The organism is Bacillus infantis (assembly GCF_008180445.1).
In the GTDB taxonomy this organism is placed as follows: Bacteria; Bacillota; Bacilli; order Bacillales; family Cytobacillaceae; genus Bacillus_AB; species Bacillus_AB infantis_B.
In genome coordinates this window covers 55,711-112,254 of sequence record NZ_VTER01000001.1, presented here as the reverse complement: position 1 = coordinate 112,254, position 56,544 = coordinate 55,711, and the positions used below count along the sequence as shown (strand labels likewise).

Below are 56,544 nucleotides of genomic sequence, written 5' to 3'. Positions count from 1 at the left end.
ATGGTGTCCGTCATCATGGGAGTGGCCCTCTTCAGAGTGGTCATGGCCTTCTCCTTCATGGGAGTGGCCTTCTTCAGAGTGCTCATGGTCTTCTCCTTCATGGGAGTGGCCCTCTTCAGAGTGGCCGTGGTCTTCTCCTTCATGGGAGTGGCCTTCTTCAGAGTGGTCGTGGTCTACTTCTTCATGGGAGTGGCCCTCTTCAGAGTACTCATGGTCTTCCTCTTCATGAGAGTGTCCTTCGCCTTCATGACTATGTTCATCTGCCGTTTTTAAGAGTTCGATTCCCTCAGCCGCTTTTACAATTTTTACTTTTTCGCCTTGAAGTGTTTTTTCCGCCTTTTCTGCAAATCCTTCAACACCGGCTCCTGTATAGATAAACAAGTCTGCATCTGCTATATTAGTCATCGTTTTAATATCCGGCTCATAAGAGTGGGCATCAATATTCGGGGGATAAATGCTCTCAACCACAACTTCATCTCCGCCAATTTTCTTTGCAAAATCCTGAAGAGGAAAAATTGTGGTGAAAACTTGAAGTTTTTCTCCCGTATTTTCCTTAGCGGACTTTCCTTCATTATCTGCACCTGAACAGGCTGCCAGGAAAGCAGAGGAGACAAGCATAGTGCCAAGCAGGACATTTTTCCATTTATTCATTTTCATTGTGAAATCTCCTATTCTCTAAATCTTTTATGTACTGTAATTAGAAATCATTACGATTTATTTGGTAAAAAAATTGCTGCAAAGCATATTAAAGCGTAATGATTACTATTTGTATTCTAATGCATCTATTTTAAAATAGCAAACAAACATTTTGAGTTTATCAATAATTTTGTTTGACCTTAAACTTACTTTAAGCTTTAGTATAAAGTATGGAAGAACTTTCCGTATTTTAAATGAAAAGAGGTTCGCAATATGACATTTCGTTGGGATGGCGGCTTTATCATGGTTTCATGGGATGGATTTGAGGAAGGGGTAGAATGGTACACAAAGCATTTTGGCTGGAGCTGCCTGGATAAGGTTATATCGCCGGTCGGCAAAAAGGCCTTTTTGAAGATGCCAAGACTGGGGGTTGTGACACTGAAATCTTTTGAAGGGAATTTTGAGCATTTTCAAAAGGACAGCAGGACTGAAGGCCATGTGAGGCTATGTTTTGAAATTTTGGATATCGACAGGTCCCTTTCTTATTTTAAAAATGAGGGGATTGAAGTTACTCCGATAGCAGAGCTTCCTGGCGGACAAAATAGCTTTGATATATTTGCATATGAAAATGCGAGAATCACAGCCGTATATAATCCTGGTGAGGCAGGTCAATTTCCGGATGCGAGAATCACGGGATTCGGTCCTGTTAATGCAAGAATAGGCGTGAGAAATCTGGATGAAGCAATCTCCTGGTATGAGGAGCACTTAGGACTTAAACTGTCTAAACGTTTTGGGAGCGAATTTGCTCATATGCAGGTGGAAGATGCTTACGATTGGATTCAGCATAAACAAGTATTCCATGACAGCGTATGGCTCGAAACGGCTGCTGGCACTGCTTTCGAAAAAGGGAGTCCTTCAGCGAGGAATTATTTTGATCTTAGGCCTGATGAGTTTTATCAAACATATGAGCTGCTGTCTGAAAAAGGTTTAAGCCCATCCGAAATTGCAGGCAATCCAGCAGCAGGCTGGGGCGGTTTCCATTTCTATGACCCGGATGGGAACATGATCAATGTCTGGTCATATCCTTCATAATAGAGAGCAGGAACTGCATTGGAAATGAATATACAGAAGTTTGCTGAGCGGACCGGGCTTCCTCCGAGTACTCTCCGATTTTATGACCGGAAAAAATTGATCGAACCGGCAGGACGCAGTGAAAAAGGATATCGTATCTATAGAGAAGAACAGATACCCAAGGCAATGATCATCCATTCTCTCCGGCAGGCTGATATAAAAATAGAAGAAATACAATCCTATTTGGAGGCAGAAGAAGAAGAGAAGAAGACATGGATATCCGGATGGAAGCGGGAGATAGAGGAAAAGCTTGCGTCCATGAATATCGCGAAGCAGTATTTGAGCTCCATGCATGCTGAAGAACGGCATCTGCATCTTGTTAAATGGGAGGGGGACAATTCCTTCATCTGGTTCCGGCGGACTGTTCCAAGGACATTTCATCCTTTTCAAGAGGAAATGTCTGAAATAAGCGAAAGACTGAAGACGCTGAGGATTGAGACAAAGCCAGGGGTATTTGTAAGAACGTTAGAATCAAAGGGAGATACAATAACCGGGGAAGTGGGCTTCCTATTACATCATATGCCCGGCAAAGAAATTGATTTTTGCGATGACTTATATACAGAGCGTCTCGGGCCAAGAATGTTTGCTGCAGCAGAGTGCAATGTATATGATCCTTTCACCTGCTTCCACTATATGAGGCAGATTCACCGGTTTGGATTTAAAGCAGAAGGAATGAAACTGGAAAAATACGAATTTCCTGAGAGCCGGACGTTTAGTTACCTCATTCCGCTTGCTGGAAGCTGAAGGCATTTTTCTCAAATTCTAAAAAACCAACTGAAATTATGCTATAAAAATTACGAAATTAATTTAATGCTGCCCGTATGTTTTCACAAGTCTTTTCCGTCTTACAAGTTGGATATAAAAAAGGGGGAGTTTTTGTGGAAAAACATAATGATTTGTTTTCTATCAGTAAAGAAATTAAGGAGCTTGCACCTTCTTTTGATTGCATTGTTCAGCCATACCGGGATCAGCTTTGGCAATACTGCAGGAAGCTGACTGGTTCACCCTGGGACGCGGAAGATTTGCTGCAGGACACAATGTTAAAGGCGTTTTCTTCTTTATCCAGAATCGGGCAGACAATGAATGCAAAAAGCTACCTGTTCAGGATTGCGACGAATATTTGGATAGACCATTTCAGGAAAAAATCGCCTCAGCTGCTGGATATGGAGTCCGAAAAAATTCCGGATAGAGACCTCGTACCTTATTCAGAAGTGCTTGAAAGTGTAGAGATTCTAGTTCATCAATTGCCTGCGAAGCAGGCAGCAGCCATTCTTTTAGCAGAGGTATACCGTTTCACCATCCGGGAAACTGCTGAAATTATCGGTTCAACAGAAGGCGGTGTCCAGTCCTTGTTAAGCCGGGCGAGAGCTAATCTCAAAAAGCAGAAAGCAGCGGAGAATCCTTTCCAAGAGGCAGTGCTGACGGATGATAAAAAACAAGTTATCCAGCAGTATATGGACTATTTTGTGAAAGGCGATTTTAAGTCTATCGGCGAGCTTTTAGGTAATTATGCAACAAATGAAGTGGTCGGGCAGGGCATGGATATCGGAAAAACACAGATACGGAAGAACTCTATGGGCGACTGGGGCAGCAGTACAGCTGGACTCTCGGCAGAGCTTGCTTTCTTATGGGGACGGTATGCTGTCATCTATACAAGGGATGCAGGCTGCGGCCCTGTATTATGGGACATAGCAACAGCGGAGATAGAGGATGGAAAGCTCATCCGGCATAAAAGCTATTATTTTTGCAGGGGATTTCTGGAGGCTGCGGCGGCAGAACTTTCAATAAAGCTTGATACAGAGAAAGACCTGTTCGGACAGGAGTGGGAGAAGATCAAAGGTGAAACCTGTTAAGCAGAAAAGGTCACTTGTTCGTTTCATGTTCTTTTACTGTTACACACGAATTCAGCATAGAAAAATCAGATCCAAAAAAAGCAACCAGCCAGCTAGCTGATTGCTTTTTTTACTTTACTGCTGCCCTGCGCCATTCTTTACAGATTCAGCAATCCCGATAACGCGTTTCGCCTGATATTTGATTGCTCCCTTATAAGCATCCTTATCGCCAACTATTTCATTATTTTGGTCGACAGTGACGCTTGCTCCGTAAGGATTGCCGCCTGCAGGGAATAAAGATTGATCAGAATATCCTGGTGTCACGACGATGGCACCCCAATGATACATGGTTGTATAAAGTGAAAGGATGGTTGCCTCCTGACCGCCGTGCGGGTTCTGAGCGGAAGTCATGCCGCTGACAACCTTATTGACTGTTTTTCCTGCACCCCAGATGCCGCCGGTTGTATCGAGGAACTGCTTCATCTGGGCTGCCATATTCCCGAAACGTGTCGGTGTGCTGAAGATAATGGCATCCGCTTCAGCGATATCATCAGGTGTAACTACAGGCACATCCTTTGTTTCTTCCAAATGTGCTTTCCATGCAGGAACGCCTTCAATCACGCTTTCTGGCGCAAGTTCCTGCACTTTGTAGATTGTGGCTTCAGCGCCTGCTTCCTTTGCGCCCTCAGCAGCCCACTGGGCCATCTGATAATTTGTTCCGGTTGAGCTGTAATAGACGATTGCTAGTTTGACAGTCATTAAAATATCCTCCATTCAAAGCTGAATTTATATTTTCACTCTTCATTGTTTACCCGCTCTCTGAGAGAATATACATTTAATTTTCATTAGGGAAACTGAGGATTGTGGAAGCTTTTTTGTTTAGGAGGATAAATTTCGCCTAATAACTCACGGGAATTCTTAGTTTAATGGTATAATTTTAATAATCTAACTATTCTGACGTCTTTTGCTCCAGCCTTTTCATCTAAAGAGCCAGGGTCTGCCGGATGATTTGTAAAAATAGTGCTTGGGGTGGAAATGCGGGCGTCTATGAAAAAGGGGTGTAAAAGCATTGAAAAAACCAGCGGTATTCCGGGTGCCTGAGTCCATTTTTTATGGGAGGGGCTCCTTTGAAAATCTAGGATCGCAAGCAGCTCTTAAAGGGAAGAAGGCATTGATCATCAGTGATAAAATAATGGATCAGCTTGGATATGTGACAGAAGGCAGAGCTTTGCTTAGTGATGCAGGTGTTCAAAGCGCAGTCTATCTGGGTATTGCCTCTGAACCCACCGATGAATATGTGTCAGAAGCGCTGGATCTTTTTAAAAGCGAGCAGTGCGACCTGCTGATTTCCATTGGAGGCGGCAGCTGTATCGATACCGCAAAAGCAATAGCAGTCCTGGCAGCAAATGGCGGATATATCGGAGATTATATGGGAGGTAAGAAACTGGCACAGCAAACCCCTGTCCCGCATATTGCTATACCAACCACAGCCGGTACAGGTTCTGAGGCAACCGATGTAACCGTAATTACTAATACATCCAACAATGTTAAAATGATGATCAAGCAGCCCGCTTTCTTGCCGGATACTGCCATTGTGGATCCCCTGCTGACAGTATCTTCGCCAAAGAATATCACCGCGGCAACAGGAATTGATGCTCTAAGCCATGCTGTTGAAGCATACTTATCTAAAAAAGCACATCCCATGACAGACACGATGGCCATCTCAGCCATGAAGCTCATTGCAGAGAATATTTTAACCGCTTACAATGATGGCGGGAATCTTGATGCAAGAGAAAAAATGAGTCTAGGCTCACTGCAGGCGGGAATGGCTTTTTCGAATGCTTCAGTCTGCCTTGTACACGGAATGAGCCGTCCGATCGGTGCCTTGTTCCATGTGCCGCATGGCATCTCAAATGCTATGCTTTTGCCTGCTGTATTGGAATTCAGCCAGGAAGCCTGCGTGGAACAGCTTGCTGATATAGGCCGGATCTTTAGGCCTGAAATTGAAAGCGGAGACGATATTAAGATAGCTGAAATAGCTGTACAATCTGTAAAAGAGTTATGCAGGAAATTAAATATACCCAACTTAAAGGGGTGGGGTATCAACGGGGAAGCCTTCGAGAAGGCCGTCGGCAAAATGGCAGCAGACGCTATTGACAGCGGCAGCCCGGCCAATAATCCCAAAGTGCCCAGCCAGCTGGAACTGGAGAAACTCTATCATATTTGCTATGACTATCATTTTTCCTCTGCAACTGAAAAAGTGTAATTGCAAAATGTCACTAATGCTGAAAGGAGTTATTTTATGGCAACGAAAACGGCAAATATATTAAAAAACTTTATCAATGGCAAATGGGTGGATGCAAAAACGGAAGGTTTTGAATCAGTTCCCAATCCTGCAACCGGCGAGGAATTGGCGCGGACACCGATTTCTACCCGGGAAGATGTGGAAGATGCCGTACAGGCGGCCAGTGATGCCTATAAAACATGGAGCAAAACACCGGTACCCAAAAGAGCAAGAATTCTATTCAAATATCAGCAGCTGTTGATAGACAACTGGGATGCACTTGCAAAGCTGATCACACAGGAAAACGGTAAAAACTATAAAGAAGCTTATGGCGAGGTGCAGCGGGGAATCGAATGTGTGGAGTTTGCTGCAGGAGCTCCTTCTCTTATGATGGGCAAGCAGCTCCCGGATATTGCGACAAATATTGAATCCGGAATGTACCGCTACCCTGTTGGCGTCATCGGCGGCATCACGCCTTTCAATTTTCCGATGATGGTCCCTTGCTGGATGTTCCCGCTGGCAATCGCGTGCGGAAACACCTTTGTGCTAAAGCCATCTGAAAGGACTCCGATACTCGCAAACCGTTTGGCCGAGCTATTTACCGAAGCGGGCCTACCGGACGGCGTTTTCAATATTGTGCATGGCGCCCATGAGGTTGTAAACAGCCTTATTGACCATCAGGATGTACCGGCCATTTCATTTGTAGGCTCTCAGCCCGTTGCCGAGTATATATATAAATCAGCTTCTGCGAAGGGAAAGCGGGTCCAGGCGCTGGCTGGTGCAAAGAATCATTCGATTGTGATGCCGGATGCGGATCTTGACGGAGCTGTCAAAGAAATTATTGCTGCTGCATATGGTTCAGCAGGGGAACGGTGTATGGCCTGCTCAGTTGTGGTTGCTGTAGACTCCATCGCTGACGAACTCGTGACAAAGCTGCAGGAGCAGGCAGACAGCCTGACAATAGGTAATGGCTTGGATGAAGATATTTTCTTAGGACCTGTCATCCGCCAGGAAAATAAAGAACGGACAAGAAACTACATTGAAGTCGGCGAAAAAGAAGGAGCAGTCCTTATCCGTGATGGGCGGAAGGATGAAGCTCACCATGACAATGGGTATTTTATCGGACCGACCATCTTTGATCACGTAGATCCATCCATGAAGATATGGAAAGAAGAAATCTTCGCTCCCGTTCTCTCCATTGTCAGGGTAAAGAGCCTTGAGGAAGCGATTGAGCTGACAAATCTATCAGATTTTGGCAACGGAGCATGCCTGTTCACCGACAGCGGAAGCAATGTCCGCTATTTCAGGGAAAACATTGAAGTTGGAATGCTTGGTGTCAATATCGGCGTACCTGCACCAATGGCCTTTTTCCCATTCTCCGGGTGGAAGAACTCCTTTTATGGAGACCTCCATGCCAACGGCTCTGACGGTGTCGAGTTTTATACCAGAAGAAAGATGCTGACTGCCCGCTGGTAAACGAATGATAGTGCTGAGAAGACACCCAGAACAAAAGCGGGTGTCTTAATTTTGCTTTTTAGTAAAGGAAGCGATCTGCCGAAAATGGGAAAATTACTGAGGTTGATGTTCTGAGCTGGCGTGCCTTCTTACTGATTTTGATTCATGGAAATTATGTGTATATCTCCATTAATCCTACAAACAATAAGAAGGCAAGCTGTCAAAGTCGGGCTTGAAATACATGTCATGGAGTGCTGCAGATGAGCTATAGCGAATATTGGGATAAAATATTTCAGCTGAGCGAAGAGATGACTTCCTTGGTTGATTCATATTGGAATAGCTATTCCGATCCTGGTTCATGGCAGTTTTGGGCTGTTACAGTACTTCTGGTGCTGCCGCTTGGTTTATTATATTTTACAGTCGACCGCAAGAGGATTTTTGAGATATTCTTTTTCGGATTTATTGTACATGTTCTTTGGACATACACGGACATTGTGCTCGGCAATTATACCCTGCTTGTCCATACATATTATATGCTGCCTATTTTCCCGCATGCTTTTAACATTACGATGTCAGTACTGCCTGTAGGATTTATGCTGATCTATCAGTACTGCACCAGTCATAGAAAGAATTTTATTCTGTATACTGTCATTCTCAGTGCAGTGTATTCGCTTGTTTTTGCTTCGATAGAGAAAGCGCTCGGCATGGTGGAGCTGAATAAGGGAATGAACTTGTTTTATTTGTTTTTGATAGATCTTGTCATTGCCTTTATTGCTTATATTGGCACCAGGCTGGTGAGAAGAGCACATCTGAGGGCCGATGCTGAATAAAAAGAGGAAATGGGCATGTGCCATTTCCTTTTTGTTAATCTTAATTTTCACCGTAATATTCATCAATGGCCCTCAGCCAGTTGGTCCGTGCTACATCTGAAGCTTTATGCGTATTTTTTTCTTCAAAAGCTTTGATGATATCCTCATGCTCATCGATTGAGCGGGGCTTCAAGATGATCGTTTTATTATAATAAAGCCTCATTACATGGGCCTGCATGGAAGACACATAACTGGTGATGTATGGATTATCCGCTTTTTCAATGATGAGATTGTGCAATTGTTCGTCCTGTTTCAGTGCTGAAAAGGTATCGCCCCGTAGAAGGGAATCCGCAAAAGAACGATTGATGGACCGCAATTTCTCAATCGTAGAACTGTCCATGAATGGTGCTGCAAGCTCTGCAGCAAGTGCCTGCAAGGCTCCAAGCGGCGGCAGAATCTTGTTGATATCTTCCGGATTGACGGTAGTGACCTGGGTGCCGACGCCTGGGAACATTTCTACGAATCCCTGGACGCTCAGCAGCTGAAGCGCTTCCCTGATCGGTGTGCGGCTCACGCCGAGCGCCTTAGCAAGATCGGCATCGTTTAATTTTTCCTGAGGCTTTAAGGTGCCGTCAATAATCCATTCCTGGATTTGCAGAAAGGCCCGGTCTTTCGCTGATACACGTGCAGGAGAAGCAAAATTGGCAGGGATGGGCATCTATTTTCACCTCTAGTATTTTCATAAACTCTTTAATTTTTACTGGATTATACATTTAGTATAGAGAATTAGAAAGAAGAATTCAATATATTGCATAATTCGACAATTTTCTTTATGCGATATATTGCATACGCATTATTGGTGTGTTATCTTGAGTTATGCAATATATTACGTAACTATTAAACTGCTTTTATCATTTTCTGAAATTTTTAAGTTGGTAAAAAATATGCAGCTAGAATTCTTAGCATAAAGGAGAATAGGATGGGAACTAAAATACCGTTTTCTTATGTAGTCGCCGTAGGCTTTATGTTGTTTGCACTTTTCTTTGGGGCAGGAAACCTCATTTTCCCTGCGATGCTCGGGCAGTCTGCAGGAACCAGTATCTGGTCAGCCAATGCAGGCTTTATAGTAACTGGGGTAGGGCTTCCGCTATTAGGGATATTGGCGCTTGGCTTTTCCGGCAAAAGCGATCTTCAGTCACTGGCAGGAAGGGTGCACCCGGCATTCAGCGCAGTATTTACGATGCTTTTGTATCTGTCCATAGGGCCGCTGTTTGCGATTCCCAGGACAGCAACCGTTTCATTTGAAATGGGCGTAAAGCCCTTTTTAGCCGGGAACAGCACAATCGGGCTGATTGTCTTTTCTGTTTTGTTTTTTGCAGTAACAGGCTTCTTTTCTTTAAAATCTTCCAGGATTGTTGATATTGTCGGTAAATACCTGACGCCGATCCTGCTGATTGTAGTAGGCATTTTGATCATTGCCGCTTTTTTCAATCCTATGGGTTCTTTCCAATCACCAGGAGAAAATTATTTAGCTAACACCTTTTTCAAAGGTTTCCAGGAAGGCTATCTGACAATGGACGCACTTGCCGCATTTGTATTTGGGATCATTGTTGTGGATGCAGTAAAAGAAAGAGGGGCCGCTTCAAGAAAAGAAATCATGGTTTCAATTGCTAAAGCTGGCCTTATTGCCGCAGCACTTCTTGCTATTATCTATACCTCGCTGTCTTATATTGGCGCATCAAGCGTAGGTGAGCTTGGCAGGCTTGATAATGGCGGAGCCGTGTTATCCGGTGCATCTGAATATTATTTTGGTTCATTTGGTGCCCTGCTTTTAAGCGTAATTGTTCTTGGCGCATGCCTTACAACGAGCATCGGACTCGTGACAGCATGTTCATCTTATTTCCATAAAATGTTTCCTTCGGTTTCTTACTCAGTATTTGTTGTCATTCTGTCTGTATTCAGCGCTGTCTTCTCCAATATCGGACTCAGCCAGCTGATCAGCATTTCCGTACCTGTTCTGACAGGAATCTATCCTTTAGCCATCTGCCTGATGTTCCTTACCTTCCTGCATCCTCTTTTCAAAGGGAAAAAGGAAGTGTACCAGGTCAGCATGCTGCTCACTTTCATCGTCAGCTTATTCGACGGATTGAAGGCTGCAGGAGTGAGCTTTGGACCGGTTGAAGAGGTATTCATTGCAATCCTGCCATTATATGAAGTCGGACTTGGATGGGTTATGCCAGCCGCAGCGGGTGCAGTAATTGGATTCTTTGTGGCTGCCATTCGGAGCGGCGGTGTATCAACTGCGAAAGAAAGCCTTTGATAGAATGAAAGACCTCCTTTGCGGGAGGTTTTTTGTTTGGGGTGAAATTGATGCAGGTTGAGAATTGAGGTGGGGATTGTTTGATCTTTGGAGACTCCAGAGTGGGAATAGAGCAGATAGAGTGCTTCAAGAGAGGTTTATAGAGCACTCTAGAGGGAGGAAAGATTGTAAGAGAGGTCTATGGAGTGGAGCACTCTAGAGTAGGAAATCAGCGTACAGAGTGCCTCAAACGAAGCCTATGAAGCACTCTAAAGATGGGAAGGAGTGTACAGAGTGCCTCAAACGAAGTCTATGAAGCACTCTAGAGGATGGAAGGAGCGTATAAAGTGATTCAAACGAAGTCTATGTAGTACTCTAGAGTAGGAAAGGAGCGTTCAGAGTACTTCAAGAGAGGTCTATAGAGCACCCTAGAGGGTGAAAGAAGTGGATAGAGTGCATCATGAGAGTTCTCTGGAGCACTCCAGATATCGAGAATAGCAAATAGGCTGCCTTAAAAATAGGGAGTGAAAAACAAAAATTGCAGGAGGAGATCGGTTTTCTGAATACCAAGAGGGAAGAATCAAATCTCCCCAGCAGGGTAAAAAATCCAAATTATGGTAAGGTAATAGTATGACAGAAAAGGAGTGAGTAAAGATGATTAATGGGATACCTGAAGTAAAGCTTAATGATGGATTGTCCATTCCGGCGATCGGGCTGGGTACATATCAATTAAAGGGGAGTGCAGGCGCCGAGTCGATCCGCAAGGCGATTGATGAGGGAGGATACCGGCTTCTGGATTCTGCGTATAACTATGAAAACGAGGGGACAGTCGGCGAGGCTGTAAAAAGAAGCTCTGTTTCCAGGGAGGAATTGCTCATCACCTCGAAGCTCCCGGGGCGTTATCATGAATCAGCAAAAGGGATGATTGCGATTGAAGAATCGCTTTACAGAGCAGGCTTGGATTATTATGATATTTATTTGATCCACTGGCCAAACCCGAAGAGAGAATTGTATGTTGAAGCATGGCAAACATTGATAGAAGCAAAGAAAAAAGGGTATATCCGATCAATCGGTGTCTGCAATTTCCTGCCGGAGCATTTGGACAGGCTGGAAAAGGAGACAGGGGTTCTACCGAGCATGAACCAGGTCGAACTGCATCCCTATTTCAGCCAGGAAGAACAGCGCGCCTATCATGAGAAACATGGTATTCTGACAGAGTCATGGAGCCCGATTGGCCGCGGCAGCGACCTTCTCGGAAATGAAGATATCCAAAAGATTGCTGAGAAGCATGGGAAATCCATTGCCCAGGTGGTTCTTCGCTGGCATTATCAGCTGGGAGCGGTATCCATTCCTAAATCATCTTCTGCGGAAAGACAGAAAGAGAATATTTCTATCTTTGATTTTGAACTGGATGGGCAGGATATGGAGGCAATCTCAAAATTAAGCCATCCCGGCGGCAGGCTGCATGACCAGGACCCGGCTGAATATGAGGAATTCTGATCAAAAATGAGCTGGCTCCAGCTCATTTTTTTTGCGCAAATTTTAGTGAGTGGGGGGATTGCCTGCTCTCCTTGTCGAAATAAGGTGTGAGAAGAAAGGAGATGGCAGAATGCAGGCGAATTTGAAACATAAAAAAAGGATAGTCGAAATGGAAGAAGTATACCTGATAGGCTTTCGCGTACTTTGTGAGGGAAGCCAATATATAGATGAAATACCCTTGGCAGCTAAAAGGCTTAAGGAGAGGGTCTCCGAAATCCAAGGTGTAAAGGATAGCGGGCGGCAGATTGGCGCATTTGTTGTGAATCCTGCTTCAGAAGATGCAGATGGTTATTGGGTTGGGGTTGCAGCTGACCGAAACAATCCGGTACCAGAAGGAATGACGAGTCTGACAGTCCCGCTCCAGCGGTATGCTGCCATCCATCATCATGGGCCGAACACAGATATCCGTAAAAGCTACGAAATATTGCACCGCTGGATAGAAGCTGAAGGATATGAACGGGCAAATGACAGATGGAATCTGGAGATTTATGATTTTAACAGTGATCCAGATAATACTGATCATGTGAACGTGGAGCTATTGGATTCCATTAAGTAATGAAAGCCCGGAGTATTTCCAGGCAATCACATCTATTTTTTTATCGGGCGCAGAAGAGTGAGAATTTCTTCTTCCATTGAAGCGAATTGCTGTTCCACTAAGGTTTTGGCATCTGAAACGGCGCTGTTATAAAAATGAGGGGCGAGTGTCTGTTTTACAAAATCCAGCACCCTTTCAGCTGCAAATTCTGATATTTCTTCGTCACGCTCCTGCAGGAAAAACTCCTGGATATCAGAAATCATGGTTTGCTGCTGTTCTTTCGTCAGCTTGATGAACATATATATCACTCCTTCGGTTTGCACTTACTATAGTACATATAGCGGAGCAAATCCAAGACTGTTATTTTCCTGAAATTTATGTACAGCAGGTAGTTGGTAAAATTCTGGAATGGATTAAAAGAGATTATGAACAGAGGGGGAGTAAAAATGAATTTCAAGCTGAGTGAAGCCATGGAATTGCTGGAGCGGACACCACGGGTTTTGGAGTTTTTACTGGGAGGGCTGTCTTCTGGATGGCTTGGGGCCAGTGAAGGGGAAGGAACGTGGAATCCTGTCGAAGTGGTCGACCATTTGATTGAAGGAGAAAAGCATAACTGGGTGCCGCGCCTCAAGTTTATGCTGGAAAAAGGGGAAGAAGAATCATTCCCTCCGTTTGACCGCTTTTCCCACTTGAAAAAGGAGGAACAGACGGTCGCCCGGAAGCTTCATGAATTTAAAGAGATCAGGGCTCAAAACCTGGCTCTTCTGCGGGAACTGATGGTGACCGAAGACAGGCTGGAAGCTGCAGGAAAACATCCTGCATTTGGAACCGTGAAGGCAAGGGAGCTGGTTTCAACCTGGGCAGTGCATGACCTGACCCATCTTTCACAGATTACAAGAGTGATGGCAGAAAGATACCGGGAGGATGTCGGCCCTTGGGTGGAGTATCTGGGTATACTCAGCAGAAACCGAAATGCCGGGTTAGGAGAAGAAAAGTGAGAATCCGGAGAATGTTCTTTTCCTTTAGCCTTCTATTTCTTTTAATTGCAGCATGTCCGGCTATCGCTGGAGCGACCAAGTGGGTGAGCAGCTTTGTTGTCTGGGAAGGCTATCAGTATACAGTACAGGATGAATATATAGAAGAAAGTGAAATCGAGTCAGAAATCGGGCAAGTCACATCTTATTCAGATATGTATCCTATGGGCGGCAATTTTTCCAATGAGTTTGAGGAAGGAAGCAAATATTTCTCAATAAAAGGAGTCAGTACAGAAGAATCGATTGCAGTGGAAGCAGGGAACGGGACATACGCAAGAGCTGACAGGGATGGGGAATACACGTTTTCAGAATCTGAAGGAAATAAATTTCAGCCGCTGCTTATCCCAGGTCTTGTTATTATTTTTGTTCTTTTGATGGCGGGTACAGTTTTGGCAGAAACAAAGCTTAAGAAATAAGGAGGGACCATGTCTAAATATATCAGCATCTTTTTTCTTGGGATCGGATCCAGCATCATACTGTTTTTTATCTTTGCAAGCATTTTTGCTGACAGTTCGCCGGGGGAATTCGCCGCAGTGACTTTTGGCTGCATCATTATTATCTTAGTTTCTTTTTTGATTGCACTTTTGTATTATGTTATCGATCTGATCAAAAAATTGAAATAGGCACCCATGCAGGGCGCCTATTATTCTGGAAGCTTAAATTCTTCGGCAGTTGCGACTATTATTAGGATCCCTGCCGCAATCGAAATTTTCCACAATAGTCTCGTTCACTGTCCTTTCAGTGACAGGGAAATAATTCTCATTGCGGATGATCGTGCGGTTAACATTCACGATTTCTGTCGGGTGAATCCTTCTGATTGTTTGTGTACGTGTGTTCTTGCGGACAACTGTTTCCGTCGGGCTTACAATCGTTTTGTCAGCTGCAGCACGTTCACGGCATTTTCTGCAATTGCATCTCATGACTCCACCTCCCTCATCATGGCGCTAGATTATTTTATGATTGAGGGGCTGAGCTTGTACTAGATGAAAGCATCATCTTTTCGCTGAGGAGGGGGAAAACAGTGGTTTTAATTACGGGAGCTTTCTTAAGAAGCATGATCCAGGATAATGGATACAAGAAGCCCAAGGGAGGCGACAAGCCCTGTAACAGGACCGCTGTCTTCAAAAGCTTCAGGCATCATCGTCGAAGAGATCATGCTAATGATGCCTCCCCCGGCAAATGAAGCGATTCCCGCCATCACTTCAGCAGGAGCCCCGGCAAGAAGGCTGTAGCCTGTAAGTGATGCAATGGCAGAGATGGCGAGTACAGTGAACCAGAGCAGAAAAATCTTTGTATAGGAATATCCGCTTTTTTTCATGCCGGCAGTACTGGAAAGTCCTTCAGGAATATTGCTGATGAATATGGCCACGACTAATAGGAAGCTGACAGACTGGCCCTCGATCAAACTTGCTCCGATCATGATCGATTCAGGAATTGCGTCAATGACGGTGCCGATAAAAATGGCCATTCCTCCGCTTCCTGCAGCCATATGGCTGGACCGTTTCCGTTTATCTGCACCTCTCCGGGACACAATGCTGTCCAGGATGGTAAAAAGGAGGGCGCCAGAGAGAAATCCGATGCTTGTGGCTAGGATGCCGCCTTCAATAACGGCATTTCCAATCAGTTCATAAGATGCTGCACCGATCAGTACACCTGTACCGAATGCCATGATGAGCCCTATGATTTTTTGCGGGATAGGCAAAAGCATTGATGCCATTGCCCCCAATAAGACAGCTGATCCTGATATTCCTCCCCACAGCAGTGCATTCCACATGCCGGCTCCTCCTCATGATTGCGGCTCTTCTTAATTTCTATGTTTTAGAGTTCCCAATTGAAGGTAAATCATGCTTATTTTGGTTCAGTTGAAGGAATGTTAGGCACCTGCCAGTTTCTTGTTGTTATCCCAGTACCCTTGTATGGCTGATAATATTGAACATATATCTGTATAAACTGAAGCTGTTTCAGTACCTGGATCTATTAGGACAAATACTTTCTTTTCGTAATTTACGATGGCGTAGGGAATATTTTGCTGGTTTGAAAGGGTGAGGGTGATTACAGTCTGCGTGTATTTTTCCAGTACATTCAGCAGTTCTTTCAAATAGTCTTCTTCCAATTTCAGGACTCCTTCATTTCATTATGTCTTTAATAAAGAGAATAGCAGAGGCTGAGAAAGGCTTCCTGTTTGAATGTGTTTGGGGGATAATTTTTTGATGCACTTTTCAATATATTGCCAAAAGTTTATAACATGCATGATTATCTGGATAGCCACATTTTATTGGCCAAGACGCTCCAGACAGAAGCCGGAATAGAGGAAAAAAACCGCTGCTCAATAAACGGAGGGGAGCTTCCTGTTCTCTTGGTGTAAACAGGCATTGTTTTTAAGCGCATCACAGAGAGTATTATTAAATTTGCACTCTTACAGAAGGGTTGTCAAACCGGCAAAGAAAGGAGAGCCATTCAGGCTATCCTGATCTTTGCCTTTGTGCAGCCCTCACATATTCGTTTTTGAATTTGTATTGACTCTTCCATTTTTATTTTCTTTTTCATGCCCGTGCACCTGGTCTCCGCCGTCCCCTTTTTCCTTGGCGATCTTACCCCCAAGACTCACATTCGGAAATTCCTTTTCCGCCATTCCAATCACCTCCATATCAGTAAAATAACCAATAATAAAGGTTTTTATTTTGGAGAAGTCTGCTTGCCTTTAGCTGCTGTTTCACGTCGTTGACATTTTTGGCATTATGATATCTAATAGTATTAGATAAAATAAATAAAAAGGTGCTAATTATGGAATATAAAGATTTAGTGGATGAATTTTTCCAGAATATAAGCAAATCACCGAAGATGCCTTTCCAAAAGAAGGTCAACGATCTTTCTTATGGGGAAAGGAGTATATTGGGTTACCTGACTTTTATACAAAATGAGGTTACTTCAGGTGAACTGAGTGAAAAGCTCTGCCTTTCGACTCCGAGAGTAGCTGCCGCACTCAAAAATCTGGCAAAGAAGGAATATATCGAGCGGAACAGGGACAAAAATGACAAACGTCTCGTGATTGTTTCCATTACTCCATTTGGCAGAACTTTTGTAATGGAAGAGCATGAAGAAGCAAAGCGTATTGTCGAAAAGACCTTCAGAAAGCTCGGGGAGCATGATGCTAAAGAGTTTGTCCGTATTGTGAAGCGCATAGAAGAAATTCATAAAGAAATGGAATGATGTTCAACCGCTCAATATGGTTAAGCTGCACTTAATATCTAATACTGTTAGATAAAGAAATATTAAGGGGGAATATGGCGGATGCTTGCTATGTTTAAGCATTTTAAGGGGAAAGATTGGCTGCTTGTCCTGTGCAGCCTCGTATTTATCATTGTACAGGTCTGGCTTGACTTAAAGCTGCCTGAATATATGCATGAAATCACCATGCTGGTCCAGACAGAAGGCAGCAGTATGGGTGATGTCCTTATTCAGGGCGCTTACATGCTTTTATGTGCCATCGGCAGTATGGCTGCCGCCATGATAGTCGGCTTTTTTGCCGCACAGGTGGCTGCCGGATTTGCCGTACGATTGCGCGGAATGGTGTTTGAAAAAACAATGTCGTTTTCGATGGAGGAAATCAATGGGTTCTCAACCCCAAGTTTGATCACACGTTCCACCAATGATATAACACAGATCCAGCTGCTGATTGCTGTTGGATTGCAGGCGATTGTCAAGGCGCCGATACTGGCTGTTTGGGCAATCTTGAAAATTATGGGCAAAAGCTGGCAGTGGACTGCAGCGACCGGGATTGCCGTTGCCGTTCTTATGGTGATGCTCGCAGTCATCATTGTCATTGCGCTCCCTAAATTCAAGGTGATCCAGACTTTAACAGACAACCTGAATCGCGTGACCAGGGAAAATCTCACTGGAATCCGGGTAGTCAGGGCCTATAATGCTGAGGAATACCAGGAAGATAAGTTTGAAAAGGCAAACAGTGAACTGACGAGGACCAATCTTTTTACAGGCAGGACGATGGCGATCATGATGCCGGTTATGACATTGATCATGTCGGGAATCAATCTTGCCATCTATTGGATTGGTGCATTTATCATCAACAATGCTGCTTTGCCAGACAAACTGACCCTTTTTTCTGATATGGTCGTGTTCTCTTCTTACAGCATGCAGGTCATAATGGCCTTCATGATGCTGTCGATCATCTTCGTGATGCTGCCGCGGGCGACGGTATCCGCAAAGAGGATCAATGAGGTGCTGCAAACAGATTCCAAAATCCTTGACGGCACCTTAAAAGGGAACGATTCAAAAGCTGCAGGGGAGATTGAATTCCGGAATGTCAGCTTCAAATACCCGGATGCGGCGGATTATATCCTGCATAATATCAGCTTTACTGCCCATAAAGGGGAGACTGTCGCTTTTATCGGTTCAACAGGCAGCGGAAAAAGCACCTTGCTGAACCTGATTCCCCGCTTTTATGATGCCACAAAAGGCGAAGTGCTGGTCGATGGCATCAACGTTAAAGAATACAGGCAGGAAGATCTCCGCGATAAGCTTGGCTACGTTTCTCAAAAGGCTGTATTGTTCAGCGGCACAGTATCGGAAAATATCGCCTACGGCATCAGCCAGACAGAACCGGCCGGAAAGCTAGAAAGAGCGGCAGAAATAGCGCAGGCTTCTGAATTTGTTGAAAAAATGGAAGACCAGTATAAAGGAGCTGTTTCCCAGGGAGGAACCAATCTGTCAGGCGGCCAGAAGCAAAGGCTCTCCATTGCCAGGGCCATTTACAAGCAGCCGGAAATTTACCTGTTTGATGATTCCTTCTCGGCACTTGATTATAAAACTGACAGGCGGCTGCGATCATTGCTGAAAAAAGAAACCAGTGAAAGCACCACCCTGATTGTTGCCCAGCGGATCGGAACCATCAAAGACGCAGACCGCATCGTAGTCCTTGATCAAGGGAAGGTCGCCGGCATCGGAACACATGAAGAATTGCTGGACAGCTGCAGCGTGTATCAGGAGATTGCCTATTCTCAGCTGTCAAAGGAGGAACTGGAAATTGGCTGATAAAAAATCTAACCGCATAAGGCCAAAAAAAGGCGGACCAGGTGCCATTGGGCCGGGAGGCGGTCGAAAACCGAAGAACTTCAAGAAGACTATTAAGAAGCTGGTTTCCTATTGCAGGGCCTATCTGCCGTTTATTGTGATTGCCCTTGTTCTGGCAATGGCAGCATCCATATTCAGCATCATCGGCCCGGACCTTCTCAGCAGGATCACTGACCTGATTGCAGAAGGGCTGATGGCAGAAATCAATTTGGATGAGGTCGTAAGCATTGCTTCCATCCTCGCCTTTTTGTATGGCTTGGGTTTTCTGTTCAATTATATTCAGGGATTCATCATGGCAACAGTCACCCAGCGGGTATCCAAAAACTTAAGGAGCGATTTATCCTCTAAAATGAACCGGATGCCTTTGAAATACTTTGATTCAGGCAGCACCGGAGATGTTCTCAGCCGCGTGACAAATGACGTCGACCTGATCGGGCAAACGATGAATCAGAGCTTAAGCACATTGGTATCAGCCATAACGATGTTCCTAGGCTCGCTCGTCATGATGTTCTATACAAATTGGATCATGGCTGTCTCTGCCATTCTTTCAACATTGATCGGTTTTGTGTTTATGAGCTTCTTAATATCCAAGTCTCAGAAATACTTTGCGCAGCAGCAGGCAGAGCTTGGAAGGCTTAACGGACATATTGAAGAAATATACTCAGGGCACAGCGTGGTAAAAGTATATAACGGAGAGCCGGAAGCTAAGGCAACTTTCCACAAGATCAACACAAGGCTGTATGAAAGCGCATGGAAGTCGCAGTTCCTTTCAGGGCTCATGATGCCGATCATGATGTTCGTCGGAAATTTCGGCTATGTCGTTGTTTGTGTGGTCGGTGCAGTATTGGCTGTAAATGGTTCAATTACATTTGGTGTCATCGTTGCATTTATGATTTATATCCGGCTGTTTACCCAGCCGCTTTCACAGCTTGCCCAGGCAGCGGCAAACCTGCAGGCCACCGCGGCTGCAAGTGAGCGGGTCTTTGAGTTCCTGGCAGAAGAAGAACTGGAAAATGAAGATAATAAGAAAACGGTTCTCACAGATGTCAAAGGGGAAGTTGAATTTAAAAATGTCCGCTTTGGCTACAGCGAAGATAAAATGATAATCCATGATTTTTCTGCTCTCGCAAAAGCAGGGCAGAAAGTGGCGATTGTCGGACCGACAGGGGCGGGAAAAACGACCATTATTAACCTCCTCATGCGTTTCTATGAGGTCAATGGCGGAGAAATCCTGATCGATGGTATGCCCACAAAAGAATTGAGCCGTGAAAAATTGCGCAGCCTGTTCTGCATGGTGCTCCAGGATACCTGGCTGTTTGAAGGAAGCATTCGTGAAAACATCGTCTATTCCAGAAAAGGGGTAAGTGATCAGGATGCAGTGGAAGCAGCCAAAGCCGTTGGACTGCATCATTTTATCCAGACGCTTCCTATGGGCTATGATACCATCCTCGATGATAAAGCAAATCTTTCAGCGGGACAGAAGCAGTTAATCACCATAGCACGGGCCATGGTAAAAGATGCACCGCTCCTCATTCTGGATGAAGCAACAAGCTCTGTCGACACACGCACAGAAGTGTTGATCCAGAAGGCAATGGATAAGCTGACAGCAGGCAAAACTTCCTTTGTCATCGCCCACAGGCTATCCACCATCAAAAACGCCGACCTGATTCTCGTCATGAAAGATGGCGACATCATCGAAAGCGGAAACCATGAGGAGCTGCTTGGTCAGAATGGCTTTTATGCTGATTTGTATAATAGCCAGTTTGAGGATGCTTCTTAAAGAAAGGCTGATAGTGGGGATAGAAACTGATAGATTTTATGTGGAAATTGCACACATATCTATGCTGGCAGAACGGATTCTTCTATATATCAAATTAAAATAAACTTTGAGGCTGGCGGCAGGCTTAGTTGAGACCTTCTGAACAGAGAAAAGAGAAACAGAGGGTACTAGTCAGACGGACTAAGACCCCCTGAACAGTGAAAAAAGAAACAGAAGGTACTGGTCATGCGGACTAAGACCTTCTGAACAATGAAAAAAGAAACAGAAGGTACTAGTCATGCGGACTAAGACCTTCTGAACAGTGAAAAAAGAAACAGAGGGTACTAGTCAGACGGACTAAGACCTTCTGAACAGTGAAAAAAGAAACAGAGGGTACTAGTCATGCGGACTAAGACCTTCTGAACAATGAAAAAAGAAACAGAGGGTACTAGTCAGACGGACTAAGACCCTCTGAACAGTGAAAAAGGAAACAGAGGGTACCAGTCAGACGGACTAAGACCCTCTGAACCAGTGAAAAAAGAAACAGAGGGAACCATCCAACCGAATCCCCGTAAACAATTATCAAAATCAAAACACTATGATTGAAGCTGTTGACTAAAAAGACAGCTTTTTTTTATGCTTTTTTTAAAACTTTTTTCCATATAAAGATACCATCCTAGCTCCAACAAAAATGTCCTAAGGTTTACAAACAAATATGAAGGTTAAACAATTAGTAAAGGAAATATTTTGAAAAAAGCGAAACCTTTCCATACCGCCATTCGTAAATATAGGAAAACGACTGGAAAGGAGCTGTAAAAATGGACCGTATGATTTTTTTATGGATTGCGGGCATTTACCTGCTGATTTCATGTATTCTTGCTCCCGTTCAATATGGGTATATTAAAGAGCTGAAGAAAATGGATCAGGAGCGGAAAGCACAAGGAAAAGCCCAGGATGAGTTTTATGAGAGCATGACATTTGAAAATCAGCTGCTGCATTATAATGCTCAAGGGTTCCTATTCTGGGGAGCGAATCTGATTGCTTCATTATTTTACAGACTCAAAAACAGATAAGAATGGGAAGGGCAGCCATTGCGGCTGCCCTTTTTTCCTGGAACAGAGCATTCCATAGACCCGGCAGCCCGCTTTGGGATATAATTCTATTATTCTGAAAAGACAGGAGAATACATATGCATACTAAATCGCTTCAAGAATCATACAGCCTGGTTAAATATCCGCTCGCAGGCCATGGCAAACGGAATGCAGAAGTATTGAAAAAGGCATTTGAACAGATCAGCGGCAGCATAGAGAGTGAAATGTACGGGAAGGGGAAGGTAATCGAGGATTTCCAGGATAAAATGGCAAACCTGCTCGGAAAGGAGGCCGCTGTTTTTTTCCCAAGCGGTACAATGGCCCAGCAGATCGCTCTGCGTATCTGGTGCGACGAAAAGGGCGCTGCGAAGGTTGCTTACCATCCTTTAAGCCATCTTGAAATTCATGAAGAAGATGGGCTGAAAAAGCTGCATCATATTGAGACCGTTCTGCTCGCAGATAAAACAAGGTTGATTGAACTTGATGATGTCACTGGCATGGAAGAGGATGTTGCCTGTCTGCTGCTTGAATTGCCTCAGCGTGAAATCGGCGGACAGCTTCCTGATTACGGGACTTTGGAAAAAATATCAGCCTTTTGCCGTGAAAAAGGGACTAAGCTGCAGCTTGACGGTGCCCGCTTATTGGAAGTGCTCCCTTACTATAAAAAAACAGCCGCAGAAGTGAGTGCACTATTTGATAGTGTCTATATCTCACTTTACAAGGGAATTGGCGGGATAGCCGGTGCCATTCTTGCGGGGAGCAAAGATTTCACGGAGAAATCAAAGGTCTGGAAACGGCGCCACGGAGGCGATTTGATAAGCCTTTATCCATATATTCTTTCAGCTGATTATTATTATGACCAGCGTTCCGGTAAGATGGAAGCTTATTATGAAGAAGCAAAAGAGCTTGCACAATTATACAACAGCTGTGAAGGCATATATACTTTACCATCTATTCCGGTATCCAATATGTTTCATGTCCATTTTGAGCACCCGAAAGAAGAAATCGAACCAATTCTAATTCAAATACAGGAAGAGACAGGGATAGGTTTTACAGGAAATCTTAGAGAAAAAGACAGCCATTCCTCCTATTATGAGGTCAGCATTGGCGACTTGTATGAGGAGGTTCCAAAAGACCTGCTCAATCAATCATTCCAGCTGCTAAATGAAAAGATAGCAAAGACGTTCGAATGACTTTTTTATAGCCGCTTTTTTCGAAAATGGGGAGGATAAACCCATACTTAAAAATACGGAATTCCAAGAAGATTCTTTAGCTCAAGGAGAGATTATTTTGCTGCAAGATGCAAAGCATGCTTTCTCGATAAGGGAAGCGAAAATAGAAGATGCCAAAAGCCTTGCTGAACTTAGGGTGACAATCGACGGGGAAACGGAAAACATGGACAGGGAGAGCGGCGAGGATTTTATCAGTGAAGAAGGATTTAAAGAAGTCATTTCAAATGACAGCAAGCAGAAGACCCATCTTTTTCTGGTAGCTGAAGCGGATGGCAAACTTGTCGGCTTTTCCCGCTGCGAAGGCTCCAATTTAAGAAGAACAGCCCATAAAGTGGAATTCGGTGTATGCGTTCTGAAAGATTATTGGGGAAATGGAATTGGTAAACAGCTTCTGATTGATTCTATCAGGTGGGCGGAAGAGGCAGATATTAAAAAAATCACCCTTCAAGTACTGGAAACAAATGAAAATGCTATCCAGCTTTATAAAAGGGTTGGTTTTGAAATCGAGGGTGTATTGAGGAGGGATAAGCTGCTGTCCGACGGTAAATATTATGACACAATACTAATGGGCAGAATCTTGCAGAATCAGTTTTAAAAGAAATTCTTTCGGTTATGGAGACAGCTGGTACGATTATTCTGGCTGGGTATCTTACATATCAATTTTGGCTGGTTCTTTTTCTGCCTCATAGTGGGTCAATAAGCAGGATGTCTTGTACAGCCAGTTGCATAGCATACCCGCAGCGCTTCAGGCAGCGTCCGATCCTGCCGGAATCTCTCTATATTCTTTTCTTCATTATTTTTTTCCTGGTGTCTTGAACAGCATATAGATTGAAAAATTAACAGCCATCAGCAACTTCAGCAGAGGAGCATATAAAATGACACTTACCATCCGAAAAATGGAGGAAAATGACATAGAACAAGTACAGAATGCAGCAAAGGCAAGCTGGCACAGCACCTATGAAGGCATCATACCCAGGGAGGTGCAGGATCAATTCCTGGCTGCAGCCTACAGCAGTGAACGTATGCTGCAAAGAATTGAAAGGTCCCATCTTTTTGTTGCAGAGGCAGAAGGGCAGATTGTCGGTTTTGCCAACTTTTCACCTGTAAACAAGGAAGGAAAAGCAGAGTTGGGTGCCATCTATCTTTATTCTGAAGCACAGGGCAAAGGGATTGGAACCTCCCTCCTCAACAAGGGTATAGAAGAACTGGCCGGTGTGAAAGAGATTTATATAAATGTAGAAAAAGACAATGAAATCGGCAGGAATTTTTATCTGTCAAAAGGTTTTGAGCATATCAAAGAGTTTGAGGAGGAATTTGAAGGACATGTATTAATGACAATCCGCATGGTTTTGCGTTTGGGTAGTTAATGCCTCAAGTCTCATCCTTGTAATAAAAAACGTATAGAGGGAGGAAGGCTATATGGATCGCTTTGATTTTAGCCTGAATAATAAGCTTGTTCGAGCGTGGATGCTCATCATGCTGCCAGTTATCGCATTGGCAGCTATATTGTATTGGGTCGTCCCGGCAGATTTGTATTTTGTTCCCCACTTGCTGCTGATAGTCGCGACTAGCGGATTTTTTATCTATTCCCTGCTTAGAAAAAAGAGAAAGTGACTGTGTATGTTGAGTAACTGCCTGAAAGAGGAAAGGACAGCTATCCTTTCCTTTTTAATATTTAGTTTGCCTGATGATTAAATGGCCTATAGAGGCTCTGTAAAAAATACAAAGGAGAATCTATGAAAACATACATATATATGGTGAGGCATGGAGAGTCGCCCAAAGAAAATGAAAATGAAAGATCAAGAGGGTTGACTGAAAAAGGAAAAAGAGATGCTCAAAAGGTGTGTGAGTGCCTTCTGGATGAAGGGGTTGATGTGTTTGCATCAAGTCCTTATCAGCGTGCGGTACAGACAATCGAGGGGGCTGCAGCAAGGCTCCATAAAGACATCCATGTTTTTGAGGATCTGAAGGAAAGAGTGTTCCTGCCGGATGAAGCTATTATAAGTAAAGAGAAATTGCTGCCGCTGCTGGAGCGGTCTTTCTCCGACCCTGATTACACTTTGCCTGGCGGGGAGTCGAATAGAGCTTGCCAAGATAGAGCAACAAGAGTATTGCTTCATCTGATTCGAACAAATCAGGGCAGGAGAATTGCCATCGGTACGCATGGGGCTGTTATGACTCTTATGATGGGTAAGTTTAGCAAAGAATATGGATTGGAATTTTTATTGTGTTCCTCCAAGCCTGATTTATATAAATTGGAATTTGATGGAATCAGACTTTCCAGTGTAACCAGGCTTTGCCCTGTCTAGCTTCGCGGCCCTGAATGCCTCCATTATAAATCTGGAGGCACTGCTCTAAGCTGCCGGCTGGCCAATGAATCTTCCAGTATTTCTTCGTACAGTAAATTCCAGCCTTTATACCATAGAGAGGTTTTTTCGGGATTAATCAGCATTCTCTCTGCAGATTCGAATTTCCCTTCAAAAGGGTGGAGCAGCTCTATTTCCATGTTATAAATAGCCTGGAATCCTATCTTAGGATACGGGCTATTTTCGTTCCAAAGCGGATTTTCCTCATGGCTGACAGTGATATACCCGAGAAGGGTGCAATCTCCTTCTATATAGCCCTCTTCCCAGGCTTCCCGCCTGCAGCATTCTTCCGGTGTCTCATTTTCCTCAAGATGTCCTCCAGGGAAATCCCATCCCCGTTCATTCAGATTAACAAGCAGTAATTGATCATTATAAAAACAGAAGCTATGGATGCTGGTAATCTTATTTAATGGCGGCAATGAACTGCTTTTAGTCCAGGAAAGTTTGATCCTTGCATCTCCCCAATATACAAATATATCAGACATGAACATACCTCCTTATTCTTCTATTATAAGATGGTTATCTTTGGAAAACCATTTTAACTTGTCAAGTTTCTATGCTCTTGACCAGCCGGGTCAAACCAGCCACAATCTTTAAGTCCTTTTTCGTTTGATGAACCCCCATACTGGAAAAGGTAGGTTAAGAGGGAACAATAACCGAACCCTTCTTCATCAGGTCACAAAATAAACCTTATTAGCAGTCTATGAAGAACGGAGAGACGATTATGGAATACACCAGCATTATGAGAGAGATTACTCATCAGGTTTTCCTGGAAAAAAAACTTCGGGATATCCCCAACCTGAGTGGAAAAATGTGCTCCATCACTGTAGAAACAATCTGGCTGATATGTTTGCGGAGGCCTTTCATCCTGACAAGGAATATAGGAAGACAACAATTGGTTTTTGGGAAAATAATCTGGATCAGCTGCTAGCGGCAGGTACACCGGCTGAACTAATGATAGAGCAGGTATGTTCCTTCAGGGAGGAAACTGCTGCAAAGCTCAGAAAAATGGCCAAACAAAAAGGTTGGACTGAGGACCTTTATGAACAATGGGACAGGCAATTTCACAAAACAGCCGATGATATCATCTGCTGGACCAGCGAAAAGTCCTCTTCATTGATGCGCACTAGACTGCTGGCTGCAGAAGCGAAGGTTAAGATGCTGTCTATACCAATTATCCGGGTTTCTGACGACGTAGCGGTCATATCGCTAGTTGGCGATCTTGATCGAAAAAGGACGAATGACCTCATGGAAAAAGCGCTGCAGTACGGTGCAAGCAGGTCACTGAATTGCATGGTCATTGATTTGTCAGGTGTAGAATTCATCGATACCCGCATCGCTCATGAACTTCTCAGGACAGTCAAAGCGATTCAGATAACAGGGATGACAGTTAAGCTGACAGGGATCCGGCCGGAAATTGCCCAGACATTTGTGAAGCTTGAGGTGAATTTAAACGACATACAAGTTTTTTCAAGCCTTCATCAGGTATTATAGACAGAAGAAAAGAGAGGCAGAAACTGCTTCTCTTTTTTTTGCGGAAAATTGAATCTTTATTCTCAGCATTTCGTCTATTATACTGAATACATATACTTATCTGGAATTTTTAGACGTCTAAAAAAAGGATTATTCCTGGAATGAAGATTGGGGGAACAGGTATCAGGAACCCTAAATGGCATAACGCAGTCCTATTTTTTATCTGGATGTTTTCATTCAGTCTATTTGATGTGATTCGTGGAGATAGCATCCATTGGCAAAGGAACATAAGTATCTCAATCTGTATTACTGGAGCCAGGCTATTTTTTACATGGGCATTTACTGAAAAGAAGAGTGACAGCCAGGCGGTGCGTAAATCTGATGAAAAAGGTGATTGAAATGAATACTATTTTTAAAAATGTCATTCAAACAAAGGAAGAATTTATAGAGTTCCGTCCTGTCGTCGGGTCTCCAAGTGAAAGGGCACAAAGTAAGGTGATTCCGATAGTCGATGAACATTGCAGGGAGTTCATCCGTAAGTCACCGTTTCTAACGATGGCAACGTCCAACAGTGCTGGCGAATGTGATGTTTCTCCAAGGGGCGATATGCCGGGGTTTGTTGCTGTAATTGACGAAAAGCACTTATTTATTCCTGAAAGGCCCGGCAATAAAAGGCTGGATTCTGTCCAAAATTTACTGGAAAACCCCCATGTTGGTCTTATTTTTTTTATACCGGGGCTTGGTGAGACCTTAAGGGTTAATGGGGAGGCTTTTATAGTCCGCGATCAGGACCTGCTTGAGATGAGTGCGGTAGATGGCAAGCTGCCTTTGTTCGGAATAGGCGTCCGGGTGAAGGAATGCTATACCCATTGTGCCAAAGCTTTTATCAGGTCAGGGCTGTGGAAGCCGGAAACATGGGCGGGCAAAGAAGAGCTTCCATCTGCAGCTAAAATGATCGTCGCTCATACGAAGATACCGAATGTCACTGCAGAGCAGGTTGAAAAGGAACTGAATGAAGGCTATGTGCAGCGGCTTTATTGATCACGTGGAGATTTTCTTATGAATATTGGAGCTGGATTCATACTGCTGTTGATGGGTGCTGTTCTCCTGATAACAGGATGTTCAATGTTGAAGCGGAACCAAAAGGCAGCCTCATTAACATTGGCTGGCGCTACTATTATTCTTTGTATTTCTGTGCTTTTATTGACAGGGATCTATGATCCTTACAACAATCATATCCATTAAAAAAATACAAGTGGGATTGTGACTGTCTTGAAGAGGGCTGCTCTGCAGCTCTTTTTTTATTGATAACTAAAATTAAAGGGAACTTTTTGCAGCCGTCATTCCTCTAATTAACAAAGATACAGCAGGAAGGGGCCGGGGGAAGAGTGTGATTAAAGCCATAAAGGATTCAATTATGCTGAAAAAAATCAAGGAAAAGGATATTGATGCCGTTATAAGCTGGTTTGAGGCACGCAAATCAAAGTTTTATAAAATCGGCTGGGCATATTTAAAGAATCATCATGATGTGGAGGATGTATTCCATAATACGATTCTGAAGGTTCATGACCATATCGATAAACTGAAGCAGGACCGTTATTTTGAAACATGGGTAACTTCTATTTTCATTAATGAGTGCAGGGACATTTACCGGAGGAATAGGCGCAGGCAGCAGGAAACTGCTATCGAAGGAAAAGAGGCAGGACAGCTTCCCTCAGTCAGGCTGGAAGTGCTGGATGCACTTGGACATGTTGATGAGAAATTCAGGGAGCCGGTTCTGCTGAAATATATACAAGGATTCTCTCAGGAAGAAATTGCAGGCATTCTCGGCCTTCCGCTCGGTACTGTTAAGAGCCGTATTTATAGGGGATTGCTGATTCTTCGCAAAGAATATGGAGGTGCTGGCAGCCATGACATGCAATGAAATACAAAACTTGATGCTGGATAGCCTGGAAGGAAGACTCCAGCATGGAGACGAAAAAATATTGAAAGACCACTTGGAAAACTGCGGAAAATGTGAAGCTGAAATGATACAGCTGCAGGAAATAACGGCTGAATTGGCTGTTAGATCACAAGAAATTGACATGCCTGAAGAATTTATGCTGAATGTGGCAAAAAGGGTCAGGCTGTCAGAATCGGAAAGGAAGAAGAAAAGCAAAGCCAGCAGGATCGGCGGTTTGGCGGCAGCTGTCTGCCTTACCTTATTTGTCGGAACGGCAGCTGCCAATGGCGGATTCACTACTTTTAAAGATTGGTGGCAGAATTTCAGTACCGCAGAAAGCGGGCAGGAGCAGCAATACATCCAGTCAGGACTTGGCGAAAAGCTGGATCTTGAAGCAGAAAGCAGCGGGGTCAAAGTGAGGATAACAAGTGTGGCGGCAGATGATATCCAGACTCTGATCTATTATGAAGTAGAAAATTTGAAGACCGACGATCTTTTTAAGCCGGATTATGACGGCATTCAAGTCTTGAACGCAGATGAATATTGGGGGAATCAGGATGAACCATCATTTTCGCCCATCAGAAGCCAATTGAATCTTTATTCCGATCAAAAAAATACCTTTAGGGGAAAACTTGCTGTGGCACCAATGGATCAGCCGGAAGGAACCATTAATCTTAAAATTGTGCAGCTGGAGAAATTTATTGAAGCATCAAATCGGGATGAGGGGAAAGAAAATACACGTGAAACTTTGAAAGGGGAATGGTCATTCACGGTTCCAGTGGTAAAACACCCCAGCTTAGAATACCCTTTATCTGCCAAAACAGAAGCGGATGGGAATCCAATTATTTTTGAAAAACTCGTCATTGCTCCTACAGCGACCATGATTACTTACAGATATCAAAACACCCATAGTGATAAAATCCTTGATTATATTGCCATCGACAGTATTGAAACAGAGAATGGCCTTGTCAGCAGCCAGCTCTTCGGTCCTGGAGGAGACATATCCGGCGGTGGGTGGAATACAGTGACAGCTTCCTTCGATTCTATATACGGGGAAGAGCCAAAGGATATTAAATTACATCTGGGTGCTCTGCAATATTCAGTAGAAGAACCAAAAAGCATTGATCTTAAGGGGAAAAGCCTTCCCATCAAGGCTGAATATAAAGGAAACCGCATCTCAATCGACAGCATAGAACCCGGCAAAACGGCTCAAGTAGTCTTGACTGAGGAATTGCCGGAAAGCCGTGCATATGAAAAACTGCAATTTACAATTGAAGGTAAAGGAAGGACCTCATCAGCAGGCAATTCAGACGGTTATTTTATCGACAAAGATGGCCAGAGATACAAGGCTGACGAATACTTTATGCGTACAGACGAACTATCCGAACCGAGACTGTATACAACAAAGCATACTATTAATCTAAAAGGAGATGGAAGCCAGGAAGTGATTCCTGAACGGCTTGAAATCGAGGGCTACAGCTATACCATATTCAGCAGCAAAAACATAAAGATTGAATTGGATGGAAAAGCAGGGCGCTGACCCTGCTTTTGTTTTACAAAAAATTACTTTTTGAGAGGGTTTTTTTATTTTTAAGTCGAATTTATAAGGATAAGTATATATAAGCATGAAAATCAAAAGCTTTTGAAGGAACAGGAGAATCCATGGAACTAATACAGAACTATATTGACCGATTTCAATTAAGTGTAAAGCAAATCAGCAATGTTCCCGAGTCTTTCAGTTCCACTGTGTACAAATTAGTACTTAATGGGGGGCGGACGATATATTTGAAAATTCCCTTTTCCGCAGAGAAGCTTGAAAGAGAACTGGAAGTGCTCCGATTATTAAGAGGGCATGTCCCGGTGCCTGCAGTCATTGATCATTGGGAAGGGGATGAAAACATGGCAGGTGCACTGCTGCTTGAAGGAATCGAAGGCGAACCATGCACCCGTGGTATGGACAGGGATCTTGCCTTCGAAATTGGCAGGCACCATGCAATGCTGCATAATGCGCCGCTTCCTAAGGCATATTCCTGCTTTGATCCCAAGGAGTGGAGAGAAATGGTCAGGGAGAAATTGGAACATTTCGGCCTGCATGCCTCCAAGGTGCTTCCTGATAGTCTGCTTGAAATGTCTCAGAAGCACTTTTATAAAAGTTTACAGGAACTTCCCGCCCCTGATGGCCCCTGTATCATCCACATGGATTTCAGGCCGGGAAATATTCTCGTGAAAGACAATGAAGTGGCAGGTATCATCGATTTCGAAAGTGCCCGTTCCGGATCTCCTGAAATGGACTTTTCTAAGATAAACCGGGATGTGTGGGAACGTCATGAAGGTTCCAGGGAGGCCTATACAGAAGGCTATGAAACCTTAAGACCCATGATTGATCTGGAAAGCATCCTTCCTTTTTATAAGTTTTTTGATGCATTTTGTTCTGTCGGCTGGGGGCAGAAGAGAGGGGCAGAGAAGCATAGGGAATTTATGAGAGAGAATGAGCTGCTGCTTGCATCAATGTTTTGAAGGCTTACCTTCTCTTCAGCCTTGATTAAATTTGAAAAAGCCAGATAGAAGGAGGTCTAGCGATGAATGCCAGTGGACGTCCTTATAATATCCTCTCTTTTTTTTGTTTAACATTATTGGGAATTACGGGAATGTATCTCCTCATTAGACTGGCCATGATCATTCTGTCGGCGGCAGGCTTCGCTCTTATCGGACCAGAAGGGCAGGACCTGCAGATGGCAGCATTGGTTCCCGACTTTCTGATGGTCTTTGTGTTCACACTGGTTTCGGGAATATACTTTGAAAATAAAAGCATACCTGGGATGGCTGCAGTGCTTCTGCTGCTTATCATTCTTGTATCCATCCTGCCAAGGCTCATGTTTGCAGAAAATTATACGATTATTGAAGGTACAGATTATGCGATCACCGGATTTAGCTATGAACTGCCGCAAAAAGATTATGATGGTGTGGCCGTAAAGGTCTATAGCAGGGTTTTACCGTATGTTTATGAAGAGGGAAAAGAATTTAGAGACGATTCGAAACTCGCTGAAAAGAGCCAAAATGAACTAATTAAGATGTCATATGAAGTGGATGAGGATCATACACTGATAATTGGCAAGTTGAAAATCCCGCTGGAGTACTATGGGAAAGGAGGAGAATCATGATTTGGTTTCTTTTAATTATCATATTCCTTGTCCTTGGATTTGCCTTTCTGATCGACTGGCGCAGAAAGAAAATAAATAATAACCCGCCAAATGTCACACATCCTCATGCCAAGCCTGGCGATGATTCGAATTATATGATGGGAGACAACAGGGATCATGGGGGCTCAAATTTTTAGGTGATTATATTATAAAGAGTCTTCGTTCAAAAAGAGCTTTTTGGTACTGAGAATACTTCAGAAGGGAAATAAACTCCCCAAAAAATATAGAATTCAATCTCGGCATCGTTTTGATGCTTTTTTTCATGCTTCTGTTTTGGCAGGTCAGCTCTTAGGCAGCAGGGGCATTTGTCCAATTTTTATATAAAGACGTAACATGAGAAAGTTGTCCTATATCAAGTTTTTAAGAGAAACATATTCTAATACTAAGGATTCAGAAACTCTGATGACAATTTTGGACATGTATAATCAAAAGCTTATTGGTATTAAACAAGAAAGCTCCAAGGGAGGAAAGAGAAATGTCAAAAGAAATTGTAAAGGCCAAAATCAAGATCGAGTTCAAGGAGGGAATGGAACTGAGTGAAAACTCAACCTATGAAGATGTGTTGAGCTTTCTGTCAGGTTCAATGAACAATGAAGCTGTCGGGGAAGTCACTTTAAAAGTTGAATTTGAAGATGGAACTGAGACAGAATTTGAAAGAGATGGTGAAGAAGAAGACTTAGCAGAAGAAGATGAGGATGAGGATGAAGATGAGGAAGAAGACGAAATAGACGAAGACGAAGAAGAAGATGAAGACGAAGATGAAGACGAAGACGAAGACGAAGAAGAAGAAGAAGATGAAGACGAAGAAGAAGATGAAGAAGACGAAGATGAAGATGAAGATGAAGATGAAGATGAAGATGAAGATGAAGATGAAGATGAAGATGATGAAGACGAAGATGATGAAGAAGACGAAGATGAAGATGAAGATGAAGATGAAGATGAAGATGAAGATGAAGATGATGAAGACGAAGATGATGAAGAAGACGAAGATGAAGATGAAGAAGATGAAGACGAAGATGATGATGATGATGATGATGATGACGACGAAGATGCTCAGCTTGTTGATACAGAAGCTGCCTCATCAGGAAATGATGCAGAGAACAAGCGAATCAGAAGACGTAAGCTCATTGAGACTTTCATACTTGACCGAATGGCACTATAATATTAAACATACAAGACTTGGCCTGCCCCAGCTGCTTACTGCTGGGTGTCCGGTTTTTGTTACTATCCAAAAGACGATTGAAGAATTGTAATGTAATTAAGATTGAAAGCAATCCTCCTTGGCAGCATTAAGCTAAGGAGGATTATTCTATTTACTTATATATGCAGACCCAAATAGCCCGCCTTTTAAATACGGCGGGCAATAAAGTTATTCTTACCTTCGATTAGTACTTCTTTCTTTTTTTACTTGTTCTTCCTTGAGACGGTCCAGGGTCGTTTTTGCGGATTCCCTGATCCATTCTTTGACAATACCCCTAAGCCTATCGTTTTTTGTTGTCTCTTTTGTATGTGGCTGTTCGGAATTTACTTTGCCTGCTTTTGAATTTACGGGGGAGACGGCATCATTTACTGTCTCTTTCATATTCATCTCTGAAAGATTGTCTTTTTTGTTTCTTTTTTGTTTGTGATTTGGATCATGTTTTTCCTTTTTCATAGATTCATCCTGCAATAGCTGAAGGAGTTCTCTGCTGCTTCGCTTACTCTTGGCAGAATCCATACTTCCAGGGCTGGTTTTTTTCTGCTTCTGTTTTACCGGCTTTTCTTTAAGAGGTTTTTTCCTTTCTTTTTTATTTTCAAAGGAAGTTTTTTCAGTCAGGGGTGCAGCTTCGTTATGATCTTGGGCAGAATTTGTGATTTCCCTTACTGAGGTATTGGATGGAGTTTCCTGAAGCACCGGAATTGTCCCTGCTTCTGGTGCTGCACCATAAGTCGTGAATTTTGTTCTCTCCCAGATGCCAAGCAGCTCAGAGGCGACCCTCGGCCATTCATATTGAGATACAGCCAATTCTCTCCCTTTTTGCCCCATTTTCTTCATCAATGGTTTGCTGGAAAGAATATTAGAAATTTTTTCTGTAAAACAGTCAGGATCTTCAGGATTTTCAACAATCAAGCCATTTTCACCTGGTAATATAACTTCCGGATTGCCTCCCCGTGCGGTAGTGACAATAGGAAGGCCAGCAGCCATCGCTTCATAATGAACCCGCGCAAGCGGCTCCTGCCATTGGGAAGTACAGACGAACATGTCTGCGGCTGCAAACCAATTATGAATTTCGCTCGGTGCGACAAAACCTGTTGTCACAACAGGTATCGGGAGTTTACTTGCCAATGCCCTGACATAGGCCACATAATCTGTGATATGGTTTTGGCTGAACCAATTGCTGCCGACAATAACTAAAGCGAGATCCTTATATTTTTGCGAAAGTTGTGGCAGCGCCCTGACCAGCCTGTCAACACCTTTGTTGTTGCTGAGCCGCCCGGCAAATAAAAGAACGGTTTTGTTTTCAAGCCCATGAGCATTTCTGAGTTCGTTTCGGATTTTCTGCATTTTTGGATGATTTCCTGGCAGGAAGCGCTGGGTATCTACTCCTGAATAAATGGTTTGCAGCTTTGGCGCAGCCTGAGGATAAAGATCCTGAATCACATTACCGATATAATTGCTGACCGTAACAATATTTGAAATCTCTTCTAGTGCTGCCGCAGCTTCTTCGGGGGCTATTTTATCAGGACCGAACATATCATTATGCATGCTCAAGGTAATTTTAGCCTGAGGGGCCGCTTTTCGAACGGGAAGGATCAGGCGGGGCCTGTTAAAGACGTGGATCAGGTCAAATTGATTTTTTTCAATATAGCCAACTACTCCGTCACGATAAAGGTCAAATAATTTGCCGGGAACCCGCACATAATGAATGCCGTCCAGTGTTTCCTGATCGGGAAGGGAAGGATCGCTGATTCCAAGGACAGTAATATCATGATGTTTTCCTATATGAGGAAGGACTCCGGAGATATAGGTTTGTATTGCCCCGCCCAGAACAGGAGGAACAGGAAGTTTCTCCGTACAGATCATTAATATTTTCATAGTGATTGGGCTCCCTTCCAGTCATTTTGAATTTCCTCCAGCACAGGCCATTTCGTCTGGTCTGTGTCCAGGATTGTCTGTATTAGCTGTGTTGTTTGTTCATTCAGGAATAATTCAGGTTCATATACTGCTTCCTTTAAATTCTTATAAAATTCATTAGGCATGGAAAGATCTATCAATAACAGGTCATATAGTTCAGGAGATATTGGGTAAGCTTCGTGATAGGCTTTGATCATTTCCCTCACCCATGTAATATCCCATCTGTACAAATCTGCCATTGAACCTGTTATGAGCTTTCTTAAATCACGGATTGGCAAATCATATGCAACTCCGTCAAGATCAATAATCCACATCCCCCCCGAACCCATTTGGCCATTAGACCAGCCGTAGTCCTGATGCACAAGCCCCCAGAACTCATTCCCTTGTGCTGCAAGATCGGCATAAGCTGAAGATTTTAGCTTTTCTATTCCCTGCTTAGCCTGTTCTTCAAAATGACCGACTGCGTTTTTTAAACTTTCGCTAGCCGGCATCTCTTTATAAGCAGCAGCTATATTCCGGAGCCAGTCCATTTTGTTGAGGACTTTCTGGTAGCTTTTCGGCCATTTTAAAACTCTTGAAGCAATTTCAGCAGATGGCGGGGGAGTATATCCCTTGCTTAAGCGATGGAACTCTCCAAGTGCATAACAAAGCTGCCTCGCACCCTCCAAATCCTTGGTAACAGGCGCCAGGGGCTCTATCCACTCCGCTGCAAACCAGAGCTTTCCTCCTGCTTCAACATAGTTATGCCCTTCTCTTGTTTTATAGATGGGCGGTACCCTGGCATCCTGGACATCAACCAAGTACTCCTGGGCTCCGAGGCTGAACAGGCTCCTTGTGGGTCTTCGGTGCAAAAGCTTTAAGCTTTTCGGGCCAGAGCCGGTTTCAAGCTTCCATATGGCTCCGCCTTTATCCGGCTTCGTTGTGACCACCGTAATGCTCTGAACGGAAAGATCGTAGGATTTTAGAACCTCGGCAGCAAGCTCGTTAATATATTCTGGAACAAAGAATTCATGCATGGATTCAGTTACTTCCCATGGGACAATTTCTATCCTTTCCACGCTATCCCTCCTAAAATTAAAAAGCAATTTCCCTCAAAATTAATAACGAAAGAGTTTCTTTTATAAGCTCCTGCCCGGTGTTTTACCTTTGTTGGATTTAAGCAGGGTCATTTGTAGGGAGAGTACTTTTTACTAAATTATGATTTTAAAAGATTTTTGTATAGGACAGCTCCCCCGTTTTTTAAGAATATTCACCAATTTTTTGTACGCCTGTGCTATCCCACATGCGAATTAGTCTGTTATGTCATAGAAATAGATAACAAGTATGATGAGATTCTTAGGAAAGGAGAAGGATAGGTGAAAATTCGAAAAGCAATCATACCGGCTGCCGGACTTGGAACAAGGTTCCTCCCTGCAACAAAAGCATTGCCAAAGGAAATGCTCCCGATCGTTGACAAACCGGCCATCCAATATATTGTCGAAGAAGCTGTGCTGTCAGGGATAGAGGATATCATTATCATCAGCGGAAGGAGCAAACGTTCAATCGAAGACCATTTTGATAAGTCCTATGAACTTGAAGAAACCCTGTATAAAAAAAACAAGCATAGCCTGTTAAAAGAGGTCCAAAGTATATCCCAGCTGGCCAATATTCATTATATCCGCCAAAAAGAACCGAAAGGACTCGGCGATGCTATCTATTGTGCAAGAAGTTTTGTCAACAACGAACCTTTTGCTGTCTTGCTCGGTGATGATATTGTCAAATCCAGGATACCCTGCCTGCGGCAGCTTATAGATGTATTTGACCTCCATCATTGTTCTGTTGCAGGAGTACAGCAGGTAGCTGAAGAGGATGTCTCAAAATATGGGATCATCAAACCGAAAAACAAAAGCTTAGAGCAAGACGTGTTCAGTATCGAAGCTTTGGTAGAAAAGCCAAAAAAGGAATTGGCTCCATCCAGGCTGGCTATTATGGGACGATATATTTTGACACCTGGAATTTTCAATATTCTCAAAGATTTACCGCCAGGCTCCGGCGGGGAAATTCAGCTGACAGATGCACTGAACATTTTAAATAAATCAGAAACAGTCCTAGCCTGCGGCTTTCAGGGGCAGCGATATGATATCGGAACGAAGGCAGGCTTTATCAGGGCAACGATCGATTTTGCGTTAGAGCGGGAAGATCTCAAAGATGAGATTTCAAGCTATCTCAGAAAGCTTTCCCTCGAAGATCAATCACATTAGAGTTTGCATTCTGCTGGGTTTTTGACGGTTGCAAGTCTGTACCGGCTGCCATAGTTTATAGAAAATTACCTTTCTGGAATGCAATGACAGAAGTGGATTCGGGGTGAAAAGATGAATATAGGAGTAATTGGAGCCGGCTATGTCGGGATTACGACAAGTGTGGCATTTGCCAAATACGGCCACAAAGTGTTCGTAATGGATCAGGATCCCACAAAAATCAGCATGATGAAACAGAATAGACTTCCCTTTTATGAAAATGGGTTAGAAAACGAATTCCAGCAGCTTCAGCTAAATGGGAATCTTATATTCACAGGTGATTTAGAAGAATGTATAAAAAAAAGTGATTATATCTTTATTGCAGTCGGCACACCATCATCGCCTAAAGGAGAAGCCGATTTATCCTATGTTGAGGATGCTGCCAGGTCGATTGGGGGACTTCTGAACGATTATAAAATCATTGTCATAAAAAGTACCGTTCCTGTTGGCACCGGTGACCATATTAAAAAAATAATCGGGAGTGCGATTGCTGAAAGAAACAAAAAGATTCCTTTTGACCTTGTCTCAAATCCTGAATTCCTGAGAGAGGGAAAGGCTTTAGAGGATGCCCTCAATCCTGAAAGAATAGTAATAGGATGCGAGCCGGGGCCATGCCAAAAAGCAATGGAAAGATTGTATAAAGATGTTTCCTCAACTATTCTATTTACATCAGTAAGAGACGCGGAAATGATTAAATATGCTTCGAATGCGTTCTTAGCTGCAAAAATATCCTTTATCAATGAACTGGCACGGCTATGCGAAAAAACAGGGGCTAACATTAATGAGGTCGCAAAAGGAATGGGTCTCGACAGCCGGATTGGGCCGCAGTTTCTTAGAGCGGGGATAGGATACGGCGGTTCCTGCTTTCCCAAGGACTTAAAGGCGTTGCTTGCCATGGCTTCGGAAAAGAAAACCCAAATGGATATTCTTACGGCTGTTTCAAAAGTTAACGATACCCAGGCTGAATGGTTCCTGGAAAAGGTTACAGATGCTCTCGGATCATTAAAAGGGAAACAAATCGCTCTGCTCGGCCTCACTTTTAAACCTCAAACTGATGACATCAGGGAAGCATCTTCGCTTAGAATAATAGATTTTCTCCTGCAGAAGAAAGCTGTCATAACAGCGTTCGATCCTAAAGGAACAGAAAATATGAAAAAGGTATATCCTGATATACTTTATACATCTTCGCCTTTAGCAGCAGTAAAAGACGCGGAAGCGATTCTGGTGGTTACCGAGTGGAACGAAATAGTAGAAATGGATTGGGAAAAGGCGAAAACGCTTGCGTCAGGAAGCCATTTATTTGATGGACGCAATGCCCTGGACCCTTCAGCTATGAAAAGAGCGGGTTTTATTTATAAAGGAGTCGGCATAAGTTCATTTTAAAGCATGAAGGAAAGGAGTCTGAAGGGTGCATCAGAAGAAAAATCCAATTTTTATTACAGGCTGTGCAGGATTCATTGGCTTTCATTTATCAAAAAAGCTGCTCGAAAAAGGCCTCCCCGTACTTGGCCTGGACAATATAAATGACTATTATGATCAGGATCTGAAATATTCAAGACTCCAATTATTAAATAATTATTCCGGTTTTTATTTTATAAAAGGATCACTTGAGGACCAGAGGCTGCTTGAATCTCTCTTTACACAACATGAGCCTCGAATCGTCGTTCACCTGGCAGCCCAGGCAGGGGTCCGCTACAGTCTGTTAAATCCACATGCCTATATCCAATCAAATGTAGCGGGGTTTATGAATATACTTGAATGCTGCCGTATATATAAAATTGGCCACCTGCTTTACGCCTCCTCCAGTTCTGTTTATGGGAATAACAAAACCATCCCCTTTGCAGTGGAGGACCGCACTGACGAGCCCGTAAGTTTATATGCAGCCACGAAAAAAGCAAACGAGCTTATGGCGTACACGTACAGCCATCTATATAAAGTTCCTGCAACCGGTCTCAGGTTTTTTACTGTTTATGGGCCTTGGGGAAGGCCGGATATGGCGTATTTCAGCTTTGCCGAGAAAATAGTCAAAAAAGAGCCGATCGAAGTTTATAATTATGGCAATATGAAGAGAGATTTTACCTATGTAGATGATGTAACAGAATCAATTTGGCGGCTGATGGAGAGAGGACCGGAGAAGTCTTTGCCGTTCAGTCTTTTTAATATAGGCAATAGCCAGCCTGTTGAGCTGAATGAATTCATCAGTGTGCTTGAAAAGAAACTGGGAATCCCGGCGATTAAGACTTTCAAGCCCATGCAGCCGGGAGACGTACAAGAGACTTATGCCAAAGTTGATGATCTGGAGAGACTGATTAACTATAAGCCTGTAACCAGCATTGAGGAGGGCCTCGAAAAGTTTGCCGAGTGGTATAAAGAATATTATGATACAGAGCCTGATTTAAAGAACCCTGGATTATAGAATCCAGGGTTCATTTTAACGGCTGCATTCTTTTTTTGAAGGCAAGATTATTTTTCAGATTCACTCCAGTATCCCAAATTTTTTTAAAGCGTATCCGATGCCATCCTCACTGGATTTGCGGGTGACAAAATCAGCAATGGCTTTTAGCTCATCAGTTCCATTCCCCATTGCTATCCCGAGACCGGCCAGTTCAAGCATATCGATATCATTGTTTCCATCTCCGAAAGCAACCATCTCTGATGGCTCAATCTCAAAGAATTCAAGCACTTTCATGATGGCTAAAGACTTGGAAACTTCCTTCTGGAGCACATTTGCTATAAACGGATGCCATCTTTGAAAAAAGAGATCGGGGAAAGCATGAATGTATTTTTTCATCATTTCTTCGTTTGCGTACAGGCACATTAAATAGACTTCCTGTTCATGGATATTTTCATAAAATGGAGGATAATCTGTAAAGGCCAGCGTCTCCTTCAGTGTCTTTAGAATTTCTTCGCTTTGTACGCCATTGGTGCTGAATTCTTCCGTGAAGTAGGATAAACCGTGGTTTTCTGCTAGGGAAAAGGCAGCCACATCACGGATGACCTGCGGATCAAGCGTTACCTTATGGATGACCTGATCACGGTGCTTAACATAACCTCCGTTTGCAGTCACAAATGTATCAATGCCAAGCTCCTCAATCTCCCTGCACAATGACAAGGGCCTGCCGGTCGCAGCAGCAACCTTGATCCCTTGCTCTTTCAGCTTAAATATCGTTTCCTTCATCTTATCTGAAATGCTTCCGTCTTCATGATGGGTGATTGTCCCATCCACATCGAAAAATATAATTTTATAGCTCATAAAGACCTCCGGCGACAGTTGTTTTCGGTATTTTTGTTTTAATAGGAATGACCCGAGATATCATTGTGATCACTATTAAAATGTTTTTATAGAATATTATAACATCTTCAACAACTCTGCTTTTCAGGTAATATGATGAAAGTTGATTTTTCGGAAAGTTATTATGATTTTGAAACCAAATTAATACCTGCTCCGTAAAATTGATACAGGAAAGGGGGAAGCAACTTGAGATATATTCTGATAGGCATTGGAATATCCATCCTTGGTATAATAGCTTCTTTATTAGCAGGAGTTCTGGAATATGCCCATTTGGTTACCGGAGCCATCGGCCTGCTGTTCTGGGGAGTCTCCGTCCTTGTTTCAGGTATCATTATGGGACCCCATAGGTACAAAGCTGATTTGCATGTGGAAGAACCTCCGGAGCAAAGAAAAAAGCGCAGAAGAACAGCGGCGGCCTCTATTTTAATAGGACTTCCGAATATTGCGCTGGCTTTGCTTCTTTATATGGCCAGATGAAAAGGACCTTTGCCAAAGGTCCTTTTCGCTTTCAGGCTGATTTAATTCCATTTCTATGCATTGCCTCTTGTTATTTCTGCCCATTCTTCTCTACATAATCAAAAATCCGTTCAAGCTGGCCATCCTGTCCGGAGATGATGTCTTTCCTGGTTTTTTCTATCATTACATCTGGTACAATGTATGGCAGATGGCTTTTTTCTTGATTTGGCCTGAAATATTCCTTGTGTGAAATCACCAAGGCAAATCTGCTGTATGGAAGTCTCAGGAAACCGGGTTGCCGCCTGAAGTCTCACCGATGACTTCAGCCAGATTGTTGTCCTGAAATAAAACTGCAAATTGAGCAGCAGAGCTGAATGTTCCGCTATCTGAAGCAATATAAATCTTGCCAGTGAATATAGGAGGATCCTGTAAATTTTCAACTTTGCTAGAGGGTATATTATGTACGCCTTTAGTCCGTCTGTAGCCATATCTTTTTGCTGCTTCGGTAGAGTATTTCGTTAGATAGCCTATACTTTGAATGTTCGCAGCGGGAAGATGCTTGAGAAAACTATTTGTCACGCCCGTATCTCCACCACCATTACCCCTCAGGTCAATAACGATGTTATCAATACCTTTTTCAACTGTTTCCTGAAAAAAAGAGTCTACTGCAGACTGATAGCCTATTGTATCTAAGCATGTGTCCAAATTGAAATATGCTATATTCCGATCTTGCTGAATCTCCCAGTTGAACCATTCTTTTGATTGGCCAGTGGTGCTGTAATTGTTTTCTAATAATTTTACTTCAGCCTTAAGCTGTTTTCCATCTCGTTCAATCGTTGCTTTGACTGTATCGTCCTTTTCAGCGATTGATATTTCTTTAAGAAAGATTTCGTAATGCAGCAATGCTAAGCTGGTTTTTTTCTCCCAATATTCATTTTCTGCAGAAATCAGCTTGCTCAACTTTTCATTCAATTCTTCAGGAGAACGCCCGCCCATTTTTAATATAAGATCCCCGGCCTTTAGGGTAGAATCAAAACTTTTAGTGACAACAAGTCCTTCTTTGACCCATTCCAAAGCTGCCGGGAAGGTTTTTGAATGCACCAGCATTTCCCCGGAAGGAAACACGGTAGTATGCGGATCCTTAAGCCTGCTTGTAAACTCCATGAGTACCTGTGCAAATTCCATTGCAGTCAAAGCTCTCTTTATCTTTTTTTCAGTTTCACTTACAGCCTTATCCCAATTATCAATATTCCTTTTAGGATCGGGGTGGATCTCAAGGATTTTTGTTTTCATGAAATCAAAATCTTTTTTCATTACGGCAGGAGAAAGCAGGTCTTCTGATTTCAGCATTTCTTTTTTCATAATCTCATCCTTTGATAATGCGGCATGGGACTCCCATTTACAACCCGATAAAAATATGAAACAAATTAAAAACAGCACCATGTATTTTTTCATCGTTCACCTGCCTGGCTATTAGTCTACACTATTATACTAACTGAAAAAGTAAGTATTTTACAATTGGGAAAACAACTGTAAAATTAGTAAATGGCAATCAGAGGGGGAGAATAAATGTTTAAAGAACTCGAGACAGAGAGATTAAGGCTAAGGGAGATTGTGATGGAGGATGCGGAAAGCCTGTTTGAGTATTTTTCGAGAAGTGATGTTGTACGCCATTACGGACAGGATGCTTTCCAGCGGGTAGAACAGGCTGAAGAAATGGTCCGTTTTTTCCAAAAATACTTCAACGAAAAAAGGGGAGTCCGCTGGGCTATTGAAATAAAAGGAACTAATAGGCTGATTGGCACCATCGGGTTTAACTCTTGGCTCCCCAAGCACCATCGGGCTGAAATAGGCTATGATCTCCATTCTGGCTATTGGGGGAAAGGATATGCATCAGAGGCTGCCGAAAAGGCAATTGCTTACGGTTTTGAAGAAATGGATCTGTCCAGGATCGGGGCGGTAGTGTTTCTTGAGAACCATGCATCTAGTAAGCTCCTTTGCAAGCTGGGCTTTGAAAAGGAAGGTTTATTGAGGGGGTATATGTATCAGGATGGAAAAGCAAATGATACATACCTTTATGCTCTTTTAAAGGAAAAGCGGTAAACCTATAAGAGAAATATATGCGAAGATAGAAAATTCTGCTATTATAAAAGTGGCAGTATATAACTGGACCAGTTTGTTAAAGGAGGCGTTCATTATGCAAAACAATTCAGTAAGAAAGCATAACAGCACAGAGGGGAATACGGCTTCTTAACAAAATAGTCGAGCGTTCCCCTTATGATGAAAGGGGAAAACAATGATTAATTTACAAGAAATCAATGAAGAAAATTGGTATGAATGCTGCCAGCTGAAGGTAGCCAGTGACCAGGAGGCTTATATGGAGCCTAATGCAGTATCAATCCTGCAGTCTCATTATGAACAGACTTTAAGAGCTTTTGCCATTTTAAAAAATGGAAAAATGACAGGCTTATTGATGTATAATACTGTTCCAGAAGAATTGGATTCTATCTGGATATACAGAATCATGATTGATTCCAATATGCAAGGGCAGGGGATTGGAAAAGCAGCCGCGCTCCTGATGATTGAGCAAATGGCACAGCTGCCAGGTGCCAGGAGTATAGCGGTTGGCTATCATCCTGACAATCTGGCTGCACATCACTTATATGCAAGCCTTGGTTTTATTGATAAGGGAGATAGATTCGGCAAGGAGATGGCTGTGTTAAAAGAACTTTAAGAAAGGAGCCTTCCTTGGCTTCTTTTTTATGGCTTTGGCTGGGCATTGCTAGAGCTTCCCGCGAGATGCAAGCAGGTGAGCATGAAACATAATCAATGCTTATAAAATGCTCTTCATAAAGATAGCTCACTGCTTATTTTCATAAACGGGTGATGTCCTTTTAGCTTATCCAGATAGAAATCTAAGGGGTTTTTGAAAGTGATGAAAAATATTCTAATGCTGTTATTACTTATGCTGGCTGCTATTTTGGCTGGCTGTTCGGCTGAAGAAGTTTTGTCAGTCGGCAAACCTTTTCATGAGGATGGAGTCGAAGGGGTCCGGTTTTATACTGAAGTGGATGATTCCGCTCAAATCCAGCAGCTCCGGTCTTTATTGGACGATTTGACAGTAAAAAATTCAACTGGGGAGCCCGGCAGAACAGCAGATACTGCTTTTGTTTTAAAACGGCCAAAACAAGGAGTTGCCGAGAAATTTGCTTATTTATGGTACACAGAGGACGGGACAGCGGTCCTTAAAGAAGGAGAACAATATTATCTTGCCGATAAGGAGCAGGCAGGAAAACTGAAAAAACTGCTGGATCAACAATAAATTTTTTTTTTTTATAAAGCCTTTGCCTCAGCGCAAAGGCTTTATATTTTTATTAAATCAAAAGTACTAAGCTATATGGATTAATGGGCAACTTATTCCCTATTTATGCTGAATAATGTTTAAATTTGTAAATCTTTTGGTAAAAAACTAAAGTGTTATTGTAATATTTGTAATAGTTTTGAAAGGGGGTGAAAAGAATGGGATCAACCAAGATCTGGTCAGCTTTTCTCATTTGTGCCATCTTTTTCGTCCCTGCAGCAGCTTTTGCAGAAGAAGGTTCTCCAGCTGAAGAAATAGAAAAAATACCAGATCAGACATCTCATGTAAAAGTTGAGATTCTCGGTATTTCGGTTTCTGCAACAGCGGATGGAAAAAGGGAAACAAGCAAAACTGAAAGAAAAGGGCTCCTGAATGGAATTGAAGTGAAGGCACCGATTCTAGATGCAAAAATTTCAGCAGCAGAAGGAATCGAGGCCGGAACGCCTGTTATTAAAACATCAATCTCTAAAGAAAAAGGTATCGAGGCAAAGGCCCAAGTGGCAGATGTGAAGATTTCTGAAGATACCGGTATAAAGGCAGACGTGCCTGCAGCCGGCACTTCAGTTTCTTTGAAAAATGGAGTGAGTGTGAAAACTCCTGGTTTGAAAGCAGAAATATCTGAGGAATCGGGGATTAAAGCGAAAAGCTCTATATTAAAAAGTTCTTTAAATGTTAAAGACAGTTTAAAGGCAGAGACACCTGTAGCCACGGCTGAAGTATCCCCGGAAGATGGAGTAAAACTGGAGTCTTCAATAATCAGTACGTCTATTTCAAGCGAAGGCATCCATGTGAAGACACCTAGAGCTGGTGCTGAAATATCATTAGAGGTTGATTCAGATACACAGCTTCCTTCTCCTATTCCATCTGAAGAGGGCACAAAAACGGATCCTGTACAAGAAGAAGAATGGCTTCCTCAGCCTAACCGGACAACTGCTCCAGTAAAATCCGATGAAAATAAAAGCTCTGAACCTGAAGATTTTCCGGAGCATGATAACAGGATCGGCGAAAATGATGACAAGAATAGCTACGATCCTGTTGCTCATGAGAAAAATGAAGCTTTAGAAGAAACCGGCAATGAAATTATAATACCCCGCGCTGAACACGGCGAAACAGAAGCTAGTGAGTTTGCTGTTCTAAAAGAAAGCCAGCCGGCAAGAGCTGATCTGCTCGGAGATATGAAAGATTTACTTCCTGTAGATTCCGGTTTTAAAGCTGAACAGACAGTTATAAATCCAAAACAAAAAGAAGACAACATCTCAAATTCTTTGGATAATGGCCGTCAGGATAATCGAGAGGCAAGTTCAGCAAGCGCGCTGCTGCTTTTTGAATCTAAAGCATCCCTTGCAGGTAACGGTTCAGGCACAGGGCAGGCAACTTCACATTCTTCAGGACACAGCCAGCCATTTCCGGCAGCTGTAATGCTAATGGCGGAAGCCCCTGCACCAATTTTGTCTGATAAGACTAAAAAACAGCCAGACTGGCTAAAGAGCCAATGGACCAATGCACCTCCAACTCCGCCGCCGAATCAACCCTTCTTCTCTAAAATCATAATGACAAAATAAAAAGAGAAGAAGGAGAGATACGAAATGAATAATAAACACTTGATGAAAGCCATTGCTTTGTCCGGTATCTTTACAACAGGTATACTATCTGGAACCCTTTTTGCTCATGCAGAAGAGGGAAAAGTGACAATATCATCTGATGTCTCAGTTGCTGCCGAAGCTGGGAATGAAAGTACTAGAGCAGAAAGCATCCCTGACAAAGACAATAAGCCGGCTGCTGAAAGTGTTGATGTGGAAAAGAGTGGAGATTTAGAAGCAAGCAAGACAGATAGCGTTAAGGATCCTGCCAGCATTACTTCTGACAGCCCATCAAACAAGGTATCAAAAGAAGCGAATGAGGAACAACAAATTTCAAGTCGGGAAAAGTCGTCAGCTGTTATAGACACTGACTTAAAAGACCTTCCCATCCTCGGAGATGTTGAAATAAATGTATTGGAAGGGAAAGAGATGGAAGGAGAAGAGCAAAAGGCAGAAAACCAGTCACTCCTTCATGTTAATCTTAAGGACCTGCCTATTGCAGATGAAGCAGATGTAGATGTTTTGGAAAAAACAGAAGCATCGACAAGTGAAGGAAGGTATGAACATACAGCTGTCCTGGATGCTGAAGTGGAAGACCTGCCGATTTTGGAAGAAGCGGATGCCGGAGTACTGGAAAAAACAGAAGCATCGACAATGGAAGGAAGGTATGAACATACAGCTGTCCTGGATGCAGGAGTGGAAGACCTGCTGATTTCGGAAGAAGCGGATTTGGGCGTACTGGAAAAAACAGAAGCWTCGACAAGTGAAGGTAAGTATGAACATACAGCTGTCCTGGATGCGGGAGTGGAAGACCTGCCGATTTTGGAAGAAGCGGATGCCGGCGTACTTGAAAAAACAGAAGCATCGACAATGGAAGGAAGGTATGAACATACAGCTGTCCTGGATGCAGGAGTGGAAGACCTGCTGATTTCGGAAGAAGCGGATTTGGGCGTACTGGAAAAAACAGAAGCATCGACAAGTGAAGGAAGGTATGAACATACAGCTGTCCTGGATGCTGAAGTGGAAGACCTGCCGATTTTGGAAGAAGCGGATGCCGGCGTACTGGAAAAAACAGAAGCATCGACAATGGAAGGTAAGTATGAACATACAGCTGTCCTGGATGCAGGAGTGGAAGACCTGCTGATTTCGGAAGAAGCGGATTTGGGTGTACTGGAAAAAACAGAAGCATCGACAAGTGAAGGTAAGTATGAACATACAGCTGTCCTGGATGCGGGAGTGGAAGACCTGCCGATTGCTGAAAAAGCAGATGTGGGTCTTTTGGAAGAAACCAGATTCTCCAGCGAGAAAATCGCAGGAGAGCATTCTGCGGCAGTTGATGCTGACCTAGATGCCCTTCCTCTTTTAGGAAATATCAAGCTGGGTGTGTTTGAAGAATTTGAGTTGGACAATGGAGAAAGTGAACTTGAAAAATCTGCAGCAGTTGATGCTGACTTTGATGACTTGCCAATACTTGGAGATATTGACCTTGGCATTCTAAAGAAATTTGAAGCATCCAGAGGAGAAAGCCAGCTAGATGAATCTGCTGTAATTGATGCTGATATGGCTGATCTTCCCCTCTTGGGAAATATCAATCTTGGTGTTCTTAAAGAAATGGAAGCAGCCAATGGAGAGAACGGCCTTGAACATTCCTCATTAATAGACTTGAATGTAACTGATTTGCCTCTCCTGGATCATATCACTATTGATATTTTAGAACGTGAAGAGATTTCTGTGGGGTCTGAGAGTACTGATTATCCAAGCCAGCAGCCTGACGATCAAAAAAACGGATCCAGTGAAGAAGAAGGCTCTAAGCAGCCGGATACAAATGATGATAATTATGCTGAAAATGGACAAGACGGGCAAACACCTGGCAATGGTAATAACTCACCGGACAATGAGGGCAATAGCAATCAGGACAACACAGGAGATGGTGAATCAGGACAAAACGGGGAAACTGCTCCAGAAGATGAAGAGAATAGTTCAAGCGAAGAAAATAAAGAGAGTGGCAGCAACAGCAGCAATGGGCAAACTGGCCATCAAGCTGACAGCAATAGCCAGGAGGAAAATGCCACAGAAAAAAGATCAGATTCCGGCAGGCTGTATCAGAATGGTCACGAAAGTTCCTGGGATGAAATGGATCATGGTGTAAATTATTCTCCTGTATCTAAGGATGGAATGACGATGTTCAATAACGCCGGCAGCAGTTCACTAAGCGGTCAGAGTGCATTACAGTTAATGGATAATAAGCTCCCGAAAACAGGCGGGCTGCTTGATCAGAATATACTGGCTGCTTTAGCATTGCTGCTCATTGCGGCAGGCACTTGCTTAACCTTAATTAGAAAAACATACTAAAATTTGCTGGGGGAAGCCAACTCTTCCCCCTTTTTCCATTAAAGGGGTGAAAGCAATGAAAAGGACGGGTGCATTTTTGATATTTTTGGGCTGCTTATTGCTAATATACCTGGGATACGGAAAAGCTGAACAGCAGTCAGAAATGCAGGAACTGATTAAGGAAATTGAGCAGCTGGCTATATCAGATCCTGTATCGAATAAAGCTAAGACTGTTAAAGCTTCCTCAAATAAAAGCAATCAATGGATTTTAACCATACCTGAAATTGCCTTAGAATTGCCCGTTCTTGAAGGAACCACACCCGAAATCCTCGATAAGGCCGCTGGACGGCTAGAGAGCAGCGGACAATTGGCCCGGACAGGACAAAATTTTGTCATTGCCGCCCACCGGTCCCATCAATTTGGGCAATTTTTTAACAGACTGGATGAGCTTATGATAGGAGATGAAATTAATATTACGGAGGGTGAAAAGACTTACCGCTATATAATCAATGAAAAAAAAGTGATTTTACCAGATCAGATCGAGTATTTAAGTCCGCAAAAAAATAAATCGATGCTTACTTTAGTTACATGCCATCCGCGTTACTCAGACAAAAAAAGGCTTCTGGTTTTCTCAGAGCTTGCAGAAAAAAGGGATTAGGGCAGAGGAGAGCCATAAGGACTTCAGTAAGGCAAGATAGACTTACTCTAAAGTTTATCTTGCCTTATTATTTCTTCAATTTATAAAGTGGTTTGCCATCCTATTGCGTTTCTTCTCTATCATAGCAACCCTTGCTTTTCCAAAAAGCCTCTGCTGGAATGTTTTAATTTCAATAAACTATTTTTGTTTTTTCAGCATAGCATCTTCTTGATAGTCTTCATTATATCTTCTTGTGATAGAACTGGCTTCCAGTGGAGATAATATCAAACTCCGGATGGGAATTCTTATTTAAAGATCAAGAAGGATATTATCTTTGCTGCTGGGTATGAACTATATATTTTTTGACTCCTTTTTGCTTTAATTTTTTGGCTTGCTGTATCTTCAAGGGAGTATCTGAACTGTTCGAATCTTTAATAAAGCGGCGCACTTCTTCTTTTGTCAGTCCCAAGTGCCTGGCTTGTTGGATTAACAATCTCCATTCAGGATCAATTTGTGCATTCTCTCCCATCGTATTGCCCCCTAAAAATTACTTCTTATTGTCTAATAGTCCGTAAAGGAAGATATCCACAGTTTCCTCTGCCAACATATCGGGTGATTTCTTGCCTGTAAAAATCTGGGTGATGACAAGACGTTCAATAGCACCCACAAGGCTCACTGCTGCCAGTTCCATATTAGCTTCTTCCCGGAAGTAGCCTGCTCTTTGCTCGGAAAGAAGATTATGGTGGATTTGGGCGGCCATTTGTGATTTTATGCTTTCTGCATCGGGATTCATAAAAAACCCGATCTTAGCAAGCATCTGATTTTCATGAAAAAAACTGAAAATGGCAAAAAGTCCAGATTTAATTCTATTCTGAAGCTGCGGTATTTCTACACCAGGCTCTATTCGGCTCGCATCTGTTAAATAAGAGAGCTTTTGCTGAAATTCCTTGATCAGTTCATGAAAGATTGCCTCCTTACTTGGATAATAAAGATAAAATGAAGGCTGAGTTAATCCTGCCTTTTTAACAATCGTGCTGATTTTGGAATCATTGTAACCATTCTCAGCAAATTCCTCAGCTGCAATTTTTAAAAGCAGATTTTTGCTATTTTCTCCGATGGAGCCTCTTTTGCGTCCTCGATTTCCCATTGTCCTATCTCCTGCAGATTATATTACTCACCAGTATTATTTATAATATACCATAAATAGTCAATCTATTATGGAAATTTATCCATTATTAAGAGAATAATTTAACTCAGCAGTGTAACAATAAGCAAAAGGGGTGACGACCATGAAAACAAAGGACAATTTTCTTGAAGGAGCCAAAGTCACCAATGACGGACAGACAACTGGCTCCAAAAATAATAAAGGCAATCATGCAACAGGGAATTCGCCGAATGATGATGTAAAGAAAAAGTAAACGAAGAAGCCGGGAACAGGAATCCCGGCTTTTCGTCTTGATGAAATCATTAGTATATTCATCTTTCAAAAAAATGTGCACAAAGCAGCATTAGTATTTGTCCAAGCCTTCCAGTCATGCCTGGCATAGTATAAAGAGAATACTATAAAAGGAGTGCTGAAAATTGAAAAGCCACGAAAAATGTTCTTCTGGCTTGGACATAGATATCAGAGAACAGTTCACTTTTTTTGCAAGTGATAAAACCCTCGCACGATTGCTTGAAAAACTGGCCGATAGATCCATCAATATTGCGGCCATTATGTTGTCTAAAGATAAAAGCGGAAAAAATTTTGTCAGATTGGTTCCTGGCGATACGGACAGCCAAACAAAAGAGACGCTGCACTCTTTAAGGGAAATCCTTGAAGGCCTTCACATCCATTTTAAGCAGGAAGCGGTTATTGCTTTTGCCAATATCCCGGCAGGAGTGCCGGGTACCATAAATGAAATATTTGGAATCCTGTGGTGCCGGACAGAGGTAAAAGCTTTATACAACGGAGAGAATGATTCCCTCTATATTTCTGTATCTAATATAAGAAAAGCACTTGAAGCTTTGTCCGAGAAGCATATAAGGCGCTGCAGTTCGGAGTGCACCTGCTGTGAATGAGTGGAAATGCCTTCTGAAGGTTCTTTACAGGCTGATGTATAACTATTTTTGAAGAGTTACGGTCTGATGCTAATGCAATCGGCCAAAGATGGGGCAAGCCTTCTTAAAAAACGCCCAAAAGAATGAACTTGGACAGGTTTGCCATAATCTGCTCTGTGAAAAAAAGTTTAGCAAGCTGAATATTATTAGAATGTCAGCAGTCAGCTTATATATCTTGTTTCCCGCCTTTATGAAGGCGGGTATTTTTGTGGAAGATAAATTATTCAACATAAACTCCATTTATTTACAAAGGTTACCTTGTTATTCAAAGTTTTTATGCTAGTTTATCGCCACCAGAAAAGGGAATGTTATTAGTACGAATACATAGTGAAGTGCTGCACAATCTTAGCAGCAGGCTTTTTATGTATTGAGACTAAATTTTATAAAAGGAGTGCTGGACTATGTCAAACCCTGAAAATCCGCTTAAACAATTCTTCAATGGAGATTTCCCGAAGCAGTATCAGGAGCCGCCAGGGGTCCAGAATGAGATGAAGGATCCTCAGCCTGACTGTGGTGAGAAAAGCTATAAAGGAACTGGTCGACTGAAGGGGAGAAAGGCACTGGTGACCGGCGGTGATTCCGGGATTGGACGTGCTGCAGCCATTGCATATGCCCGCGAAGGCGCCGATGTGGCAATCAATTATCTGCCTGAGGAGCAGAAAGATGCTGAAGAGGTAAAGAAGCTGATTGAAGCTGAAGGCCGTAAAGCCGTCCTGATCCCGGGGGACTTGAGCGATGAGTCATTCTGCAGGGACATGGTTGGACAAGCCAAATCAGAATTGGGAGGAATTGATGTGCTTGCCCTTGTTGCCGGCAAGCAGCAGGCAGTAGAAAACATTGAAGATCTTTCAAGCGAACAGCTCCGCAAAACATTTGAGATCAATGTATTCTCCCTTTACTGGACCGTTCAGGCGGCACTTCCGCATCTGCCTGAAGGAGCTTCTATCATCACCACTTCTTCTGTGCAGGGATACAACCCGAGTCCGAACCTGCTGGATTATGCTGCAACTAAGTTTGCCATCAACGGTTTTACGCGGGGACTGGCTAAACAGGTAGCTTCAAAAGGAATCCGTGTTAATTCTGTGGCGCCAGGGCCAATCTGGACACCGCTGCAGATTTCCGGAGGGCAGCCTCAGGAAGTCATCCCGACATTTGGCCAGGATACACCGCTTAAGCGTGCCGGACAGCCGGTCGAACTGTCTAGCGTCTACGTGTTCCTTGCTTCTGAAGAATCCAGCTATGTGACCGCCCAGGTATATGGCGTCACTGGAGGGATTGAGCTTGCATAAACCCAAAAACCAATCAGCTATTTAGGCTGATTGGTTTTTTTATGGCTGCTGATTTTTTAATCACTTAATCCTGTAAGCCCGCTTTAGAAGCGGCAATAAAGCATAGCCCAAAAATACTCCTGACATGTTCAGGATAAGATCATCAATGTCCAGGCTGCCCCGCCTGCTCAGAAACTGTGCTATCTCAATGGCCGATATAGCTGCAAACGGAATGGCCAGCAGTTTAAAGAAAGACCGATTTTTCAAAAGTGCTAGAAGAAAAAGCCCAAAAGGGACGAACAGCAGGACATTTGCAGCTAAATTATAAAAGGCAACCAGAAAGTCCACCCGTCCGGCTAAATAAAATTCAATCGTACTGAATGGGTCTAAGTTATAGTTTGCATTAGCATTATCACCCGGCCTGAAAAAAAGCAGTACCAGGAGGGAAGCGCTATATAAGGCAAAACCGAGCAGAACCAGATATTTGTTTAATGGCAGCTTTTTACCGCGGATCAGCAGACCAGCTGTAATCGTGAAGCTGGTAATGCTGGCCCATACGACAATTAAAGCGAGCGGATGCAGATATTTAATCAGATTGCCGATGAATGGCAGAGATAGGAGAAAGAAAAGCTGTGCAGCGGCTGCACTGCGGACGATTGTACGGGACATAAATAGATTCACCTTTTTAAAAGTTTTTCAGATAAGAGAATCATACACTGTTAAAATGTACCGGACAAATAAAAAATGCCCATGAACTGTGCCATACACAGAAAATGGACATTTAAAGGACATGTGCAACTATTCTGCTGCAACCGCCTCTCTCATGACTTCTGCATAAAAGGCAATTGCGTTCAGATAGTTTTCAATTGAAATATGCTCATTTGTTCCGTGCATCCGGTTCAGGTCTTCTGAGGTGATGTGGACAGGGAGGAACCGGTATGTGTTTTTGGAGACAGAGTCATAATGCTTGGCGTCAGAGCCGGCGAACATCAAGTATGGGGCAATAACAGCATCTTTATAGACATTCCTTGCTGCCTGCTGTACTGTCTTGAACTGCCAGCTGTCAATGCTGGAAACCTTGGAAGCTTCGCTGCCAGTGACGGTAACTTTTATCTCATCATCTCCGATTGTATCTTCTATGAAGGTTTGGATGGAATCAAGTGTGTCTCCCGGCATGACTCTCAGGTTGATGATTGCTTCTGCTTTTTCCGGCAGGGCATTATATTGTTCCCCGGCCTGAAAGATGGTCGGCGCGATCGTAGTGCGGATTAGGGCGGCTGATGCAGGCTGCTGCAGCAGTATCCGCTCAATGACAGGCTCAAAGATCATTTTATTGGCAAAAACGTATTTCATCGGAAAGCTCATTTCCGGTGCTGTGAAATCGAATAGATCCTCGCCAGGGCCTTTCAAATCGCCTTTGAACTGTTTATCCTCAAGCTTTGCTATCGCGCTGGATATGCGGCCGATATTAGTATGGTCCTTCGGCTGGGAAGAATGTCCTCCACTGCCTTCAATCGATAGGACGGCTGTTGCAGAGCCTTTCTCAGAAATCCCTACGACCCCAACCGGCCGGCTGATGCCTGGAACCATCCCATCCACAATGGCGCCGCCTTCGTCAAGGACAAATTCAAATTCAATACCCCGGTCTTTCATAGTTTCAGCAATGGCTAAGGCCCCTTCGTCTCCGCCAATTTCTTCATCGAATCCGAACATTAGATAGATATCCCTTTCAGGCTGATAGTTTTCAGCAAGTAGATTCTCCACTGCTTCAAGTATGCTGATGACCCCGATTTTATCATCCAGGGTACCGCGGCCCCATATTTTCTTTCCCTCGACCTTCCCGCTGAAAGGCCCTTGTTCCCAATTTTTTTCCGTTCCTGAAAGGACTGGCACCACATCATAATGGCTCGTCAGGCCGATTGGATTCTTCCCGGAATTTCCTTTCCATCTGTATACGAGTGCGTAGGAGTTTATTTTTTCAAGCTCCAGCTTCTCATGGACGAGTGGATAGCTTTCCTCCAGAAAAGAAATGAACTTGTCAAACTCCTTCCAGTCAAATTTGGTTCTGTCCTGGTAGGAAACCGTTTTGTATGTAACTGCTTCTGATAAATGCCCGACAGCCTGGTCTTCATTGACTTCCAGGGATGCTTCTTTAGGTTCGGGCTGCCTGGATTGGACCATCAAAGTGTTGAAACCGGTTACAGACAAAAACAGCAGTAGCAAACCCCCTATGATCATAAAACTGATTTTCCACTTGCTCAATATTTTTCCCCCTTAGTTCTTGGTCTCTTTTTATTATAAAATAGTTTGTTGAATTTTCGGAAAATTATTATTGAACTCTGGTATTTCATTAAAGTACTCTATATGTGAGGGTGAGCTGTTTACATTCTTTGAAAAAAGGAAAAAAGCACTAGGAACTGTATTCATACAGCATCGTATTATACGCTGCCAGTAAATATATGAAAGTCTATGTTTTGAGATCAGGAGGAATGCTTGATGAAACAGGAAAAATTAATACGCCATAATGACCGGGAAGCATTTGAAAAGACGAGGAAAGAGTTTGTGCAGCTAGAACTTGTAAAGCCTGAAGATGAGCTTCGGCTCTGGGAAAGCAAGGCTGGAGGAAATCCGTACTTGCCAAAAGTCACCCAATATCCTCGTAATCAAGCAGGGGAGCCCCTTCATTTGCTTGCCCAGCTTAATTTAGGCCAACTCCCTAAACTGCCGGATTTTCCGGACAAAGGCATTCTATCTTTTTACATCGACTTAAATGATGATGTTTTCGGGATGAATTTTGATCAGCAGGATGACCAGTCAGGCTTTCGTGTCCTATTTTTTGCGGATGTGGAGGAAAATGAAGAAAATCTGGTCACAGACTTTTCCGCTATAGATGAACACCGTTCCAATTGCGAATATGAAGTTCTAGAAGGCGGAGAGTTTATGATTAAAGGAAAAGCTTCAAGTATGTATATAGCGGCAGGGGATTACCGGTTTGATGAAGTGATCGGGGAATCAAGCCTTGATTATTTTGAAAGGCTGGCAGAAGAAGAAATGCCAGAAGGATATGAAGAGGTTGACGACCTCTATAATGACTACAGCAATCCTGAGGGAGAAGTCCACCATCAGATGGGAGGCTATCCTTATTTTACACAGATGGATCCGCGGGATGGCGGGAGCAGATATGATACCCTCCTGTTCCAGCTGGACAGCGATTATGACAAGGCCGGTGAAAAATACGCGGTCATATGGGGCGATGTTGGCATCTGCAATTTTTTTATCAGCGAAAGCGACCTGAAGGCACGCCGGTTTGACCGGGTGCTGTTTAACTGGGACTGCTGCTGAACTGGCGGGGAGGATTTTTATGGGTGTTTTTGGATGGATTTTCTTATGGGGGCTGCCTGCTTTACTCTTATGGAGTACGGTGCTTGCAGCGATTCACGCAAAAAGGGCAGGAAGCGAAGGACGGTTCCTTGGAAGGACCCTGACCTTTATAAGTGCGATTTATGAATATACGATTAATTCCTTTCTTACATGGCTGTCGCTTATTTTTCTTGTGTTTGGTTTTTTTGCCATAAAGGAAGGCAGTATATGGGGATTCCTGTTCATGACCGGGACTGGCGGATTGATGCTCTATTTATCCTTTCCTAGGCTGAAGATGCCTGAGTGAGGGGTAGCTGCCATCATAAAAAGAAGGTCCTCTATTTTCGGCTGGGCTATTATCTTTTAATAAATAAAAGAAATTATCTTCAGCTTGTATTATAATAAAAGAAATACGATCTGAAGGAGAAACAATATGTCCAATCAGGAAAATACTCAAAACGGCGAAAAGAAAAAAGTAAGTCTTCAGGAATTGATGAAGCAGCAGCTTGAGAAAAAGAAACAAGCGCAGGGAAATGGAAATCAAAGTACGAAGTCAGCTGCTAAGAATCAGGTAATGAAAAGCCAGATGACTAAAAAAGCGAGCAATACCCGCAGAAAAATGGGCGTATGACCAGAGGAACCCTTCTTTATAGGAAGGGTTTTTTTTATCTTAAAAAAGAATCTAATTTAAGCTTGAAACATGCAGAAACAAAGAGGGCGAACATAAGAAGAGTCTAATCGATGCATGAGCCTCACTTGAAAAGGGGCTTCGTGCATAGAAAACGGTCTAATCGATGCATGGGCCTCACTTGAAAAGGGGATTCATGCATAGAAAGCGGTCTAATCGATGCATGAGCCTCACTTGAAAAGGGGATTCACGCATAGAAAACGGTCTAATCGATGCATGGGCCTCACTTGAAAAGGGGATTCACGCATAGAAAACGGTCTAATCAATGCATGAGCCTCACTTGAAAAGGGGCTTCACGAATAGAAAGCGGACTAATCGATGTATGACCTGCGCCTGAAGAAAGGCCTCATGCATAGAAAACAGTCTAATCAATGC

64 protein-coding genes (1 of these 64 only partly in view) are annotated in these 56,544 nt (G+C 43.2%); 46 read left to right on the top strand and 18 right to left on the bottom strand.

The window, feature by feature from the left end; translation table 11 throughout:
* Positions 1–657, bottom strand: the 5' portion of a protein-coding gene (locus FZD51_RS00620; RefSeq protein ID WP_148972979.1) for a metal ABC transporter solute-binding protein, Zn/Mn family. It extends 528 nt beyond the left edge of the window; 657 of the gene's 1,185 nt are visible here — the first part of the coding sequence; its start codon is at positions 655–657; its stop codon lies off the left edge, out of view.
* A gap of 252 nt (positions 658–909) precedes the next feature.
* On the opposite strand from FZD51_RS00620, the gene FZD51_RS00615 reads away from it, so the two are divergent.
* The 3 genes from FZD51_RS00615 to FZD51_RS00605 all read left to right on the top strand — a co-directional run bounded on the left by FZD51_RS00615 (position 910) and on the right by FZD51_RS00605 (position 3,620).
* On the top strand, positions 910–1,728 hold the full coding sequence (locus tag FZD51_RS00615) for a VOC family protein (protein WP_148972978.1): 819 nt from the start codon (positions 910–912) through the stop codon (positions 1,726–1,728).
* A 24-nt stretch (positions 1,729–1,752) separates the two neighbouring features.
* Positions 1,753–2,511 carry a helix-turn-helix domain-containing protein gene (locus tag FZD51_RS00610; protein ID WP_148973281.1) on the top strand — a complete coding sequence of 253 codons (759 nt, stop codon included), beginning with the start codon at positions 1,753–1,755 and terminating at the stop codon, positions 2,509–2,511.
* Between the two features lie 134 nt (positions 2,512–2,645).
* Positions 2,646–3,620 (top strand): RNA polymerase sigma factor, encoded by a 975-nt coding sequence (locus tag FZD51_RS00605; RefSeq protein ID WP_187445572.1) that lies wholly within the window; start codon positions 2,646–2,648, stop codon positions 3,618–3,620.
* Positions 3,621–3,734: 114 nt separating this feature from the next.
* On the opposite strand, the gene wrbA is transcribed toward FZD51_RS00605, so the two are convergent.
* Positions 3,735–4,358, bottom strand: a complete 624-nt coding sequence (gene wrbA, locus FZD51_RS00600; RefSeq protein WP_187445368.1) for an NAD(P)H:quinone oxidoreductase — start codon at positions 4,356–4,358, stop codon at positions 3,735–3,737.
* Between the two features lie 310 nt (positions 4,359–4,668).
* On the opposite strand from wrbA, the gene FZD51_RS00595 reads away from it, so the two are divergent.
* From FZD51_RS00595 to FZD51_RS00585, 3 genes are all read left to right on the top strand, one after another.
* The gene (locus FZD51_RS00595; RefSeq protein ID WP_148972976.1) at positions 4,669–5,865 is read left to right on the top strand and encodes an iron-containing alcohol dehydrogenase; all 1,197 of its coding nucleotides are present in this window, start codon (positions 4,669–4,671) and stop codon (positions 5,863–5,865) included.
* 36 nt (positions 5,866–5,901) lie between these two features.
* Positions 5,902–7,359 carry a CoA-acylating methylmalonate-semialdehyde dehydrogenase gene (locus FZD51_RS00590; RefSeq protein ID WP_148972975.1) on the top strand — a complete coding sequence of 486 codons (1,458 nt, stop codon included), beginning with the start codon at positions 5,902–5,904 and terminating at the stop codon, positions 7,357–7,359.
* Positions 7,360–7,598: 239 nt separating this feature from the next.
* Positions 7,599–8,168 carry a CBO0543 family protein gene (locus FZD51_RS00585; protein ID WP_148972974.1) on the top strand — a complete coding sequence of 190 codons (570 nt, stop codon included), beginning with the start codon at positions 7,599–7,601 and terminating at the stop codon, positions 8,166–8,168.
* A 40-nt stretch (positions 8,169–8,208) separates the two neighbouring features.
* Here FZD51_RS00585 and FZD51_RS00580 read toward each other — a convergent pair whose 3' ends face one another.
* The gene (locus FZD51_RS00580) at positions 8,209–8,865 is read right to left on the bottom strand and encodes a GntR family transcriptional regulator (protein WP_148972973.1); all 657 of its coding nucleotides are present in this window, start codon (positions 8,863–8,865) and stop codon (positions 8,209–8,211) included.
* A 261-nt stretch (positions 8,866–9,126) separates the two neighbouring features.
* Between FZD51_RS00580 and brnQ the strand changes: the two genes are divergently transcribed.
* The 3 genes from brnQ (at position 9,127) to FZD51_RS00565 (ending at position 12,541) form a co-directional block, all read left to right on the top strand.
* Positions 9,127–10,467 (top strand): branched-chain amino acid transport system II carrier protein, encoded by a 1,341-nt coding sequence (gene brnQ / locus FZD51_RS00575; RefSeq protein ID WP_148972972.1) that lies wholly within the window; start codon positions 9,127–9,129, stop codon positions 10,465–10,467.
* Positions 10,468–11,100: 633 nt separating this feature from the next.
* The gene (locus FZD51_RS00570) at positions 11,101–11,946 is read left to right on the top strand and encodes an aldo/keto reductase (RefSeq protein WP_148972971.1); all 846 of its coding nucleotides are present in this window, start codon (positions 11,101–11,103) and stop codon (positions 11,944–11,946) included.
* Positions 11,947–12,055: 109 nt separating this feature from the next.
* Positions 12,056–12,541 (top strand): GyrI-like domain-containing protein, encoded by a 486-nt coding sequence (locus FZD51_RS00565; RefSeq protein WP_262380579.1) that lies wholly within the window; start codon positions 12,056–12,058, stop codon positions 12,539–12,541.
* Between the two features lie 32 nt (positions 12,542–12,573).
* Here FZD51_RS00565 and FZD51_RS00560 read toward each other — a convergent pair whose 3' ends face one another.
* The gene (locus tag FZD51_RS00560) at positions 12,574–12,819 is read right to left on the bottom strand and encodes a DUF2164 domain-containing protein (protein WP_148972969.1); all 246 of its coding nucleotides are present in this window, start codon (positions 12,817–12,819) and stop codon (positions 12,574–12,576) included.
* A 147-nt stretch (positions 12,820–12,966) separates the two neighbouring features.
* Between FZD51_RS00560 and FZD51_RS00555 the strand changes: the two genes are divergently transcribed.
* Genes FZD51_RS00555 through FZD51_RS00545 form a run of 3 tightly spaced genes read left to right on the top strand, consistent with a single transcriptional unit; the run spans position 12,967 to position 14,177 of the window.
* Entirely contained in the window at positions 12,967–13,518 is a 552-nt protein-coding gene (locus FZD51_RS00555) for a DinB family protein (RefSeq protein ID WP_148972968.1), read from the top strand.
* Positions 13,515–13,970: a hypothetical protein gene (locus tag FZD51_RS00550; protein ID WP_148972967.1), complete on the top strand. Its 456-nt coding sequence runs from the start codon at positions 13,515–13,517 to the stop codon at positions 13,968–13,970. Before FZD51_RS00555 ends, FZD51_RS00550 begins: the two co-directional genes overlap by 4 nt.
* Before the next feature lie 9 nt (positions 13,971–13,979).
* The gene (locus FZD51_RS00545; RefSeq protein WP_148972966.1) at positions 13,980–14,177 is read left to right on the top strand and encodes a hypothetical protein; all 198 of its coding nucleotides are present in this window, start codon (positions 13,980–13,982) and stop codon (positions 14,175–14,177) included.
* A 33-nt stretch (positions 14,178–14,210) separates the two neighbouring features.
* Here the strand turns inward: FZD51_RS00545 and FZD51_RS00540 are convergent, their stop codons facing one another.
* The 4 genes from FZD51_RS00540 to FZD51_RS25970 form a co-directional block, all read right to left on the bottom strand.
* The gene (locus tag FZD51_RS00540; RefSeq protein WP_148972965.1) at positions 14,211–14,474 is read right to left on the bottom strand and encodes a CotD family spore coat protein; all 264 of its coding nucleotides are present in this window, start codon (positions 14,472–14,474) and stop codon (positions 14,211–14,213) included.
* 125 nt (positions 14,475–14,599) lie between these two features.
* Complete coding sequence (locus FZD51_RS00535) at positions 14,600–15,328, bottom strand: ZIP family metal transporter (RefSeq protein WP_148972964.1); 729 nt, start codon at positions 15,326–15,328, stop codon at positions 14,600–14,602.
* A gap of 99 nt (positions 15,329–15,427) precedes the next feature.
* Positions 15,428–15,667, bottom strand: coding sequence for a hypothetical protein (locus FZD51_RS00530; RefSeq protein ID WP_148972963.1), 240 nt, complete (start codon positions 15,665–15,667; stop codon positions 15,428–15,430).
* A 378-nt stretch (positions 15,668–16,045) separates the two neighbouring features.
* Positions 16,046–16,186, bottom strand: coding sequence for a hypothetical protein (locus tag FZD51_RS25970; protein WP_187445601.1), 141 nt, complete (start codon positions 16,184–16,186; stop codon positions 16,046–16,048).
* Positions 16,187–16,338: 152 nt separating this feature from the next.
* Here FZD51_RS25970 and FZD51_RS00525 point away from each other — a divergent pair, with 152 nt between their 5' ends.
* The 9 genes from FZD51_RS00525 (at position 16,339) to FZD51_RS00485 (ending at position 25,033) form a co-directional block, all read left to right on the top strand.
* Positions 16,339–16,764 carry a MarR family winged helix-turn-helix transcriptional regulator gene (locus tag FZD51_RS00525; protein WP_148972962.1) on the top strand — a complete coding sequence of 142 codons (426 nt, stop codon included), beginning with the start codon at positions 16,339–16,341 and terminating at the stop codon, positions 16,762–16,764.
* A gap of 81 nt (positions 16,765–16,845) precedes the next feature.
* A complete protein-coding gene (locus tag FZD51_RS00520; protein ID WP_148972961.1) occupies positions 16,846–18,603 on the top strand; it encodes an ABC transporter ATP-binding protein in 1,758 nt (585 codons plus the stop codon).
* The gene (locus FZD51_RS00515) at positions 18,521–20,422 is read left to right on the top strand and encodes an ABC transporter ATP-binding protein (RefSeq protein ID WP_420886200.1); all 1,902 of its coding nucleotides are present in this window, start codon (positions 18,521–18,523) and stop codon (positions 20,420–20,422) included. Before FZD51_RS00520 ends, FZD51_RS00515 begins: the two co-directional genes overlap by 83 nt.
* Positions 20,423–21,219: 797 nt before the next feature.
* On the top strand, positions 21,220–21,474 hold the full coding sequence (locus tag FZD51_RS00510; RefSeq protein WP_148972959.1) for a DUF3949 domain-containing protein: 255 nt from the start codon (positions 21,220–21,222) through the stop codon (positions 21,472–21,474).
* 116 nt (positions 21,475–21,590) lie between these two features.
* A complete protein-coding gene (locus FZD51_RS00505; RefSeq protein ID WP_148972958.1) occupies positions 21,591–22,685 on the top strand; it encodes a threonine aldolase family protein in 1,095 nt (364 codons plus the stop codon).
* Between the two features lie 97 nt (positions 22,686–22,782).
* A complete protein-coding gene (locus tag FZD51_RS00500) occupies positions 22,783–23,319 on the top strand; it encodes a GNAT family N-acetyltransferase (protein ID WP_148972957.1) in 537 nt (178 codons plus the stop codon).
* Positions 23,320–23,599: 280 nt separating this feature from the next.
* Positions 23,600–24,091, top strand: a complete 492-nt coding sequence (locus tag FZD51_RS00495; RefSeq protein ID WP_148972956.1) for a GNAT family N-acetyltransferase — start codon at positions 23,600–23,602, stop codon at positions 24,089–24,091.
* A gap of 52 nt (positions 24,092–24,143) precedes the next feature.
* Positions 24,144–24,338: a hypothetical protein gene (locus FZD51_RS00490; protein WP_148972955.1), complete on the top strand. Its 195-nt coding sequence runs from the start codon at positions 24,144–24,146 to the stop codon at positions 24,336–24,338.
* Between the two features lie 122 nt (positions 24,339–24,460).
* Positions 24,461–25,033 (top strand): histidine phosphatase family protein, encoded by a 573-nt coding sequence (locus FZD51_RS00485; protein ID WP_148972954.1) that lies wholly within the window; start codon positions 24,461–24,463, stop codon positions 25,031–25,033.
* Between the two features lie 23 nt (positions 25,034–25,056).
* On the opposite strand, the gene FZD51_RS00480 is transcribed toward FZD51_RS00485, so the two are convergent.
* Complete coding sequence (locus tag FZD51_RS00480; protein WP_148972953.1) at positions 25,057–25,575, bottom strand: NUDIX domain-containing protein; 519 nt, start codon at positions 25,573–25,575, stop codon at positions 25,057–25,059.
* Positions 25,576–25,903: 328 nt separating this feature from the next.
* Here FZD51_RS00480 and FZD51_RS00475 point away from each other — a divergent pair, with 328 nt between their 5' ends.
* From FZD51_RS00475 to FZD51_RS25965, 9 genes are all read left to right on the top strand, one after another.
* Positions 25,904–26,584 (top strand): STAS domain-containing protein, encoded by a 681-nt coding sequence (locus FZD51_RS00475; RefSeq protein ID WP_148972952.1) that lies wholly within the window; start codon positions 25,904–25,906, stop codon positions 26,582–26,584.
* Between the two features lie 378 nt (positions 26,585–26,962).
* Positions 26,963–27,604 (top strand): pyridoxamine 5'-phosphate oxidase family protein, encoded by a 642-nt coding sequence (locus FZD51_RS00470; protein ID WP_148972951.1) that lies wholly within the window; start codon positions 26,963–26,965, stop codon positions 27,602–27,604.
* 18 nt (positions 27,605–27,622) lie between these two features.
* Positions 27,623–27,808 carry a hypothetical protein gene (locus FZD51_RS00465; protein ID WP_148972950.1) on the top strand — a complete coding sequence of 62 codons (186 nt, stop codon included), beginning with the start codon at positions 27,623–27,625 and terminating at the stop codon, positions 27,806–27,808.
* Between the two features lie 145 nt (positions 27,809–27,953).
* Positions 27,954–28,487: an RNA polymerase sigma factor gene (locus tag FZD51_RS00460; protein ID WP_148972949.1), complete on the top strand. Its 534-nt coding sequence runs from the start codon at positions 27,954–27,956 to the stop codon at positions 28,485–28,487.
* Positions 28,474–30,045, top strand: coding sequence for a DUF4179 domain-containing protein (locus tag FZD51_RS00455; protein WP_187445571.1), 1,572 nt, complete (start codon positions 28,474–28,476; stop codon positions 30,043–30,045). The genes FZD51_RS00460 and FZD51_RS00455 overlap by 14 nt, the downstream gene beginning before the upstream one ends.
* Positions 30,046–30,167: 122 nt before the next feature.
* Positions 30,168–31,022 carry an aminoglycoside phosphotransferase family protein gene (locus FZD51_RS00450; protein ID WP_148972947.1) on the top strand — a complete coding sequence of 285 codons (855 nt, stop codon included), beginning with the start codon at positions 30,168–30,170 and terminating at the stop codon, positions 31,020–31,022.
* A 62-nt stretch (positions 31,023–31,084) separates the two neighbouring features.
* On the top strand, positions 31,085–31,666 hold the full coding sequence (locus tag FZD51_RS00445) for a hypothetical protein (RefSeq protein WP_148972946.1): 582 nt from the start codon (positions 31,085–31,087) through the stop codon (positions 31,664–31,666).
* Positions 31,663–31,842: a hypothetical protein gene (locus FZD51_RS00440; protein WP_148972945.1), complete on the top strand. Its 180-nt coding sequence runs from the start codon at positions 31,663–31,665 to the stop codon at positions 31,840–31,842. Before FZD51_RS00445 ends, FZD51_RS00440 begins: the two co-directional genes overlap by 4 nt.
* 389 nt (positions 31,843–32,231) lie before the next feature.
* The gene (locus tag FZD51_RS25965; protein WP_262380575.1) at positions 32,232–32,867 is read left to right on the top strand and encodes a hypothetical protein; all 636 of its coding nucleotides are present in this window, start codon (positions 32,232–32,234) and stop codon (positions 32,865–32,867) included.
* 213 nt (positions 32,868–33,080) lie between these two features.
* Here the strand turns inward: FZD51_RS25965 and FZD51_RS00430 are convergent, their stop codons facing one another.
* Together FZD51_RS00430 and FZD51_RS00425 are read right to left on the bottom strand one after the other, a co-directional pair.
* Complete coding sequence (locus tag FZD51_RS00430; RefSeq protein WP_148972944.1) at positions 33,081–34,781, bottom strand: glycosyltransferase family 4 protein; 1,701 nt, start codon at positions 34,779–34,781, stop codon at positions 33,081–33,083.
* A complete protein-coding gene (locus FZD51_RS00425) occupies positions 34,778–35,836 on the bottom strand; it encodes a CotS family spore coat protein (RefSeq protein ID WP_420886202.1) in 1,059 nt (352 codons plus the stop codon). The genes FZD51_RS00430 and FZD51_RS00425 overlap by 4 nt, the downstream gene beginning before the upstream one ends.
* Positions 35,837–36,175: 339 nt before the next feature.
* On the opposite strand from FZD51_RS00425, the gene galU reads away from it, so the two are divergent.
* The 3 genes from galU (at position 36,176) to FZD51_RS00410 (ending at position 39,512) form a co-directional block, all read left to right on the top strand.
* Positions 36,176–37,060, top strand: a complete 885-nt coding sequence (gene galU / locus FZD51_RS00420; protein ID WP_148972942.1) for a UTP--glucose-1-phosphate uridylyltransferase GalU — start codon at positions 36,176–36,178, stop codon at positions 37,058–37,060.
* Between the two features lie 111 nt (positions 37,061–37,171).
* A complete protein-coding gene (locus FZD51_RS00415) occupies positions 37,172–38,479 on the top strand; it encodes a UDP-glucose dehydrogenase family protein (RefSeq protein ID WP_148972941.1) in 1,308 nt (435 codons plus the stop codon).
* Between the two features lie 25 nt (positions 38,480–38,504).
* Positions 38,505–39,512 carry an NAD-dependent epimerase/dehydratase family protein gene (locus tag FZD51_RS00410; RefSeq protein ID WP_148972940.1) on the top strand — a complete coding sequence of 336 codons (1,008 nt, stop codon included), beginning with the start codon at positions 38,505–38,507 and terminating at the stop codon, positions 39,510–39,512.
* Between the two features lie 60 nt (positions 39,513–39,572).
* Here FZD51_RS00410 and FZD51_RS00405 read toward each other — a convergent pair whose 3' ends face one another.
* Positions 39,573–40,349: a Cof-type HAD-IIB family hydrolase gene (locus tag FZD51_RS00405; RefSeq protein WP_148972939.1), complete on the bottom strand. Its 777-nt coding sequence runs from the start codon at positions 40,347–40,349 to the stop codon at positions 39,573–39,575.
* A gap of 225 nt (positions 40,350–40,574) precedes the next feature.
* Here FZD51_RS00405 and FZD51_RS00400 point away from each other — a divergent pair, with 225 nt between their 5' ends.
* A complete protein-coding gene (locus FZD51_RS00400) occupies positions 40,575–40,865 on the top strand; it encodes a DUF5316 family protein (protein ID WP_148972938.1) in 291 nt (96 codons plus the stop codon).
* A gap of 70 nt (positions 40,866–40,935) precedes the next feature.
* On the opposite strand, the gene FZD51_RS25960 is transcribed toward FZD51_RS00400, so the two are convergent.
* Positions 40,936–41,100: a hypothetical protein gene (locus FZD51_RS25960; RefSeq protein WP_187445569.1), complete on the bottom strand. Its 165-nt coding sequence runs from the start codon at positions 41,098–41,100 to the stop codon at positions 40,936–40,938.
* A gap of 26 nt (positions 41,101–41,126) precedes the next feature.
* Complete coding sequence (locus tag FZD51_RS00395) at positions 41,127–42,299, bottom strand: S41 family peptidase (protein ID WP_148972937.1); 1,173 nt, start codon at positions 42,297–42,299, stop codon at positions 41,127–41,129.
* Positions 42,300–42,413: 114 nt separating this feature from the next.
* On the opposite strand from FZD51_RS00395, the gene FZD51_RS00390 reads away from it, so the two are divergent.
* From FZD51_RS00390 to FZD51_RS00365, 6 genes are all read left to right on the top strand, one after another.
* Positions 42,414–42,947 (top strand): GNAT family N-acetyltransferase, encoded by a 534-nt coding sequence (locus FZD51_RS00390; protein WP_148972936.1) that lies wholly within the window; start codon positions 42,414–42,416, stop codon positions 42,945–42,947.
* Between the two features lie 193 nt (positions 42,948–43,140).
* Positions 43,141–43,578, top strand: coding sequence for a GNAT family N-acetyltransferase (locus tag FZD51_RS00385; protein WP_148972935.1), 438 nt, complete (start codon positions 43,141–43,143; stop codon positions 43,576–43,578).
* Between the two features lie 198 nt (positions 43,579–43,776).
* On the top strand, positions 43,777–44,166 hold the full coding sequence (locus FZD51_RS00380; RefSeq protein WP_148972934.1) for a hypothetical protein: 390 nt from the start codon (positions 43,777–43,779) through the stop codon (positions 44,164–44,166).
* A gap of 422 nt (positions 44,167–44,588) precedes the next feature.
* Entirely contained in the window at positions 44,589–45,767 is a 1,179-nt protein-coding gene (locus tag FZD51_RS00375; protein WP_148972933.1) for a hypothetical protein, read from the top strand.
* Positions 45,768–45,791: 24 nt separating this feature from the next.
* A complete protein-coding gene (locus FZD51_RS00370; RefSeq protein ID WP_148972932.1) occupies positions 45,792–48,137 on the top strand; it encodes a hypothetical protein in 2,346 nt (781 codons plus the stop codon).
* A 55-nt stretch (positions 48,138–48,192) separates the two neighbouring features.
* The gene (locus FZD51_RS00365) at positions 48,193–48,774 is read left to right on the top strand and encodes a class D sortase (protein WP_148972931.1); all 582 of its coding nucleotides are present in this window, start codon (positions 48,193–48,195) and stop codon (positions 48,772–48,774) included.
* A gap of 307 nt (positions 48,775–49,081) precedes the next feature.
* On the opposite strand, the gene FZD51_RS00360 is transcribed toward FZD51_RS00365, so the two are convergent.
* Both FZD51_RS00360 and FZD51_RS00355 read right to left on the bottom strand, forming a co-directional pair.
* Positions 49,082–49,282: an anti-repressor SinI family protein gene (locus FZD51_RS00360; protein WP_148972930.1), complete on the bottom strand. Its 201-nt coding sequence runs from the start codon at positions 49,280–49,282 to the stop codon at positions 49,082–49,084.
* 18 nt (positions 49,283–49,300) lie between these two features.
* On the bottom strand, positions 49,301–49,900 hold the full coding sequence (locus FZD51_RS00355; protein ID WP_148972929.1) for a TetR/AcrR family transcriptional regulator: 600 nt from the start codon (positions 49,898–49,900) through the stop codon (positions 49,301–49,303).
* A gap of 142 nt (positions 49,901–50,042) precedes the next feature.
* Here FZD51_RS00355 and FZD51_RS26430 point away from each other — a divergent pair, with 142 nt between their 5' ends.
* From FZD51_RS26430 to FZD51_RS00345, 3 genes are all read left to right on the top strand, one after another.
* Positions 50,043–50,171 (top strand): hypothetical protein, encoded by a 129-nt coding sequence (locus FZD51_RS26430; RefSeq protein WP_262380573.1) that lies wholly within the window; start codon positions 50,043–50,045, stop codon positions 50,169–50,171.
* A 163-nt stretch (positions 50,172–50,334) separates the two neighbouring features.
* Entirely contained in the window at positions 50,335–50,814 is a 480-nt protein-coding gene (locus tag FZD51_RS00350) for a hypothetical protein (RefSeq protein ID WP_148972928.1), read from the top strand.
* 440 nt (positions 50,815–51,254) lie between these two features.
* Positions 51,255–52,142, top strand: coding sequence for an SDR family oxidoreductase (locus tag FZD51_RS00345; RefSeq protein ID WP_148972927.1), 888 nt, complete (start codon positions 51,255–51,257; stop codon positions 52,140–52,142).
* A gap of 60 nt (positions 52,143–52,202) precedes the next feature.
* Here the strand turns inward: FZD51_RS00345 and FZD51_RS00340 are convergent, their stop codons facing one another.
* Entirely contained in the window at positions 52,203–52,790 is a 588-nt protein-coding gene (locus tag FZD51_RS00340) for a VanZ family protein (RefSeq protein WP_148972926.1), read from the bottom strand.
* A 129-nt stretch (positions 52,791–52,919) separates the two neighbouring features.
* Positions 52,920–54,383, bottom strand: a complete 1,464-nt coding sequence (locus FZD51_RS00335) for a M20 family peptidase (RefSeq protein WP_148972925.1) — start codon at positions 54,381–54,383, stop codon at positions 52,920–52,922.
* Between the two features lie 234 nt (positions 54,384–54,617).
* Here FZD51_RS00335 and FZD51_RS00330 point away from each other — a divergent pair, with 234 nt between their 5' ends.
* The 3 genes from FZD51_RS00330 to FZD51_RS00320 all read left to right on the top strand — a co-directional run bounded on the left by FZD51_RS00330 (position 54,618) and on the right by FZD51_RS00320 (position 56,112).
* Positions 54,618–55,463 (top strand): YwqG family protein, encoded by an 846-nt coding sequence (locus FZD51_RS00330; RefSeq protein WP_148972924.1) that lies wholly within the window; start codon positions 54,618–54,620, stop codon positions 55,461–55,463.
* Between the two features lie 19 nt (positions 55,464–55,482).
* Positions 55,483–55,788: a hypothetical protein gene (locus FZD51_RS00325; RefSeq protein WP_148972923.1), complete on the top strand. Its 306-nt coding sequence runs from the start codon at positions 55,483–55,485 to the stop codon at positions 55,786–55,788.
* Positions 55,789–55,914: 126 nt separating this feature from the next.
* Positions 55,915–56,112, top strand: a complete 198-nt coding sequence (locus tag FZD51_RS00320) for a hypothetical protein (RefSeq protein ID WP_148972922.1) — start codon at positions 55,915–55,917, stop codon at positions 56,110–56,112.
* The last annotated feature ends 432 nt before the right edge of the window (positions 56,113–56,544 follow it).

Coding starts and splice junctions, on each gene's coding strand:
- FZD51_RS00445 (WP_148972946.1), top strand. CDS start 31,085: ATGAATGCCAGTGGACGTCCTTATAATATCCTCTCTTTTTTTTGTTTA.
- FZD51_RS00590 (WP_148972975.1), top strand. CDS start 5,902: ATGGCAACGAAAACGGCAAATATATTAAAAAACTTTATCAATGGCAAA.
- FZD51_RS00565 (WP_262380579.1), top strand. CDS start 12,056: ATGCAGGCGAATTTGAAACATAAAAAAAGGATAGTCGAAATGGAAGAA.
- FZD51_RS00345 (WP_148972927.1), top strand. CDS start 51,255: ATGTCAAACCCTGAAAATCCGCTTAAACAATTCTTCAATGGAGATTTC.
- FZD51_RS00615 (WP_148972978.1), top strand. CDS start 910: ATGACATTTCGTTGGGATGGCGGCTTTATCATGGTTTCATGGGATGGA.
- FZD51_RS00425 (WP_420886202.1), bottom strand. CDS start 35,836: ATGCATGAATTCTTTGTTCCAGAATATATTAACGAGCTTGCTGCCGAG.
- FZD51_RS00505 (WP_148972958.1), top strand. CDS start 21,591: ATGCATACTAAATCGCTTCAAGAATCATACAGCCTGGTTAAATATCCG.
- FZD51_RS00325 (WP_148972923.1), top strand. CDS start 55,483: ATGGGTGTTTTTGGATGGATTTTCTTATGGGGGCTGCCTGCTTTACTC.
- FZD51_RS00405 (WP_148972939.1), bottom strand. CDS start 40,349: ATGAGCTATAAAATTATATTTTTCGATGTGGATGGGACAATCACCCAT.
- wrbA (WP_187445368.1), bottom strand. CDS start 4,358: ATGACTGTCAAACTAGCAATCGTCTATTACAGCTCAACCGGAACAAAT.
- FZD51_RS00390 (WP_148972936.1), top strand. CDS start 42,414: ATGTTTAAAGAACTCGAGACAGAGAGATTAAGGCTAAGGGAGATTGTG.
- FZD51_RS00365 (WP_148972931.1), top strand. CDS start 48,193: ATGAAAAGGACGGGTGCATTTTTGATATTTTTGGGCTGCTTATTGCTA.
- FZD51_RS00510 (WP_148972959.1), top strand. CDS start 21,220: ATGGACCGTATGATTTTTTTATGGATTGCGGGCATTTACCTGCTGATT.
- FZD51_RS00570 (WP_148972971.1), top strand. CDS start 11,101: ATGATTAATGGGATACCTGAAGTAAAGCTTAATGATGGATTGTCCATT.
- FZD51_RS00440 (WP_148972945.1), top strand. CDS start 31,663: ATGATTTGGTTTCTTTTAATTATCATATTCCTTGTCCTTGGATTTGCC.
- FZD51_RS00360 (WP_148972930.1), bottom strand. CDS start 49,282: ATGGGAGAGAATGCACAAATTGATCCTGAATGGAGATTGTTAATCCAA.
- FZD51_RS00545 (WP_148972966.1), top strand. CDS start 13,980: ATGTCTAAATATATCAGCATCTTTTTTCTTGGGATCGGATCCAGCATC.
- FZD51_RS00540 (WP_148972965.1), bottom strand. CDS start 14,474: ATGAGATGCAATTGCAGAAAATGCCGTGAACGTGCTGCAGCTGACAAA.
- FZD51_RS25970 (WP_187445601.1), bottom strand. CDS start 16,186: ATGGCGGAAAAGGAATTTCCGAATGTGAGTCTTGGGGGTAAGATCGCC.
- FZD51_RS00520 (WP_148972961.1), top strand. CDS start 16,846: ATGCTTGCTATGTTTAAGCATTTTAAGGGGAAAGATTGGCTGCTTGTC.
- FZD51_RS00430 (WP_148972944.1), bottom strand. CDS start 34,781: ATGAAAATATTAATGATCTGTACGGAGAAACTTCCTGTTCCTCCTGTT.
- FZD51_RS00340 (WP_148972926.1), bottom strand. CDS start 52,790: ATGTCCCGTACAATCGTCCGCAGTGCAGCCGCTGCACAGCTTTTCTTT.
- FZD51_RS00560 (WP_148972969.1), bottom strand. CDS start 12,819: ATGTTCATCAAGCTGACGAAAGAACAGCAGCAAACCATGATTTCTGAT.
- FZD51_RS00470 (WP_148972951.1), top strand. CDS start 26,963: ATGAATACTATTTTTAAAAATGTCATTCAAACAAAGGAAGAATTTATA.
- FZD51_RS00320 (WP_148972922.1), top strand. CDS start 55,915: ATGTCCAATCAGGAAAATACTCAAAACGGCGAAAAGAAAAAAGTAAGT.
- FZD51_RS00355 (WP_148972929.1), bottom strand. CDS start 49,900: ATGGGAAATCGAGGACGCAAAAGAGGCTCCATCGGAGAAAATAGCAAA.
- FZD51_RS00480 (WP_148972953.1), bottom strand. CDS start 25,575: ATGTCTGATATATTTGTATATTGGGGAGATGCAAGGATCAAACTTTCC.
- FZD51_RS00535 (WP_148972964.1), bottom strand. CDS start 15,328: ATGTGGAATGCACTGCTGTGGGGAGGAATATCAGGATCAGCTGTCTTA.
- FZD51_RS00580 (WP_148972973.1), bottom strand. CDS start 8,865: ATGCCCATCCCTGCCAATTTTGCTTCTCCTGCACGTGTATCAGCGAAA.
- brnQ (WP_148972972.1), top strand. CDS start 9,127: ATGGGAACTAAAATACCGTTTTCTTATGTAGTCGCCGTAGGCTTTATG.
- FZD51_RS00330 (WP_148972924.1), top strand. CDS start 54,618: ATGAAACAGGAAAAATTAATACGCCATAATGACCGGGAAGCATTTGAA.
- FZD51_RS00555 (WP_148972968.1), top strand. CDS start 12,967: ATGAATTTCAAGCTGAGTGAAGCCATGGAATTGCTGGAGCGGACACCA.
- FZD51_RS00515 (WP_420886200.1), top strand. CDS start 18,521: ATGAAGAATTGCTGGACAGCTGCAGCGTGTATCAGGAGATTGCCTATT.
- FZD51_RS00490 (WP_148972955.1), top strand. CDS start 24,144: ATGGATCGCTTTGATTTTAGCCTGAATAATAAGCTTGTTCGAGCGTGG.
- FZD51_RS00610 (WP_148973281.1), top strand. CDS start 1,753: ATGAATATACAGAAGTTTGCTGAGCGGACCGGGCTTCCTCCGAGTACT.
- FZD51_RS00525 (WP_148972962.1), top strand. CDS start 16,339: ATGGAATATAAAGATTTAGTGGATGAATTTTTCCAGAATATAAGCAAA.
- FZD51_RS00455 (WP_187445571.1), top strand. CDS start 28,474: ATGACATGCAATGAAATACAAAACTTGATGCTGGATAGCCTGGAAGGA.
- FZD51_RS00385 (WP_148972935.1), top strand. CDS start 43,141: ATGATTAATTTACAAGAAATCAATGAAGAAAATTGGTATGAATGCTGC.
- FZD51_RS25965 (WP_262380575.1), top strand. CDS start 32,232: ATGGAACTGAGTGAAAACTCAACCTATGAAGATGTGTTGAGCTTTCTG.
- FZD51_RS00450 (WP_148972947.1), top strand. CDS start 30,168: ATGGAACTAATACAGAACTATATTGACCGATTTCAATTAAGTGTAAAG.
- FZD51_RS00495 (WP_148972956.1), top strand. CDS start 23,600: ATGACACTTACCATCCGAAAAATGGAGGAAAATGACATAGAACAAGTA.
- FZD51_RS00415 (WP_148972941.1), top strand. CDS start 37,172: ATGAATATAGGAGTAATTGGAGCCGGCTATGTCGGGATTACGACAAGT.
- FZD51_RS26430 (WP_262380573.1), top strand. CDS start 50,043: ATGAAAACAAAGGACAATTTTCTTGAAGGAGCCAAAGTCACCAATGAC.
- FZD51_RS00585 (WP_148972974.1), top strand. CDS start 7,599: ATGAGCTATAGCGAATATTGGGATAAAATATTTCAGCTGAGCGAAGAG.
- FZD51_RS00485 (WP_148972954.1), top strand. CDS start 24,461: ATGAAAACATACATATATATGGTGAGGCATGGAGAGTCGCCCAAAGAA.
- FZD51_RS00465 (WP_148972950.1), top strand. CDS start 27,623: ATGAATATTGGAGCTGGATTCATACTGCTGTTGATGGGTGCTGTTCTC.
- FZD51_RS00395 (WP_148972937.1), bottom strand. CDS start 42,299: ATGAAAAAATACATGGTGCTGTTTTTAATTTGTTTCATATTTTTATCG.